We start from the raw sequence: 56796 nt of genomic DNA on the forward strand, positions 1-56796 counted from the left end.
GCCGAGGCCGACGTGGGCCAAGAGGACGCCACCGAAGGTGACGGTTTGCAAGCGATTCTCATTCATAAGCCAGGATGATAATGCAAATGTTTCCCATTTGAAATTGGGAAAGAATAAATACCCAAATTTAATAGCATAAATAGTGACAAAGGCAGGGGGCATGAAACGTTCGCCCAAGCTTGAGTTCGGCCCGGCCGCCTACATATGCTGAGCATCGCCGGCCACCGGGCGCCGGCCAGAAGGAAGACACCATGCAGCAATTTGACGGAACCACCATCGTGTCGGTGCGGCGCGGCAACAGCGTCGCGCTCGGCGGCGACGGCCAGGTCACCCTCGGCAACGTCGTGATCAAGTCGACCGCGCGCAAGATCCGCCGCCTCTACCACGACAGGGTGCTGGCGGGCTTCGCCGGCGGCACCGCCGACGCGTTCACGCTGTTCGAGCGCTTCGAAGCCAAGCTCGAGAAACACCAGGGCCACCTGGTGCGCTCGGCGGTCGAACTGGCCAAGGACTGGCGCACCGACCGCATGCTGCGCCGGCTCGAGGCGATGCTGATCGTCGCCGACCTCGAGAGTACGCTGATCATCACCGGCAACGGCGACGTGCTCGAGCCCGAGTACGGCATCGCCGCGATCGGCTCCGGCGGTTCGTTCGCACAGGCCGCGGCGCGTGCGCTGTTCGAGAACACCGAGTTCGACCCGGCTGTCGTGGTGAAGAAGTCGCTCGAGATCGCCGGCGACATCTGCATCTACACCAACCAGAACCACCTGATCGAAACGCTGGGCTAAAGCGGGCGACGCACGAGGAAGACCACCATGAGCCAAATGACCCCGCAGGAAATCGTTCACGAGCTGAACAAGCACATCATCGGCCAGGACGCGGCCAAGAAGGCGGTCGCGATCGCCTTGCGCAACCGCTGGCGCCGCCAGCAGGTCGAGGAGCCGCTGCGCAGCGAGATCACGCCGAAGAACATCCTGATGATCGGTCCGACCGGCGTCGGCAAGACCGAGATCGCGCGCCGCCTGGCCAAGCTCGCCAACGCGCCGTTTATTAAAGTGGAAGCGACCAAGTTCACCGAGGTCGGCTACGTCGGCCGAGACGTCGATTCGATCATCCGCGACCTGATGGAGATCGCGATCAAGGACGCGCGCGACACGGCGATCGTACGCAACCGTTCGCGCGCCGAGAGTGCCGCAGAAGAGCGCATCCTCGACGTGCTGCTGCCGCGCCCGCACAAGCCCGGCTTCTTCGGCGAGCCGCAGCCCGAAGAAAAGGTCGAAGAAAGCGGTACCCGCCAGAAATTCCGCAAGATGCTGCGCGAGGGTGCGCTCGACGATAAGGAGATCGAGATCGACGTCGCCGCCGCGACGCCGGCGATGCAGATCATGGGCCCGCAGGGCATGGAAGAACTGTCCAGCCAGCTGCAGGCTATGTTCCAGGGCCTGGCCGCCGGCAAGAAGCAGGCGCGCAAGATGAAGATCGCCGAGGCGCTGAAGCTACTCGTCGACGAAGAGGCGGCCAAGCTCGTCAGCGAAGACGACCTGCGCCAGGAAGCGCTGACCAACGTCGAGCAGAACGGCATCGTCTTCCTCGACGAGATCGACAAGGTCACCAGCCGCGGTGAAGGGCAGGGCGCCGACGTGTCGCGCGCCGGCGTGCAGCGCGACCTCTTGCCGCTGGTCGAGGGCACCACCGTGTCGACCAAGTACGGCATGGTCAAGACCGACCACATCCTGTTCATCGCCTCGGGCGCCTTCCAGCTATCTAAGCCGTCCGACCTGATCCCCGAGTTGCAGGGCCGCCTGCCGATCCGCGTCGAGCTCGGCGCGCTGTCGGTCGACGACTTCAAGGCCATCCTCACCCGCACCGATGCCTGCCTGACCCGCCAGTACGCGGCACTGTTGGCCACCGAGGGCGTCGAACTCGAATTCGCCGACTCGGGCATCCAGAGGTTGGCCGAGGTCGCCTGGCAGGTGAACAACAAGACCGAGAACATCGGCGCGCGCCGTCTCTATACCGTGATGGAGCGCCTGCTCGAGGAGGTCTCGTTTAATGCATCGGCCGGCAAAGTGGAAATCGACGGTGCCTACGTCGATAGCAAGCTCGAAGTGCTGGCCGAGCGCGAGGATCTCGCCCGCTACGTGCTCTGATCCTTGCGGCGCTGTTCTATAGAGAGAGACAAGCGACGCCCACCGTTTGGTGGGCGTTTTGCGTTGCAGGAGTGTTCAAAGCTTGACCGAGCGCGCTGCTCGGTCAAGCTGGGCCGGGGCGTAGCGGTGACGACGTTAGGCCGTTCGAGCGGCGGCTATCTGCTTATTCCGATGGTTTGACAGGAATAGGGCAGGGCTCTGCAAACGGCGGGAATAAGGTTGGCCGAGGTGTGTTGGTGGGAGCGATTAATTACCCTATATGGGTAATATGTTTTAAAACAACGTATTACTGTCTATGTTTTTAAGAACTGCCAGGAAATTGAAGTTTTTCCGTTTCCGGGTGTTGACGGTCTGGGCGGGGCTGGGTATAGTTCGCCTCCTCTGCTGCAGACGCAACCAACGAAGCGAAAGCGGCGCCGCTCTTTAAGAACATGAACAACCGATAGGTGTGAGTTTCTGGCCGAGGCGAGAAACTGGCACCAGCAAGACAAGCGATCTTCGGATCGCAAGCCTTGCGGACCAGAAAGTACGATAAGCTTAGGTTTGAACTGAAGAGTTTGATCCTGGCTCAGATTGAACGCTGGCGGCATGCTTTACACATGCAAGTCGAACGGTAGCAGGTCCTTCGGGATGCTGACGAGTGGCGAACGGGTGAGTAATGCGTCGGAACGTACCGAGTAATGGGGGATAACGCTTCGAAAGGAGTGCTAATACCGCATACGCCCTGAGGGGGAAAGTGGGGGACCGGCAACGGCCTCACGTTATTCGAGCGGCCGACGTCTGATTAGCTAGTTGGTGGGGTAAGAGCCCACCAAGGCGACGATCAGTAGCGGGTCTGAGAGGATGATCCGCCACACTGGGACTGAGACACGGCCCAGACTCCTACGGGAGGCAGCAGTGGGGAATTTTGGACAATGGGCGCAAGCCTGATCCAGCCATGCCGCGTGTCTGAAGAAGGCCTTCGGGTTGTAAAGGACTTTTGTCGGGGAGGAAATCCGCACACCTAATACGTGTGTGGGATGACAGTACCTGAAGAATAAGCACCGGCTAACTACGTGCCAGCAGCCGCGGTAATACGTAGGGTGCAAGCGTTAATCGGAATTACTGGGCGTAAAGCGTGCGCAGGCGGTTGTGTAAGTCTGATGTGAAAGCCCCGGGCTCAACCTGGGAACGGCATTGGAGACTGCACGGCTAGAGTGCGTCAGAGGGGGGTGGAATTCCGCGTGTAGCAGTGAAATGCGTAGAGATGCGGAGGAACACCGATGGCGAAGGCAGCCCCCTGGGATGACACTGACGCTCATGCACGAAAGCGTGGGGAGCAAACAGGATTAGATACCCTGGTAGTCCACGCCCTAAACGATGTCGACTAGTTGTTGGGGGTTGAAATCCCTGGTAACGCAGCTAACGCGTGAAGTCGACCGCCTGGGGAGTACGGCCGCAAGGTTAAAACTCAAAGGAATTGACGGGGGCCCGCACAAGCGGTGGATGATGTGGATTAATTCGATGCAACGCGAAGAACCTTACCTAGCCTTGACATGCTCGGAACCCTGCTGAAAGGTGGGGGTGCCCGCAAGGGAGCCGGGACACAGGTGCTGCATGGCTGTCGTCAGCTCGTGTCGTGAGATGTTGGGTTAAGTCCCGCAACGAGCGCAACCCTTGTCGTTAATTGCCATCATTCAGTTGGGCACTTTAACGAGACTGCCGGTGACAAACCGGAGGAAGGTGGGGATGACGTCAAGTCCTCATGGCCCTTATGGCTAGGGCTTCACACGTCATACAATGGTCGGTACAGAGGGTCGCCAAGCCGCGAGGTGGAGCCAATCTCATAAAGCCGATCGTAGTCCGGATTGCAGGCTGCAACTCGCCTGCATGAAGTCGGAATCGCTAGTAATCGCAGGTCAGCATACTGCGGTGAATACGTTCCCGGGCCTTGTACACACCGCCCGTCACACCATGGGAGTGGGGGATACCAGAAGTGGGTAGGCTAACCTTCGGGAGGCCGCTTACCACGGTATGCTTCATGACTGGGGTGAAGTCGTAACAAGGTAGCCGTAGGGGAACCTGCGGCTGGATCACCTCCTTTCTAGAGATAGCTGAGGCCAGGAATTCACAACCTATCGGTTGTTCTTAAAGATGCGTAGCAACTGGGTTTGTAGCTCAGCTGGTTAGAGCACCGTGTTGATAACGCGGGGGTCGTTGGTTCGAGTCCAACCAGACCCACCAGTTCTAGTTGGGGGCATAGCTCAGTTGGGAGAGCACCTGCTTTGCAAGCAGGGGGTCGTCGGTTCGATCCCGTCTGCCTCCACCATCATTCCGCAAACGAAAGCGCATGGCCAGAGGATTCTGGTTGGCGTGAGCTTTCGTTTGCGTGATTAACGCATCGATCTTTAACAAACTGTAAGCCGAAATCAATCAAAGCGGCGCGACAAACGGCGTGGTTAATTCCTTGCCGGATGAAGTGCCAACTTGGGTAGATGATTGTATCAACGGCGTGTTCTTTGAAAAGGGGAGCATGCCGCGTCGCAAACACAACCGATTAGTTCAGAAATCGTAAGGTGTCTGAAATGATAGGGTCAAGCGACTAAGTGCATCTGGTGGATGCCTTGGCGATCACAGGCGATGAAGGACGTGTAAGCCTGCGAAAAGCGCGGGGGAGCTGGCAATAGAGCTATGATCCCGCGATATCCGAATGGGGAAACCCGGCTCGAAAGAGTCACCGCTGCCTGAACACATAGGGCAGAGGGAGCGAACCCGGCGAACTGAAACATCTAAGTAGCCGGAGGAAAAGAAATCAACCGAGATTCCGTTAGTAGTGGCGAGCGAATGCGGAACAGCCAGTACGTGATAAGTAGAGTGTTAGGAGAAGGCCCTGGAAAGAGCCGCCATAGTGGGTGATAGCCCCGTATCCGAAAACAGTTTACTGGTACTAAGCGTACGAGAAGTAGGGCGGGACACGCGAAATCCTGTCTGAAGATGGGGGGACCATCCTCCAAGGCTAAATACTCGTGATCGACCGATAGTGAACCAGTACCGTGAGGGAAAGGCGAAAAGAACCCCGGGAGGGGAGTGAAATAGATCCTGAAACCGGATGCATACAAACAGTGGGAGCCCTTGAAAAATGGGGTGACTGCGTACCTTTTGTATAATGGGTCAGCGACTTACGTTCAGTAGCAAGCTTAACCGAATAGGGGAGGCGTAGGGAAACCGAGTCCGAATAGGGCGATTCAGTTGCTGGGCGTAGACCCGAAACCGAGTGATCTATCCATGGCCAGGATGAAGGTGCGGTAACACGCACTGGAGGTCCGAACCCACTAATGTTGCAAAATTAGGGGATGAGCTGTGGATAGGGGTGAAAGGCTAAACAAACTCGGAGATAGCTGGTTCTCCCCGAAAACTATTTAGGTAGTGCCTCATGTATCACTTCCGGGGGTAAAGCACTGTTATGGCTAGGGGGTCATTGCGACTTACCAAACCATGGCAAACTAAGAATACCGGAAAGTGCGAGCATGGGAGACAGACGGTGGGTGCTAACGTCCATCGTCAAGAGGGAAACAACCCAGACCGCCAGCTAAGGTCCCAAATGATCAGTTAAGTGGTAAACGAGGTGGGAAGGCCTAGACAGCTAGGATGTTGGCTTAGAAGCAGCCATCATTTAAAGAAAGCGTAATAGCTCACTAGTCGAGTCGTCCTGCGCGGAAGATGTAACGGGGCTCAAACTGATAACCGAAGCTGCGGATCTAGACGTCGTCAGTGTCGTCTAGATGGTAGGGGAGCGTTCTGTAGGCCTGTGAAGGTGGCTTGTAAAGGCTGCTGGAGGTATCAGAAGTGCGAATGCTGACATGAGTAGCGATAAAGCGGGTGAAAAGCCCGCTCGCCGAAAGCCCAAGGTTTCCTACGCAACGTTCATCGGCGTAGGGTGAGTCGGCCCCTAAGGCGAGGCTGAAAAGCGTAGTCGATGGGAAACGGGTTAAAATTCCCGTACTTTCGTATAGTGCGATGTGGGGACGGAGAAGGTTAGGTCAGCGGCCTGTTGGAATAGGTCGTTCAAGCCGGTAGGCTGGAGAGGTAGGCAAATCCGCCTCTCCTTAAGGCCGAGACGTGATAACGAGGGTCTACGGACCTGAAGTGACTGATACCACGCTTCCAGGAAAAGCCACTAAGCTTCAGCTATACGAGAACCGTACCGCAAACCGACACAGGTGGGCAGGATGAGAATTCTAAGGCGCTTGAGAGAACTCAGGAGAAGGAACTCGGCAAATTGATACCGTAACTTCGGGAGAAGGTATGCCCCTGTAGCGTGTAGTGACTTGCTCACGAAGCGCGAAGGGGTCGCAGAGAATCGGTGGCTGCGACTGTTTATTAAAAACACAGCACTGTGCCAACACGAAAGTGGACGTATACGGTGTGACGCCTGCCCGGTGCTGGAAGGTTAAGTGAAGGGGTGCAAGCTCTGGATCGAAGCCCCAGTAAACGGCGGCCGTAACTATAACGGTCCTAAGGTAGCGAAATTCCTTGTCGGGTAAGTTCCGACCCGCACGAATGGCGTAACGATGGCCACACTGTCTCCTCCTGAGACTCAGCGAAGTTGAAGTGTTTGTGAAGATGCAATCTACCCGCTGCTAGACGGAAAGACCCCGTGAACCTTTACTGTAGCTTTGCATTGGACTTTGAACAGACTTGTGTAGGATAGGTGGGAGGCTATGAAGCGCAGACGCCAGTTTGCGTGGAGCCATCCTTGAAATACCACCCTGGTGTGTTTGAGGTTCTAACCTTGGTCCGTGATCCGGATCGGGGACAGTGCATGGTAGGCAGTTTGACTGGGGCGGTCTCCTCCCAAAGTGTAACGGAGGAGTTCGAAGGTTACCTAGGTACGGTCGGAAATCGTGCTGATAGTGCAATGGCATAAGGTAGCTTAACTGCGAGACCGACAAGTCGAGCAGGTGCGAAAGCAGGACATAGTGATCCGGTGGTTCTGTATGGAAGGGCCATCGCTCAACGGATAAAAGGTACTCCGGGGATAACAGGCTGATTCCGCCCAAGAGTTCACATCGACGGCGGAGTTTGGCACCTCGATGTCGGCTCATCACATCCTGGGGCTGTAGCCGGTCCCAAGGGTATGGCTGTTCGCCATTTAAAGTGGTACGTGAGCTGGGTTTAAAACGTCGTGAGACAGTTTGGTCCCTATCTGCAGTGGGCGTTGGAAGTTTGACGGGGGCTGCTCCTAGTACGAGAGGACCGGAGTGGACGAACCTCTGGTGTACCGGTTGTCACGCCAGTGGCATCGCCGGGTAGCTAAGTTCGGAAGAGATAACCGCTGAAAGCATCTAAGCGGGAAACTCGCCTGAAGATGAGACTTCCCTGGAGGCTTGACCTCCCTGAAGAGTCGTTCGAGACCAGGACGTTGATAGGTCGGGTGTGGAAGCGCTGTGAGGCGTGAAGCTAACCGATACTAATTGCTCGTGAGGCTTGATCCTATCATTTGAGACACTTTAAGAGTGTTGTGACTGCGACGAGAGACGATCGTCACCCAAGAATTTGATTGAACCGTGACCCCTCGGGGGCACGCTTCGGCTTACTAAGTTTGTTGACAGTTTATGTCTGGCGGCCATAGCGAGGTGGTCCCACCCCTTCCCATCCCGAACAGGACCGTGAAACGCCTCAGCGCCGATGATAGTGCAGATACCTGTGTGAAAGTAGGTCACCGCCAGACGCCCCTTACGCAACCCCCGTGCCCCTGGCACGGGGGTTTGCTGCGTTACGGCGCGCCCCCGCGTCGCTGCCGCGCCCGGCTCGGCCAAGCTGGCGGGTGCCGACGCCCCTCTCCCGCGCGGCCTAGCCCGTGTTCTCCGCTCTGCTCCTGGAGCCGCGGTTTCGATTCCGGCGCTATCTAAAAGGCTAATGTTGGCCGAGCCTTGATATGTAATTTCCCTTCGCTCTCTTCCCTTGTCTTCACCAAATCCTGCGTCCTCAGAAAAGCCAAACCGGCCCAGTGGGCCGGTTTGCTTGCCGCTGCGGCTTCCGATAAGCCGGAAGCGGGAGGCCATCACGGGGTCAGCAATTCCGGAGTGACAGCCTTCACCGGCGCATTCTCGACGGTGACTTGTTTGCCTTCCACATTCGGATACTTGTAGTAGGCGGTGCCTGTTTTCCAGTCGTGGCTGAGCACCAGGCGCAGTTCGACCGGCAGGAGGGCGGTGCCGATCGCCGGCGGCGGGAAGTTGTGCGCGACTTCACCCTTGGCGACGACGAGGATATGGCTTTCGTTCGGCTGTACGGTCAGATAGTTGTACTCGCCGTGCAGTGCCGAGACGTGGATGTTCAGCGGCGGATTGGTCGCTTGGGTGACCTGGCCGGAACCGCCGACGCTCCTGTCGACGGTGTTGACCGACAGGTTGACGTGAAACAGTGGCGCGCCCGGTTTGGCGTCGCCGATCTGGTACGAAACGATGAACAGACCTGCCATGACTTCCTCCTGCGATGAAAAAAGTGGCTTGATAGCGTTCGCTTGCGTCGGCTGCAACGTCATGCTTAAAGCATTAAATGCTGCAACTCATACACCATAGAAGCGGATAGTGACTTGTTAAATAAGCAGATTTACTTAGATGGGAAAGAAAGTCGTGGCGGGAGCCGAATGGCTCGGTGGGGAGCAGGGGGCGTCGACGCGGGAAAAAAAAAGAGCCCCTCCGGCCGGCGGAGCGGCGCGAAGGGGTAAAGGACTACGTGGGAAATACTGAAGGGAAATCGAACCGGATCAGATGGCCGGCGTGGTGTCGGCGGCGGTCTTGGTGCCGGCGAATTCGAAGCCCTCTTTGCCGCCAATCACATTGCGGGCGCGCTCGAGGTTGATGTCTTTTTCCCAGCGGGCGACGACGACGGTGGCGACGCAGTTGCCGATCAGGTTGGTCAGCGCGCGCGCGATGCCCATGAACCAGTCGACAGACAGCACCAGCACCAGGCCGATCACCGGGATGGCCGGGATCGCCGACAGCGTCGCGGCGAGGATCACGATCGCCGAGCCCGGGATGCCGTGTGCGCCTTTCGAGGTGACCAGCGACACCGCGAGGATGGTCAACAGGTCGATCATCGACAGCGGGGTGTTGGTCGCGTGTGCGATGAACACGGCGGCCAGGGTGAGATAGATCGAGAAGCCGTCGAGGTTGAACGAGTAGCCGGTCGGGATCACGAGGCCGACGGTCGAGTCCTTGATGCCCATGTGCTCGAGCTTGCGCATGATCTGCGGCAGCACGGCGTCGGACGAGGCGGTGCCGAGCACGACCGACAGCTCTTCACGCAGGTAGCGCAGGAACTGGAAGATCGACAGGCCGCTGACCAGCTTCAGGATGCCGCCGAGCACGCCGAGCACGAAGATCGCGCAGGTGACGTAGAACATCAGCACGAGGCCACCAAGCTGTTGCAGCGAGCCGACGCCGTACTTGGCGATGGTGAAGGCGATCGCGCCGAACACGCCGATCGGCGCGAGGCGCACGATGATGCCCATGATGCGGAACAGCACGTGGCCGGCTTCGTGGATGAAGCGGATCACGGTGCCGGCCGAGTCGCGCACCATATTGAGCGCGCTGCCGAACAGGATCGAGAAAACCAGAACCTGCAGGATGTCGCCCTTGGCGAACGCGTCCATCGCGGTGCTCGGGATCAGGTTCATCAGGAAGGCGACCGGGCCGGTGCTCTGCAGACCATGCACGCGCTCCGTATAGGCCGCCATCGCGCTCGCGTCGAGGCCTTTCGGGTCGACGTTCATGCCGTCGCCGATGCCGCTCTGGTAGGCGAGGAACAGGCCGAGCACGAGCGCGAACGTCGTGACGATCTCGAAGTAGACGATGGCCTTGAAGCCGACTCGGCCGACCTTTTTCAGGTCGCCGGCACCGGTGATGCCGCTGACGACGACGCAGAACACGATGGGCGCGATCAGCATTTTGATCAGTTTGATGAAGCCGTCGCCGAGGGGTTTGAGCGTTTGCGCCTCGGTCGGGAAAAACATCCCGACCGCGATGCCGAGGGCCAGGCCGATCATGACCTGGACGAAGAGCGATTTTTTGGCAAGTTGCAGCATGGTTTCCTCTGGTTTCTCCAAGGTGACGATGGTGTCTTTATTGTTTTGCTTGCTAGGTCGTGCAGGTGAGGCTATCGGGGTTGAGGTACGGGCAGGGTGGTCGGTGGCGCTCCTTCTCTTCGGCTTCAGGAGGTCCCGTCCGCCGGCGGAACCGGCGTGGCGGTGCGGATGCGTACGTCGAGACGTTCACCGGCGTTCAGAATGTGTTGCTGCATCGTCGCGCTGGCGGCGGCACTGTCGTGCGCCTTGATCGCGCGCAGGATCGCCTCGTGCTCGGCCAGCGCCTCGCGCATGCCCTGCGGGCGCTCCAGCATGATGTCGCGCGCGTGGCCGATCGCCTCGGTCGCCTGTTCCATCACCTGCTTGAACACCGGGTTGCGCGAGAAGCCGATCAGCTGGCGGTGGAACTGGATGTCGGCCTCGACCGCCGCCTTGAGATCGTCGGCGTCGAGCGCCTCGCGCATGTCGAGTACCGAGAGCCTGAGCTGCATCATTTCGTCGGCGCTGATCGACTGCGCGACCAGCCCGACGACGAAGGGTTCGAGCGCGAGCCTGAGCTGGAACACGTCTTCCGGGCGCGCCGTCGGTACCGCTGCTACGGCGGCGGCGGGCGGCTCGGCGCTGACGACGAACACGCCTTTGCCCGGGTGCGAGCGCAGCACGCCCAGCGCGACCAGTACCGAGACCGCTTCGCGCAGCGGAGGGCGGCTGATGCCGAGCTGGTCCGCCAGGTCGCGCTGCGACGGCAGCATGTCCCCCGGCTGCCATAGGCCTTGCTTGATGGCGTCGAGGATGGAGCGGGCGGCGACGTCGCCGAGTTTCGATGAAGTGAACATGTCTGTCTGTGCCTTGAGCGTGATTACAAGTTAGACCGGTTCGACTGGTATTACCAGTTGGGCCGAAAAATATTTCCAGCGTCCATTATCGCCCAGATGCGCGAGCCATCAGGGTCCGCCCTGATGCCGACGGCGTAGATCGTGCGGCGACGGGCCGTGGCGGCCGATGACGGCCAGGTAACGGGACTGTGGCAAAAGCGTGACAATCGCGCTGCCGCGTGCCGTCTTTGTTCGGGTGTCTTACAATACCGGCCTGTGTTGACAAAGGATGAACCCATCATGCTGTACCCCGAACTGTACGCCCAGCTCGAGAAAGCCCGCTGGAACATGGCCGACGATATTCCCTGGGACACGTTCGCGGGGGACAAGCTCTCCGACGAGCAGGCCCAGACGATCAAGATGAACGCGATCACCGAGTGGTCGGCGCTGCCGGCGACCGAGATGTTCCTGCGCGACAACCAGCACGACTCGGACTTCTCGGCCTTCATGTCGATCTGGTTCTACGAAGAGCAGAAGCACTCGCTGGTGCTGATGGAGTACCTGCGCCGCTTCCGTCCGGACCTGTGTCCGACCGAAGAAGAGCTGCACGCGGTGCGCTTCGAGTTCGACCCGGCGCCGCCGCTCGAAACGCTGATGCTGCACTTCTGCGGCGAAGTGCGCCTGACGCAGTGGTACCGCTGCGCCAGCGAATGGCACACCGAGCCGGTGATCAAGAGCATCTACAAGCACCTGTCGCAGGACGAAGCGCGCCACGGCGGCGCCTACCTGAAGTACATGAAGAAGGCGATCGGCAACTACGGCGACGAGGCGCGCGCCGCCTTCGCCAAGATCGGCCTGTTGATGGCGTCGAGCGCGCGCTCGGGCAAGCCGCTGCACCCGACCAACCTGCACGTCAACGAGGCCTTGTTCCCGAACGACACCATCCAGTCGCGCCTGCCCGACCCGGACTGGCTTGAAGACTGGCTGACCAGCAAGATCAAGTTCGACGAGGACTGGGAGGCGCGCGTCGTCGGCGGCATCCTGCGCAACCTGACCATCCTGTTCGAGCAGCCGCTGGAAACCATCACCGCGCTGAACCGCTACCGCAAGCAGATCGTGACCAACCTCAAGGAAGCCGGCGATGGCGCCCTACCCGACGCCGCGGTTTGAGGGCAAGGTGTGCGCGCCGGAAGACCTTGAACAAAGGTTGGCCGAGCTGCAGCGCCCGATCGTCTTCACCAACGGCTGCTTCGACATCCTGCACCGCGGCCACGTGACCTACCTGGCGCAGGCCGCGGCCTTGGGCGCGAGCCTGATCGTCGCGGTCAACACCGACGCTTCGGTCAGGCGCCAGGGCAAGGGCATTGACCGGCCGATCAACCCGCAGGGCAACCGCGCGGCGGTGCTCGCCGCGCTCGAATCGGTCGCGCTCGTCACCTGGTTCGACGACGACACGCCGGCCAGGCTGATCGAGGCGGTGAAGCCCGACGTGCTGGTCAAGGGCGGCGACTGGACGATAGACAACATCGTCGGCAGCGCCGAGACGCTCGCACGCGGCGGCCAGGTCCACTCGATTCCCTTCCTGTTCGATACCTCGACCACCGCGACCTTGAAGAAGATCCGCGCCGGCGAAGGCAAGGAATGAGCGACGCGCACGCCTTCGCCGCGCTGAGGGCGCTGGCCGACGGCCGCTTCCACTCGGGCGAGGACATCGCGCGTGCACTCGGCTGCTCGCGCACGCTGGTGTGGCAGGCGATCCGCGACGCCGAGGCGGACTTCGGCCTGACGGTGTTCAAGGTGCGCGGCCAGGGCTACAAGCTGCCCGAGCTTATCGAGTGGCTCGACGTCGCCGCGGTGCGCGAACACCTTTCCGGCCCTGCCGCCGAGACGTTCACGCTCGCGCTGGCCGAGCGCATCGATTCGACCAACACGCAGCTGATGCATCGCTCAGACAGCGCGCCGCATGGCCTGGTACTCGCCGCCGAATGGCAGGACGCCGGCCGTGGAAGGCTCGGCCGGCCATGGCGGATGCGGCTCGGCGGCGCGCTGGCGTTCTCCTTGCTGTGGCGCTTCGACAAGGGCCTGGCCGAGCTGTCCGGCCTTTCGCTCGCCGTCGGCGTCGCGCTCGCGCGCGTGCTCGAACGCCTCGGCGCGCCGGTCGAACTGAAATGGCCGAACGACGTCTTGCTGTCCGGCAAGAAGCTGTCCGGCGTGCTGATCGAGCTGTCGGGCGAGGTGCAGGGCCCGGCGGCGGTCGTCGTCGGCGTTGGCATCAACCTGGCCGCGCCGGGCGACGTCGGCCAGCCGGTCGCCGGTCTGGCCGAAGCGGGGGTGAAGATAGGCCGCAACGCCTTGTTGGCCGAGCTGCTTAACGAACTCGCATGCGTGCTCACCGATTTTTCCGAGCATGGCTTCGCCGCCTTCCGCGAAGAGTGGCAGCGCTACGCCGCCTACCTCGGCCAGGCCGTGCGGCTGTCGCCGGCGCAGGGCGAGCCGATCGAAGGACTGTTCGCCGGCGTCGACGAACGCGGCGCGCTGCTGATCGATACCGACGCCGGCGCACGTGCGCTGTTCGCCGGCGAACTGAGCCTGAGGCCCGTCTCGTGAAACTGTTGATCGACGCCGGCAATTCGCGTGTGAAGTGGGCGCTGTGCGAACAAGGCCGAATCGTAGAGCAAGGCGCCTTGCTGCACGCCGAGTTGCCAAGCCTGGCCGAGCGCTGGGCGACGCATCCGGTGACCGAGGCGTGGGGCGCGTGCGTCGCTGGCGCCCAGGTCAAGGCCGGACTCGAAGCGGCCAGCCGCCACCCGATTCACTGGGTGACGAGCGAGGCCGCGCGCGGCGGCGTGCGCAACTACTACCGCAACGTCGCCGAGCAGGGTGTCGACCGTTGGCTGGCCGTGCTCGGCGCGCGCGCGCTGCACCCGGGCAGCGATCTCGTGATCGCGCTGGCCGGCACTGCGCTGACGGTCGAGGCGCTGACCGCCGACGGCGACTACCTCGGCGGCGCCATCCTGCCCGGCGCGCGACTGATGCTCGGCGCGCTATCTCACAACACCGCGCAGCTCAAACGCGAGCCCGGCGCGTGGCATGAATTCCCCGACAACACGCCCGACGCGCTCGCCACCGGTGTGTGGGACGCGCTCGCCGGCGCGGTCGAACGCATGCGATCAAGGTTGGCCGAGCAGACCGGCCGGCCTTCACCTCGCTTGTTGATCAGCGGCGGCGACGCGCCCATGCTCGCCGACTGCCTTACCGGGCCGGCCGACTTGGTGGATAATCTGGTGCTTCTGGGACTGATGAGCGTGGCGGATTGCCGATGAAATGGTTTTTCGGGCTGGTGTTGCTGTTGAACCTGCTGGCGGCCTTGTGGGGCACGCTGAGCCAGCGCGCGCCGGGCGAGCTGCACGCGCTGGAGGTCAACCCGCAGGGCGTGAAGCTGCTGCCGGGCGGCTGGAAGACGCAGGCCGACGCCACGCCGGCGGCCGGGACGAACATGCCGCTGGCCGAAGCGCTGCCCGCCGGCGTGCCGGCAAGCGAATTGCCGGCTACGCTCGACGGCGCCAAGCGCGTCGACACGACGGCGTCGGTCGCCAGCGCCGCCAAGACCGTCGAACCCTCGACACCCAAGGCCAAGCCGGCCGAGGCACCGAAGGCGGAGAAAACCGCCGTATGCAAGCAATGGGGCGAACTTGACGGCGCGCAGCTGTCGCGCGTGCGCGCCGGCCTTGCCCCCTTGAAGCTGTCGGGCGCCGAGTCGGCGCGAGAGGCCGCACCGGCCAGCGGCAAGTTCTGGGTCTACCTGCCCAAACGCGCCAGCTCGGAGGCGACACGCGCGTTGTCGGCCGAGCTCAAGCTCAAGGGCTTTGACAACTACCCGGTCAGCAGCGACGGCGACTTCCAGGGCGCGCTGTCGCTCGGCCTGTTCGCCAAGCAGCAAGGCGCCGACGCGCTGCTGGCCAAGCTCAAGGCTGCCGGCTTCTCCGACGCGCGCGCCGAACGCCGCGGCAAGGCGCAAAGCTTCACCACGCTGCGCTTCGCCAGCCTGACGCCGGACAACGAGGCCAAGCTCGCCGCCTTGCAGGCGCGGCTGTTGCCCGGCGTGCCGCTCCAGGCCTGCCGCTGAGAACGAAGGACCGGTAAGACCGGTCCTTTTTCCTCCCCGTACCGCGAGTCGGGTCTGTCGATCGCCTTTCGTTCTCGACGCCTTACTTACTTCAGCTGCCTCGGTCGTCGCGGACGCCTTTCTGTCACTATCGACTCCTCGAGGTCCGGGATGTTTCATTCTTTTGCCATGTTTCGTGACGCTACTGTCATCGAATCGCCGTACGGTGTGCCGGTTTCGGCCCGCGAGGCCCGCACTATCACGGAGATCCGCCGGGCGAGCCCGAGTCCGAGCGTTCCGACCCGGACCAGCCGAAGGCGATCTCGGCCTAGCCGGAGGACGGCATGATCGGTTCCTGAGCCGGAGCCGCGTGATCCCGCTGGCGTTCCGTGAGCTGCCCCGGCAGGAAAATCGCGATTTTTTATGCAAAACGCAACTCTGGGTCGGCCTGCGCCGGCCTTTTTTGCTTGCCGGGCGACAAAGGCGCTGAAAAGCCGCAGCGCACGCTCTAAGCTGGAGTAGGGGCGCTACGGCGCCCCGCTTTTCCGATGTATGCAGGTGAAACGATATGATCGATGCCGCGCATTCCTCCCCCCACGCAAAGAGCCCGACCGCCCGTTCTTCCGCACATTCAAGCGACTGTCCCGATTGTCACCAGCCCCTGCCGTCGAGCGGTATCGCGCAATGCCCGCACTGCGGCCGGCTGATCTATTTTGAGCCGCCGGCGGCACGTCATCCCGCATTGCGCCGGCTGACCTTCTGGCTGCTGTCCCTGCTGTTGCTGGCCGGCGCGACCGCGCTGTTCGGCTGGCAGCTCGCGAGCCGGCTCGGCCACCCGGTGTTGCCGCGCAGCGAGGTGGTGGCGGCCGCCAGCCCCGAGCTCGACGCGCCCGAGTCCTTGGCGCCGACCGGCGCCGACGTCCATCCGACGCTGTCGCCCGCCGTGCCCGATCGCCCGGATGGGGCGCAACCGGCGCTCTCCAGCGCCGCCGACGAAGCGAGCGCCGCGCTCGATGCGGACGGCGCGCTGGCGGCCGTCCCCGTCGTGCAGCCGCTCAAACGCAAGAAAGCGCCGTCGACCGGACTGGCCGCGCTGCCGTCCCGGCCCGCGCCGCAATCGGTCGCCGATACGGCGGGCAACCCCGCCGTCCCCAACGAGGCCCAGTTCCTGATGCAGCAGCAGACGCAACAAGCGCCGACCCCGCCCAACTGATCGAACACCGCTTGCGCCGCGCGCCGCCGCGGGGCACACTCTGCCCTGCAAACCGCGCCGAGGTGGCGCGGCAGCCTTCACCCGTCGGCTCGAAGATGGACGGGAATCGTCGGGCCGCCATCCCCTCTGGCCCGGCGTCTGCCATGGAGACCTCCATGACTGCTGTCATCCAAGGCGACGGTGCCATCCGTCGCGAATCGCTGTACGGCTCCTCGATCGAAAACACCTACGCCGGCGTGTTGTCCTTCATGCGCCGCAACTACACGCGCGACCTGAACGGCGTCGACGTCGCGATCTCGGGCATCCCGCTCGACCTCGCGACCACCTTCCGCTCCGGCGCGCGCCAGGGCCCGGCGGCGGTGCGCGCCGCCAGCGTGCAGTTGGCCGAGCTCAAGCCGTTCCCGTGGGGCTTCGACCCGTTCGACGACCTCGCGGTGATCGACTACGGCGACTGCTGGTTCGACGGCCACAATCCGCTGACGATCAAGCCCTCCATCATCGAGCACGCGCGCACCATCCTGGCAAGTGACGCGAAGATGCTGACCTTCGGCGGCGACCACTACGTCACCTATCCGCTGTTGATCGCGCACGCCGAGAAGTACGGCAAGCCGCTGTCGCTGTTGCACTTCGACGCGCACTGCGACACCTGGGCGGACGACAATCCGGACTCGCTGAACCACGGCACCATGTTCTACAAGGCGGTGAAAGACGGCCTGATCGACCCGAAGACGTCGGCTCAGGTCGGCATCCGCACCTGGAACGACGACTTCATGGGCATCAACATGCTGTTCGCGCCGTGGGTGCACGAGCACGGCGTCGAGGCGGCGGTCGGCCGCATCAAGCAGGTGATCGGCGACAACCCGGTGTATCTGACCTTCGACATCGACTGTCTCGACCCGGCGTTCGCGCCGGGCACGGGCACGCCGGTGCCGGGCGGCCTGACCACCGCGCAGGCGCTCGCTATCGTGCGCGGCCTCGGGGATCTCAATATCGTCGGCGCCGACGTGGTAGAGGTCGCGCCGAGCTACGACCAGAGCGAGGTCACCGCGCTGGCCGCCGCGCATATCGCGTGCGACATCCTCTGTCTGCTGCGCAACCGCAAGCTCGCCGGCAAGCTGTAAGCGACGTCGGTAAGTAAAAAAGCTCGGCCAGGCCGAGCTTTTTTTGTGCTTCGCTCAGTCGGCGTGCGCCGCGTCGGCGAAGGTCCACGCCGGGAACGGGTCGGCGTAGCTTCTCCATGCGGCGTCGCCTTCTTGCCATCCTTCGTCGGACAACAGGCAGCCGTCGAGCCGCAGCTTGATCGAGACCTCGTCCAGGTCGATCCCGATGAACACCAGTTCCTGGCGGCGGTCGCCTACCGCATCGTCGTGCCAGTCGGCGGCGATCTGCGCATGCCAGCCTTCGTCGTCCGGCCATTCTGCCTTGTCGACCGAAGCCCACCATTGCCCGGCCGGGCCGGGCCGTGACGGCACGCGCCGCCGGCCTGCGACCAGTTGCCGACCCAGTCGGGCCGGCTCGCGAGCCAGAAATAGCCCTTCGAGCGCAGCACGCCCTGCCAGTCGCCGCCCTGCATCAGGTCACAGAAGCGTTGCGGGTGGAACGGCCGGCGCGCGCGGTAGACGAAACTGGCGATGCCGTAGGCCTCGGTCTCGGGAAGGTGCTCGCCGTCAAGCGCCTTCAGCCAGCCCGGCGCCTCGGCGGCGGCGTCGAAGTCGAAGCGGCCGGTGTCGAGGATCTGCTCCAGCGGCACCCGGCCGAATTCGGCCACGATCTGCCCGGCGCGCGGGTTCAGGCGGGCGAGGACGGTGTGCAATTGGGCAAGCGCAGTCGCGTCGACCCGGTCGGCCTTGTTGATCACGATCACGTCGGCGAACTCGACCTGTTCGATCAGCAGTTCGACCAGCGCGCGGCCGTCGCCGTCGCCGGCGATCGTACCGCGCTCGGCGAGGCTGTCCGACGACGCGTAGTCGGCGAGGAAGGCCGCCGCGTCGACCACCGTCACCATGGTGTCGAGCCGCGCGAGGTCCGACAGGCTGACGCCGTTCTCGTCGCGGAAGGTGAAGGTCTCGGCCACCGGCAAGGGTTCGGCGATGCCGGTCGACTCGATCACCAGGTAGTCGAAGCGGCCCTCGCGCGCGAGGCGCGACACTTCGATCAGCAGGTCCTCGCGCAGCGTGCAGCAGATGCAGCCGTTGGACAGCTCGACCATCTTCGCGTCGGCGCGCGTCAGCCCGCCGCCGTCGCGTACCAGCTGCGCATCGATGTTGACCTCGGACATGTCGTTGACGATTACCGCGACCTTAAGACCGTCGCGGTTGGCGAGGATGTGGTCCAACAGCGTGGTCTTGCCGGCGCCGAGAAAGCCGGACAGCACGGTGACCGGCAGGCGGGTCCGGGTGGTCATGGTGGTCGCTCCTCAGAAAACGACAAACGTTATACCATAACAAATGTAACGGTATAACATTTTCTTGAGGGACGAGATGAGGGACGAGATGAGGGACGAGATGAGGGACGCGGCGGACGGCAGGCACCGTCCGCCGTGAAGATTCAGCCGAGGAGCTGCGGGGACGTTACCAGCGCGGCGAGCAGCGCAATCTCTACGAGTTCGATGCCGGCGCCGAGGCAGTCGCCGGTCATCCCGCCGAGCGTCTTTTTCAGATAATTCCACCACGCGTAGCCGGCGACGAGCGCCGCCGGAATCAGCGCCGGCGCGAACCAGGCCGACAGGCCCGTCAACAGGGCAAGGTTGGCCGAGAGGCTGGGCCAGTGCGTCGTCCACGCGAAGCGCTCGCCGCTGCCGGGCGCCAAGGGCGGCAGCGTCGTCGACCACAGCACGGCGAGGCAACGCGCCCATGCCGGGACCAGCGCGACGGCCATGAGGTTGGCCGAGCCTTTCGCTGCCAGCATCAACAGCACCAGCTTGCTCGCCACCGCCATCACCAGCGAGAGCACGCCGAAGCTGCCGACGTGCGGGTCCTTAAGCACTTCGAGGAAGCGTTCGCGACTGCGGTGCGCCGCGCCGCGCGCGTCGGCGAGGTCGGCGAGGCCGTCGAGGTGCAGCCCGCCGGTTACCCACACCCACATCCACAGCGCGACCAGCGCGCCGGCCCACGGGTCGAGCCGCGCGGCGAAACCAAGAGCGCCGGCGACGAGGCCGCCGACGATCAGCCCTACCACGCCGAACCAGCGCGCGCTGTCGGCCAGCCAACGCGGCTCGAAGGTCTCAAGCCGCGGCGTCGGCAGCCGGGTCAGGAACTGCAGTGCGAGGATCAGGCTGCGCATCAGGTACCCGGCCCTTCGAGTCGCGTCAAATAGGCCGGGTGGCCGTCGAGCATCGACAGCTGGACGAAGCCGCCGCGCGGCACAGCGATCAGCCGCGCGCTGGAAAAACGGGTGTCGAGCAGCTCGGCGAGGATCACCGCGATCACGCCGGCGTGCGCGACCAGCACGCGGTGGCTGCCGCGCGCGTCGACCATCCACTGCGCGAGGCCTTCCAGCACCCTGGTCCTGAACACGTCGAGCGTTTCGCCGCCGGGCGCGTCGAGTTCGCCGGCGACGAGGCGCGCGTTCCAGCAGGGCGTCTCGGCCGACAGCGCGTCGACCGCCGCGCCGTCCCAGTCGCCGAAATGGCACTCGGCGAAGCGCTCGTCGACCTTCAGCGCCAGGCCGGCGGCGAGCGCCTGCTCGACGGCGAATGCGCGACAGCGCAAAAGCGGCGAGGTCGCGAGCGCCGTCACCGGCGCGGTGTCGGAAATCGCCTGCCAGCTGGCCCTGAGCTGCGCCCAGCCTTGTTCATTCAGCGGCAGGTCGGTGCGGCCGATCAGCCGCCCGTCGTGGTCGATCTCGCCGTGGCGCAGCAGGGTCAGGGTGTAGGGGTTCATAGCGCGTCCGACACGCCGGCCTCGGCGAAGGTCGCCATCTCGTTGTGCAGCGCGATCGCCTGCGCGATCAGCGGCAGGCACACCGCCGCGCCCGAGCCTTCGCCGAGGCGCATTCTGAGGTCGACCAGCGGGGTGAGACCGAGCGCCTGGATCGCCAGCGCGTGGCCGGTTTCCTGCGACACGTGGCTCGCCATCAGCCAATCTCCGAGGGCCGGTTCGATCCGGCACGCGGCGAGCGCGGCGGCGGTCGCGATGAAGCCGTCGACCAGGCTCGGCACGGAAAGGCGCGCGCCTTCGAGGTAGAAGCCGGCGATCGCGGCGATCTCGAGCCCGCCGAGCTCGGCCAACGTTTGCATCGGCGACAGGTGCTGCCCGTCGACGCGCGCCAGGCCCGCGGCGACCGCCGCGCGCTTGCGTGCGAGACCGGCGTCGTCGACGCCGGTGCCGCGCCCGACCACGTCGTCGATCGCGAGGCCGGCGTAGGCACAGATCAGCGCCGCCGACGGCGTGGTGTTGGCGATGCCCATGTCGCCGGCGACGAGCAACTTGGCGCCGGCGTCGATCGCGCGGCGCGCGGCGGCGGCGCCTGCTTCGAGCGCGGCGGCCAGCTGCTCGTCGGTCAGCGCCGCCTCGCGTGCAAGGTTGGCCGAGCCTTTCGCCACCTTGGCGTGCACGATCGGCAGGGCCGCATCGAGTGGAAACGCGACGCCGACGTCTACCACTTCTAGCCGCGCTGCGTTGGCGCGCGCGAGCACGCAGATCGCCGCGCCGCCGGCGGCGAAGTTCTTCACCATCTCGGCGGTGACCGCCTGCGGGAAGGCCGACACGCCGTCTTCTGCCACGCCGTGGTCGGCGGCGAACACGGTGATCGCGGGCGCGAGCGGCGCGGGCTTGACGCGGCGCTGCCAGGCGGCGAAGCGGCAGGCGACGTCTTCGAGCACGCCGAGGCTGCCCGGCGGCTTGGTCAGCTGGTTCTGCCGCGCGCGTGCGGCGTCGAAAACGGAAAGGTCGGGGCGGGGGAAGGGGGTAAGGGTGTCCATCGCGCGAACCTACCCCAAGCGCCGTCCCCCGACAAGCGGCAAGCCGGCGTATAATGCGCGCCGAGCAGGTGCCCGGCGGATCAAAAGCCGGGTGAAACGGGAAGCCGGTGCAAGACCGGCGCTGCCCCCCGCAACGGTAAGGTCTGGCGTGATCCGCCAGGCGCCGCGAACGCCACTGTCGACACGGACGGGAAGGCGCGGCGCTGACAGACCGAGCCCGGAGACCGGCCTGCCAGCGGTCGCGCCGGAAGCGCGCTGCGTATGTGGAGTATCGCGGGGAGGCGATCTTCGACAGGATTTCTTCCGGCGCCGACTCGTACGGCGCCGTTGTCGTTCGTGTCGCAATTCGAGCGGGTTCAGCCCGCCATCTTCTTCCTGCACTCCTTTGCCCATCGCCAAAGAGAGTGTTTCATGAAAACCCAACCATTCGCCCTGTGCGCGCTCGCCTTCGCCTGTGCGCACGCCTACGCCGACACCATGCCCGAATACCGCGGCGAAGAGGTGGTGGTGACCGCCACGCGTCAGGCAACGCCGATCCACAAAGTGTTGTCCGACGTGACGGTGATTTACGCAGAAGAGATCGCACGTGCCGGTGCGCAGGATCTGCCGACGCTGCTGTCGCGTACATCCGGCGTAGAGGTCTCGTCCAACGGCGGCCCGGGCCAGACCGCCAGCGTATTTCTGCGCGGCGCCGAGGCCGACCACACGCTGGTGCTGGTCGACGGCATGCGCATCGTGTCGGCCACCGACGGCAGCACCGCGCTGCAGCATATCCCGCTCGCCGAGATCGAGCGCATCGAGATCCTGCGCGGCCCGGCGTCGAGCCTCTACGGCGGCGACGCGATCGGCGGCGTGATCCAGGTCTTCACCAGGCAGGGCCGCGGCGCGCCGCGCTTCTCGGTCAGCGCCGGTGCCGGCTCGCACGACCGTCGCCAGGTCTCGGCCAACGTGTCCGGCCAGGTCGACAACACCTCGTTCAGCCTGACCGCCAGCCACGACAAGACCCACGGTTTCTCGGCGACCAACGCCAACAATGCCTTCGCTTTCGACCCGGATGCCGACGGCAACCAGAACAACGCCTACAGCGCGCGCATCGCCCAGCAATGGGCGCCCGGCCACACCGTGTCGGCCAACCTGTTCCAGACTTTCGCCACCACCGACTACGACGGCGGTCTCGACAACACCAGGCCCGACGAGGTCCACCAGCGCCTGACCGGTCAGAGCATCGAGAGCCGTGACGCGTTCACCGAAGCGTGGACGTCGACACTGCGCTTTGCCCGCACGCAGGACAAGTATGAGAACTACACCGACGGCGACTTTGCCCTCCGCGACAGTCTGTTTAAGACCACGCAGGACGAATGGACTTGGCAGAACGACGTTAAGAGCGAGATCGGCACTTGGCTCGCCGGTGCGTCCTACGTCAAGCAGGCGGTCGATACCAGCAGCGCACTGACCGCGAAAGACCGTACGATCAAGTCGGTGTTCGGCGGTTATCAGGGCGAATTCGGCGACTGGCTTACCCAGGTCAACCTGCGCCGTGACGAAAACAGCCAGTTCGGCGGCAAGACCACCGGCTCGGCCAACCTCGGTTGGCGCTTCGCGCAAGGCTGGTTGGCGAGCGTCGGCTACGGCACCGCGTTCAAGGCACCGACCTTCAACGACCTGTACTTTCCATTCACCGACTTCGGCTTCGGCTTTACCTATCAGGGTAACCCGAACCTCAAGCCGGAAACGTCGAAGCAATGGGAGGCCGCACTCGGCTACCGCCAAGGCGATTCCGCCGCCAAACTGGTGGTGTTCGACAACCGCATCGACAACCTGATCGTCGGCAACGCCGACTTTAGCTCAGTCAACAACCTCAACCGCGCCAAGATCCAGGGTGCGACGTTGTCCGGCGAGACCCGTTTCGGCGCGCTGTCGCTCGAAGCATCGGCCACTTGGCAGTCGCCGGAAGACGCCGACAGCGGCAAACAGCTGCAGCGCCGCACACGGCGCCATGCCAGCCTCAAAGCCTCATACGCGGTGATAGAACCCTTGACCGTCGGTGCAGAAGTGCGCGTCCAAGGCCATCGCTATAGCGACCCGGCCAATACGCAACGCCTGGACGGCTATGGCGTGACCAATCTGTTCGCACAGTATGCGATCGACCGTAGCTGGACGCTCGACGCGCGCGTCGATAACGTCGGCGACAAGGAGTACGAACTGGCGCGTGGGTTTAATACCCCGCGCCGCGAGTATTTCCTTGGCGTGCGTTACGCGAGCAAGTAAGTCACGGAAGCTCAAGCGGCGGCCATGCCCCACGGGGCAGGCCGCTTTTTTTATTCCGCCGGTCGCTTCGTGCGGCCGGCCTGTTAGGCTTTTCGTCATGTTGCATCTCATCACCGGCGGCGCCCGTTCCGGGAAGAGCCGTTACGCTGAAACGCTCGCGCTCGCCCATCCGGGCCGCGTCGTCTATCTCGCCACCGCCGCGTGCGACCCGGGTGACGCCGAGTTCGCTGCGCGTATCGCGCATCACCGCGCGCGTCGTCCGGCGGCGTGGGGCTTCGCCGAGACCGGCGCAACGTTGGCCGAGGCCTTGGAGGCGCAGGCCGCGCCCGATACGCTGCTCTTGGTCGACTGCATGACGATGTGGCTGATGCACTTCGTCGACGGGGTCTGCAGCGGCGGGGGGCTCGGCCAACGTTGGCCGGAGGCGCGCGCGCGGCTGCTGGCCACGCTGCCGCGCCTGCCGGGCACGGTGCTGCTGGTGACCAACGAGCTCGGCTGGGGCGTGGTGCCGATGGGCGCGGCGACGCGCGCCTTCGTCGACGAACTCGGCCGGCTGAACCAGGACCTCGCGGCGGCCGCAGACAAAGTCACGCTGGTCGCGTGCGGCCTGCCGCTCGCTTTGAAGGGGGAAGAAAAATGAGGGCTCGGCCAACCTTGGCTCTTGCGGCCTTGCTGGTGTCGTTTGTCGTGAGCGCAGCCGAAGCGGCGGTCGTCGTCGGCGACGGGATGGGTCTTGCCGTCACGCTCGCCGCGCCGGCCAAGCGCATCGTCGCGCTCGCGCCGCACACGGTAGAGCTGCTTTACGCCGCCGGCGCCGGCGCCAAGGTCGTCGCGGCGGTCGACTACAGCGACTTCCCGCCCGAGGCGGCCAGGCTGCCGCGCGTCGGCGGCGTCACCGGTTTCAGCCTCGAGGCGCTGCTGCGCCAGAAGCCCGACCTGGTGGTCGCCTGGCGCGACGGCCTCGGCCCGCGCGAAGAGGCGCGGCTGCGCTCGCTCGGCGTGCCGCTCTATATCTCGCGGCCGTTGAAGCTCGACGACGTCGCCGCCGAGATCGCCGCGCTCGGCCAACTTGCCGATACCGTGCCGGCGGCGCAAGCCGCCGCCTACCGCTACCGGGCGCGTCTGGCCGCGCTGCGCCAGCGCTACGCGGCGCGCGCGCCGGTCAGCGTGTTCTACCAGATCAGCCAGACGCCGATCTTCACCGTCAGCAACGAGAGTTTCGTCGGCCAGATGATAGAAAGCTGCGGCGGGCGCAACGTGTTCGGCGCGCTGAAGCTGCCTGCGCCGCAGGTGTCGGCAGAGACCGTGGTCGCGGCGCGGCCGCAGGTGATGCTGGCCAACGACGCGGCGATGCTGGAGGTCTGGAGCCGCTGGACCCGCCTGCCGGCGGTGGCGGCCGGCACCCGCTACACGCTGCCCGGCGACCTGGTCGGCCGGCCCGGCCCGCGCCTCGTCGACGGAGCCGAAGCGGTGTGCGCGACGCTGGAAAAAGCGCGCGGCAGGCTCGGTTTGACGCATCGTTAGGCCCGGGCTATGCTCCGCCCCATGGAACACGATCTCGAGTATCTCGAAAGCCGCGTGGCGGCGCTGATCGCCGCGCTGGGCGAATCGGGCGGGCAGAATGCAAGGTTGGCCGAGGCCCTGGGCGCGGCGCTGAAGGAGAACGCCGAGCTCAGGTTCCGCCTGGAAGAAACCCGCAACCGGGTGGCGGCGCTGATCGAGCGTCTGCCCCGCGACGAGGAAGAAGCCGTATGAGCGACATCGTTCAGGTCGACATCGAACTCATGGGCCGCCACTTCGCGGTCGGTACGCCGGCCGGCGAGCGCGACACGCTCTTGGAGGCGGTGCACCTGTTGCAGGACAAGATGAACGCGATCCAGGGCACGGGCAAGATCGTCGACGCCGACAAGATCGCGATCATGGCCGCTTTGAACATCGCGCACGATCTTTTGAAGACCAAGGTCGGCGGCGGCTTGGAGATGGCCGAGTTTCAGCGTAAAATACGCGGCATGAGCGAGGCGGCCGACGCCGCGCTCACCGCGAACCAGCAGTCGCTGTTCCCCGCGTAAGGGAAGCAGCCCGGAAGATTCGTTTTTCCCCCTGCGGTGTTCGAGAAGGCGCACAATTCCTTTGAACCAATGCGTTCGCTTGGTCGCTAGCATCTACGGCACGGGTGTGCCGTGTCCCCTTAGCGGGACACGCCCGGTAGTGCCAGGCAGGCGGCCCCCTGGAGACAGGGTTCAAGCGGATTTTGCCGGAACGACACCTGTGGGGGGAACCCTCTACCGCTTCGGGCCGCCCATCGGGCGGCCCGAATCTTTTTCCCGCCGGAAGCCGACGTGAACGACAAATCCGTCTTGCGCCGTACCCTGAGGCGCACCCGCGCCAGCCTCCATCCCGCCTATCGCGACGCCGTCGCGGCCCGGCTGCCGCGCCTCGCGCGCGCGCTGATCGGACGCGGCAAACGCCTTGGCGCCTACGTCGCCGCCGGCTCCGAACTCGACCTGACCCCGCTGATGAACGCCGCGCTGTGGCGCGGCGCGCGCGTGTTCGTGCCGTCGATTCCGCGGCGTCACCGGCGCCTGTGGTTCACGGAGGTCGACGGGCGCGGCCGCTGGTACCGAGAGCCGCGCTACCACCTGTGGGAATACCACGGCCCGCGCTCGCGCGCCGAGTCGCTCGATGTGCTGTTCGTGCCGCTGGTCGGTGTCGACGCGCACGGTTTCCGCCTCGGCCAGGGCGGCGGCTTCTACGACAGCTCGCTGCACTTTCGCCGCCACCGCCGCGTCGGCCGCAAACCGCTGATCGTCGGCGTCGCCTTCGACTGCCAGAAGGTCGACACCGTACCGCGCGAGCCGTGGGACGTCCGGCTCGACGCGCTGTTGACCGAGTCGGGGCTGCTGCGTTTCCGTTAAGCCCCACCTGGGCGCTATGCTGTTGGCCTGATTCTGCTGGCGGGCGCTCCGGCATCATAGGGCGCCCGCGTCCAAGCCGCCCAAGGGCGGCTTTTTCACCTTCATTCCACGGAGCGAGCATGGCCTACTGGCTGATGAAATCCGAGCCCGACGAACTGGGTATCGCCGATCTCGCCGCCGCCCCAGAGCAGGCTTTCGTCTGGACCGGTGTGCGCAACTACCAGGCGCGCAACTTCATGCGCGACGCGATGAGAGTCGGCGACCTTGTGCTGTTCTGGCATTCGAGCTGCGCCGAGCCGGGCGTCTATGGCCTGGCCGAGGTCGCCGAGACCTGCCTCGTTGACCCGACGCAGTTCGACCCGGAAAGTCCGTACTACGACCCGAAATCGACGCCTGAGGCGCCGCGCTGGCAATCGGTGGCGATACGCTACGCGAAGCGGACCGCTTTCCTGTCGCCGGCGCGCTTACGCGAGGTTCCCGGGCTGGAGGCCATGACGGTGCTCAAGCGCGGCAACCGGCTGTCGATCACGCCGGTCACCGACGACGAATGGACCATCCTGATGGAGGTCCTCGGCTGATGCCCGCGATCGAACTGTTTTTCGGCCTCGTCGCCTTCGGCGCTATAGCCGGCTTTCTGGCCGGACTGCTCGGCGTTGGCGGCGGCCTGGTGATCGTGCCGGTGATGGTGTGGTTCCTCTCCTCGGCCAAGCTGGGCGGCGACCATGTGCAGCACCTGGCGGTCGGCACCTCGCTCGCGGTGATGGTGTTCACCAGCTTCTCGAGCGTGCTCGCGCATCACCGGAGGGGCGCGGTCGACTGGTCCATCGTGCGCGGCATGGCGCCGGGCATCGTGCTCGGCACCTTCGCCGGCAGCCAGATCGCCGGGCTGATCCCGAGCGACTCTCTCAAGTGGTTCTTCGTCGTCTACGCATACGCGATAGCGGCGCAGATGTTCTTCAACGCTAAGCCGACCGCGCACCGCGCGATGCCGGGCAGGCTCGGCCAACTTGGCGCGTCGGGTGTGATCGGCGTGGTGTCGAGCTTCGTCGGCATCGGCGGCGGTTCGATGAGCGTGCCGTTCATGAGCTGGTGCAACGTGCCGATCCACCGCGCGATCGCGACCAGCGCCGCGCTCGGCTGGCCGATCGCCGTGTCGGGCGCGGTCGGCTACCTGGCCAGCGGCTGGAACGTGTCCGGCCTGCCGTGGGGCGCGGCCGGCTTCGTCTATCTGCCGGCGATGGCGACCTTGATGGTGCTGACCGTACTGTTGGCGCCGGCAGGCGCGTCTGCCGCGCACAAGCTGCCGGTGGCGAAGCTCAAGAAGGCGTTCGCGCTGTTGATGGCGGTGATGGCGAGCCAGATGCTCGCGTCGCTGCTGCGGTGACGCACCTGCGCGGAGCCTACCCTGACGTGACGACGATTTTCCGGAGGCCATGATGCCGCTGTTTCCCCCGATCAAACCGTTCGCCGACGGCCTTATCGACGTCGGCGACGGCCACCGCCTGTACTGGGAACAGGTCGGCCGGGCCGACGGCGCGCCGGCGCTGTTCCTGCACGGCGGCCCGGGCGCCGGCTGTTCCGAGCGCCACCGCCAGCTGTTCGACCCGGCGCACTACCGCGCGGTGCTGTTCGACCAGCGCGGCGCCGGCCGCTCTCTGCCTTTCGGCGAACTCTCGGCCAACTCGACGCCTCACCTGATCGCCGATATCGAGGCGCTTCGCGTTCACCTCGGGATCGAGCGCTGGCTGGTCGTCGGCGGCTCGTGGGGCAGCACGCTGGCGCTCGCCTACGCGCAAACGCACCCGGAGCGCGTCAAGGGCCTGATCCTGCGCGGCGTCTTCCTCGGCCGCGACAGCGAAGTCGATTGGTTCATGCACCGCATGGGCGACTTTCAGCCCGAGGCGCGCGAGGCTTTTCTTTCCATCATCCCCGAAGCCGAGCACGTTGACCTTTTGTCCGCCTACTACGCACGGCTGACCAGCCCGAGCCGCGAGGTTCGCGTCGCCGCCGCGCGCGTCTGGGCCGGTTTCGAGGACGCGTGCGCGACGCTGCTGCCGCAGCCGGCGTCGCAAGGGGCCGACGCCGTCGCCTACTCGATCGCGCGGCTCGAGGCGCACTACTTCGTGCACCGGCTGTTCCTCGCCGATGCGCCGCTGCTCGACAATATGGCGAAGATCGCCCACCTGCCGGCCGTGGTCGTGCAGGGCCGCTACGACCTCGTCTGCCCGCCGGTGTCGGCGTGGGAGCTGGCGCAGGCGTGGCCGAAGGCGGAGCTGGTGGTCGTGCCCGACGCCGGCCACTCGCTGTGGGAGCCGGGCATCCTGGACGCGACGCTGGCGGCGCTGGAACGCTTCAAGGCGCTCTCCTGAGGCTCGGCCAAGCTTTGCTCCAAGATGCCGCACTGTCGGCCACCCGGCCGCGCCGTTATAATCGGCGCTTCGAGGACGTCGACCAAAGCCCGCCCGCAAGGGCCGGTTTTCGCCGACCGCTTTCATCCGGATACTAAAGATCGCCATGCAAGAACACTACAGCCCGCGCGAAGTCGAAACCGCCGCGCAAGCGCACTGGGAGACGACCGCCGCCTTCCGCGCCGTCGAAGACACCACCCGCCCGAAATACTATGCGCTGTCGATGTTCCCGTACCCGTCGGGCAAGCTGCACATGGGCCATGTGCGCAACTACACCATCACCGACGCGCTGGCGCGCTTCATGAAGCTGCAGGGCTATAACGTGCTGCAGCCGATGGGCTGGGATGCGTTCGGCCTGCCGGCCGAGAACGCCGCGATGAAGAGCGGCGGCGCGCCGGCGGCGTGGACCTACGCCAACATCGAGTATATGAAGGGCCAGTTGAAGCAGCTCGGTTTCGCGCTCGACTGGGAACGCGAACTGGCCACTTGTACTCCCGAGTACTACCGCTGGGAGCAGTGGCTGTTCACCCGGCTGTTCGAGAAGGGCGTCATCTACAAGAAGAACGGCATCGTGAACTGGGACCCGGTCGATGCGACCGTGCTCGCCAACGAGCAGGTGATCGACGGCCGCGGCTGGCGCTCGGGCGCCTTGGTCGAGAAGCGCGAAATCCCGATGTATTACTTCGCGATCACCCAGTACGCCGATGAACTGCTCGACAGCCTCGACACGCTCGACGGCTGGCCCGAGCAGGTCAAGACCATGCAGCGCAACTGGATCGGCAAGAGCTTCGGCGCCGAGATCGTGTTCCCGTATGACGCGGCAAGCGTCGGCCACGGCGGCGAGTTGAAGGTCTATACGACGCGTCCGGACACGCTGATGGGCGCCACTTACGTCGCGGTCGCCGCCGAGCACCCGCTCGCGACGCAGGCCGCCGCGAACAATCCCGAGCTGCAAGCCTTCATCGCCGAATGCAAGGCCGGCTCGGTCGCCGAGGCCGACATGGCGACCATGGAGAAGAAGGGCGTGCCGACCGGGCTGTTCGTCGAGCATCCGCTTACCGGTACGATGCTGCCGGTGTGGGTTGCCAACTACGTGCTGTGGGGCTACGGCGAGGGCGCGGTGATGGCCGTGCCGGGCCACGACGAGCGCGACTTCGCGTTCGCCAACAAGTACGCGCTGTCGATCAAGCAGGTGATCGGCAAGGTAGAAGGCGACAACGACTTCGAAGCGACCGAATGGCGCGAGTGGTACGCCGCCAAGGACGAATCCGTTAAAACGGTGAATTCCGGCAAGTACGACGGCCTCGGCTACCAGGCGGCGTTCGACGCGATCGTCGCCGACCTCGAAGCCCAGCAGCATGGCGCTAAGCGCACGCAGTACCGGCTGCGCGACTGGGGCATCAGCCGCCAGCGCTACTGGGGCTGCCCGATCCCGATCATCCACTGCGACCACTGCGGCGACGTGCCGGTGCCGGAAGACCAGCTGCCGGTCGTTTTGCCGGAGAACGTGATTCCCGATGGCGCCGGTAGCCCGCTGGCCAAAATGCCGGAATTCTACGAGACAACGTGTCCGAAGTGCGGCAGCGCGGCGCGCCGCGAGACCGACACGATGGACACCTTCGTCGAGTCGAGCTGGTACTACGCGCGCTACGCGAGCCCGAACTGCGACACCGCGATGGTCGACAAGAAGGCGGCCGACTACTGGCTGCAGGTCGACCAGTACGTCGGTGGCATCGAACACGCGATCCTGCACCTGTTGTACGCGCGCTTCTTCCACAAGCTGATGCGCGACGAGGGCCTGGTGTCGAGCGACGAGCCGTTCAAGAGCCTGCTGACGCAGGGCATGGTCGTGTGCGAGACCTTCTACCGCGACCTGCCGAACGGTTCCAAGGACTGGATCGCGCCGCAGGACGTGATCCTCGAGCGCGACGGCAAAGGAAAAATCATCTCGGCCCGCCATTGCGTCGACGGCGAGCCGGTGACCATCGGCGGCATCGAGAAGATGTCCAAATCGAAGAACAACGGCGTCGACCCGTCGGAATTCATCGAGAAGTACGGCGCCGACACCGCGCGCCTGTTCATGATGTTCGCCGCGCCGCCGGACCAGTCGCTCGAGTGGTCGGACGCCGGCGTAGAAGGCGCGTTCCGTTTCCTCAAGCGCCTGTGGAAGACGGTGAACGAGCACGTCGCCACCGGCGTGGCAGAGAAGTACGCGTCCGGCGAACTCAGCGCCGGTTTGAAGGAGCTGCGCTTCAAGCTGCACTCGACCATCCAGAAGGTCGCCGACGACTACGGCCGCCGCCAGCAGTTCAATACCGCGATCGCCGCGGTGATGGAACTGTTGAACACCTACGACAAGGCCGACACTTCTGACAACCTTGGCCGAGCCGTCGCCCAGGAGGTGCTCGAAGCCGCCGTGATCGTGCTGTCGCCGATCGTGCCGCACATCGCCGAGGCGCTGTGGAACGGGCTGAAGCCCGGCACGGCCTTGCTCGAACAGGCGTGGCCGAGCATCGACGAGTCGGCGCTGGTCAAGACCGAGCTCGAACTGATGGTGCAGGTCAACGGCAAGCTGCGCGGCAGCATCACCGTGCCGGCCGCCGCGGCGAAAGACGCGATCGAGGCGGCCGCGATGGCCAACGAGAACGTGCAGAAGTTCATGGAAGGCAAACCGGCCAAGAAGGTGATCGTGGTGCCGGGCCGTCTGGTCAACATCGTCGTTTAACCGTTCAGGGGGCCCAGGCCCCCAGCCGGAGTGTTCATGCGTCTGATCCGCAACCTGCTGCTCCTCGCGTCGCTCGTCACGCTCACCGCCTGCGGCTTCCAGCTGCGTGGCGTCTCCGCGCCGACGAAGCCCTTGCCGTTCGCCTCGCTCTACCTCGACGGCCAGGGCAGCGTGCTGCCCGAGCTGAAGAAGGCGCTCGAGCGCGACCCGCGCCTGAAGCTCGCCGCGTCGGCCAAGGACGCCGAGGCGGTGCTGACCGTGAGCCACGAAGAGACCGCCAAGGACATCCTGACGATCAACCGCGGCGGCAAGGTCAACGAGTACCTGCTGACGCTGCGCGTGACCGCCGAGGTGACGCAGAACGCCGAACCGCTCGGCGCGCCGCGCACCGTGCTGGTCCGCCGCAAGCTCGGCTACGCCGACCAGGACGTGCTCGGTAAGGAAGAGGAAGAGGCCTTCCTGTGGAAGGACATGCGCCGCGACGCGGCCGACCAGCTGGTGCGCAGCCTCGCCTACGTGAAGCCGCTGCCGGCCGCCGGGCAACAGTCGATCAAGCCCGATGCCCAGCCTCAGCGCTGACGCGCTCGCCGGGCAGCTGGAGCGCGGCCTCGCGCCGCTCTACTTCGTCCACGGCGAAGAAGCGCTGATCGCGCTCGAAGCCGCCGACGCGATCCGTGCGGCGGCGCGTGCCGCCGGCTACGGCGAACGCGAGGTGCTGATCGCAGAGGGCGGCTTCGACTGGTCGCGTCTTGCCGAAGCGAGTCAAAGCCTGTCTTTGTTCACGTCGCTCAAGCTGCTCGAGATCCGCATCCCCGGCGGCAAGCCCGGCAACGAAGGCGCGGCCGCGCTGCAGGCCCTGGCCGAGGCGCCGCCGGCCGACACGCTGATGCTCGTCATCCTCCCGAAACTCGAGAAAACCCAGCTGTCGAGCAAGTGGTTCACCGCGCTCGCGGCGGCCGCGCAGGTGGTCGAGGCCAAGCCCGTCGGTCGCGCCGAGCTGCCCGGCTGGATCGCGCGGCGACTGAAGCGCCAGGGCCAGACGCTGTCGGCCGAGGCGCTGCAATTCTTCGCCGACCGCGTCGAAGGCAACCTGCTCGCCGCGCGGCAGGAGGTCGACAAGCTCGCCTTGCTGTTCCCGGAAGGCGAGATCGGCTTCGACGACCTCAGGGCGTCGGTCGCCAACGTCGCGCGCTTCGACGTGTTCCAGCTGTCGGAAGCGTGGCTGTCGGGGGACGGCGCGCGCGTCGCGCGCATGCTCGACGGGCTCGAGGCAGAGGGCGAGGCTCCGGTGCTGGTGTTGTGGGCGGCGAGCGAGGACGTGCGCACGCTGCTGAAGCTGCGTCAGGGGCTGAAGGACGGCAGGACGGTGCGCGATCTCGCCCGCGAGCTGCGTCTGTGGGGCGACAGGCAAAGGTTGGCCGAGCCGGCCTTGAAACGCATCGGGCCGCGCACGCTGATGGAATTATTGCCCGAGTGCGCGCGTGCCGACCGCCAGATCAAGGGCGCCGAGGTCGGCGACGCTTGGCTGACGCTGCGCCGGGTGGCGGCAAGGCTCGCCGCTTCGCGCTGAAAACGTTGCCCGATACAAAAACGGCCTGCATCTGCAGGCCGTTTTGCTTTGCCGGGGCGCCGCTTACAGCGCCTGGTCCGGCTTGATGATCACGCGTACGCGCTTGGCCGCGTAGGTGGTGCCGCCGGTGTCGGCGCCGCCCTGGTAGGACGCCAGCACCTTGGCGACGTAACCGCGCGTTTCCGGGTACGGCGGGATGCGGTTCTTGTACTTCTGCACCGCGCCTTCGCCGGCGTTGTACGCTGCGATCACCAGCGGCAGGTTGCCGTTGAAGGTGGTCAGCAGGAATTTCAGGTAACGCGCGCCGGCCTTCAGGTTCTGGCGCGGGTCGTTCAATTGGGTGACGCCGAAGCGTTCGCCGGTGGCCGGCATCACCTGCATCAGGCCGACGGCGCCCTTGGGCGACAGCGCGGTGTTCCGGTAGCCGGATTCGACGCTGACGATCGCGTGCAGCAAAGCGGCATCGAGCTGGTTGTCGCGCGCGGCCTTGGCTATCATGTCGCGATACGGCGCCTTCTTGCCGGCGCTGATCTTCGGCGCGTTCACCTTGGGCAGGCCGGCGACGAGGTCGGGCCGCACACGGGTCTTGCCGGTGACGACCACGTCGTCGACGGCATCCTCGCGCCCCTTCACCGAGCCGTTCTTGTGGAACAGCCGGTAGCGCTCGTCCACCTGTCGTTCGGCCAGATGCGCCTGTCCTTGTTCGTCGACGTAACCCCAGACTTCGGCTCGGGCGGTGGCGGACAACAGCGTGGCGACGGTGGCGAACAGCAGCAGGAATCGGATCATCGGGGTTCCGTTTAGAAGGGGCAACCTCGGCATTATCGAGTACTTTCAATGACTTGGCCAGTTTGTCGCTTATTTTTTGCACAAACTGTGCAAGCTGCTAGGCTGAAACGAGGTCGCAAGCGGTGCGGCAATCCGTTCGTCATCGCGTGTTCAAACGGCGTCACGAGGAGGTAAACCATGGCTTTGTGGGATCAATTGGGCGGTCTGTTCGGGAGCGAGGAAGGCGGGGTGTCCGGTGCGGTGCAGCAGTTGCTGGAACGCAACGGCGGCCTGTCCGGCTTGGTGGAAAAATTCCAGCAGGGGGGGCTGTCCGAGGTGGTCGGCTCGTGGGTCGGGACCGGCGAGAACCTGCCGGTGTCGGCCGAGCAGATCCAGTCGGTGCTCGGCAACGAGCAGCTGGCGGCGCTGGCCGAGAAGGTGGGCATCGACCCGCAGCAGCTGTCGGCCAACCTCGCCGAATACCTGCCGCAGCTGGTCGACAAGCTGACGCCGAATGGCGCGCTGCCCGAGGAGGGCGGCCTGTTGAGCCACGGCCTCGACGCGTTGAAGGGCTTTTTCAAGCACTGACGCGAAGTGAAAAAAGCTCGGCCGACGTCGGCCGAGCTTTTTTGTGCGCGCCGGCGCGCCCTCACTCGCGGTGGTAGGGATGGTTGTTGAGGATGGACACGGCGCGGTACAGCTGCTCGGCCAGCATCACGCGCACCATGCCGTGCGGCAGCGTCATCGCCGACAGCTGCAACAGCAGGTCGGCGCGCTGCTTCAGCTCGGCAGACAAGCCGTCGGCGCCGCCGATCACGAAGGCGATGTCCTGGCCGTCGGCCAGCCAGTCCTTCAGCCCAGTCGCCAGTTGCATCGACGTCCAGTTCTTGCCGCGCTCGTCGAGGACGACGAGCCGCGCGCGCGGCGGCAGGGCGGCGATCAGGCGCGCGTGTTCGGCGGCGATGCCTTTCTCGGCGGTGACGCCGCCGCCGCGTTTCTCTGGCTTGATTTCCTTCAGCTCCAGCGTGATGTCGCGACCGAAGCGCTTCGCGTAGTCGGTGAACGCCTCGTCCACCCAGCGCGGCATCTTGGTGCCGACCGCGAGGATCGTCATTTTCATCGTCGGGCTTCCCAAAAGACAACAAGGTTGGCCGAGCTCGGCCAACCTTGTGAAGTGCGGGGGCCGGGCTCGCGCCCGGCCGTCAGCAATGGCGTGCGCTTACAGCGCCTGCCACGGACGGCCGCCGGCCGGCAGGAAGGACGGCTTCTCGCCGCCCCACAGCGCTTCGATGTCGTAGTAGTCGCGCACCGCGGGCAGCATCACGTGGACGACGACGTCGCCGGCGTCGACCAGCACCCATTCGCCGCTTTCCTGGCCTTCGGTGCCGACGATGTCGACGCCGGCTTCCTTCAGCTTAACGTGCACGCTGTTGGCGAGCGCCTTCACCTGGCGGTTGGAGTCGCCGGTGCAGACGACCATGCGCTGGAACAGCTGGGTCAGCGTGCTGGTGTCGAGTTCGAGAATGTCTTTGCCCTTGACGTCTTCGAGGGCTTCGATCGCCAGCTTGGCGATCTCGGGAGCTTCCATATACATCTGTTCTTCCTTCAAGTAGGCCGCGCGGTCGTCGCCCCGCCGTACAGGCGCTCGGCTTTGATATAGGCGAGCACCGCGGGATCGATCAGGCCGTCGACCGCCTCGCCGCGGCCGAGCCGGGCGCGCAATTCGGTGGCCGAGATATTCATCGGCGGCAAAGTCAAGGCGCGGATTGTACCCGAGGGCGTTCGATTTGGAAAATCAGTCACTTGGCGCGCGCGCCACTCGGCGGCCACCGCCTCGGGCAGCCCGGCCGGATCGAAGCCGGGACGCAGCGCGACGGCGACGTGGGCGAGCGCGAAGATCTCGCGCCAGCGGCGCCAGGTGTCGAGCGTGGCGAGCGAGTCGCCGCCGATCAGGCAGTGGATCGGCGTGTCGGGTCCGAGTTCGGCGCGCAAGCTTGCCAGCGTTTCTACCGTATAGCTCGGCCGACCCTGGCGGACTTCGCGGTCGTCGACGACGAGCCCGGTCTCGCCTTCGATCGCGAGGCGCGCCATCGCGAGCCGCTGTTCGGCGTTCGCTTCGGGCGCGCGGTCGCGATGGTAGGGGTCGCCGGCCGGGATCAGCCTGACTTCGGATAGCCGCAACTCGTCGCGCAGCGCGCGCGCGAGGCGCAGGTGGCCGGCGTGGATCGGGTCGAAGGTGCCACCGAACACGCCGACGGCGAGGGGAGCGCCTACCATTTGGACGCGTGGTCCTCGGTGACGCCGACGAGATTTGCTACGCGGCGCACCTCGCCGCTGACCGGGTGGGTGACCGTGCCGTGGAAGGTGCCGATCGGCTGCAGGTAGCGGCTTTCGGCGATGACGTGGCGGCGGTAGTCGCTGCGCGCGCCTTCGGGGCGGAACTCCAGGTCGACCAGGCCGTCGGCGGTGCGGATGCGCCACGGCGCGAGCGGCGCGGCCTCGTCGAAGTCGAAGCTGGCCTCGGCCAACCTGAACAGCTCGCCGTCGAGCCACAGCGCGTTCTCGGCGCTGCCCATGAAGCCCGCCTGCAGGTTGAAGCCGAGGCCGGGTGTGTGCGCGCTCGCCCAGCGCCAGCGCGTGTCGCGCGCCAACAGGCCGTTGGACGCGTCGAGGCTGGCGACGGCGCCGTCGAGCGAAAGATGGGCGCCGGCGACGTCGACAAAGCCGGCAGCCGGCAGCGCGCCGCTCTTGTGCGTCGCGTGCGCGAGCCAGTTGGCCGGCGCGATCGCGGCCAGTATCGGGCCGGGTTCGGACAGGTCGACGTGGGCGGCGAGCTTGAGTTCGGGGGCGTTGACCGTCACCTCGAGCCGCGAATCGGCGCGGCGGAACGCGACGCAGCGCTTGCCGGCGCGGAAGGTGGCGTCGCCGAACGCGCGGTCTTCGATGCGGGAGCGGCGGCCGGGCAGGCCGGTCGCCGAGAACTCGGCGACGATGCGGCGTTCGCCGCGGTCGAACACATAGGCGAAGGCGGCGCCGGTCCAGCCGACGTCGACGACGGCGGCCGCGACGAAGAAGTGCTCGTGCGCGAAGGCCACGTACTGCCAGCGTTTGTGGTGCAGGCGGCGGGTCAGCCGTTTGAACGGCGGCGCCTTGAGCGGCGACCAGGACAGGCTGCCGACCACGCCCTGGTACATGCCGAAGGCCGGTACGCCGCGTTCGTGCACCAGGAAGGCGGGTGCCGGTGGCAAGGAACTAGGGGAAGGGTCCATTCATGGGGGGCCGTGCGGCAGTGTCGCACGGCCGGAAGTTGAACATGAACAACAGTTTATTCCAGATTGCGTCCGGATGTCCGGTATGGGAAGCCGACTGCGGGATCACAGCGCATCGAGCGGGATCTTCAGGTAGCGCGTGCCGTTCTCGTCGGCGTCGGGCAGGCGGCCGGCGCGGATGTTGACCTGGATCGCCGGCAGGATCAGCACCGGCATCGCGAGCGTGGCGTCGCGCTCGGTGCGCAGCGCGACGAAGGCGGCTTCGTCGACGCCGTCTCGCAGGTGGATATTGCCCGCGCGCTGTTCGGCCACGGTCGTCTCCCACGCCGGTTCGCGGCCATCGTGCGGGTAGTCGTGGCACGCGTAGAGCCGCGTGTCGGGCGGCAGCGCGTACAGGCGCTGCACCGAACGGAACAACCGGGCCGCGTCGCCGCCGGGGAAGTCGCAGCGCGCGCTGCCGATATCGGGCATGAACAGCGTGTCGCCGACGAACACCGCGTCGCCGACCTTATAGCCGACGTCGGCCGCGGTGTGGCCGGGCAGGTACAGCACTTCTATGGAGAGTTGGCCGAGCGGCAGCGTGTCGCCGTCGTCGAGTTGCAGGTCGAACGGCGAGCCGTCGGCGGCGAAGTCGTCGCCGAGGCCGAACAGCGGCTTGAAGTGGCGCTGCACGGCCTCGACGTGGCGGCCGATGCCGATCAGGCCGCCGAGCCGGGATTGCAGCCAGGCGGCGCCCGACAGGTGGTCGGCGTGGACGTGCGTCTCGAGCAGCCAGTCGACGGAAAGCCCCCGTTCGTGCACGCGCCGGACGATGCGCTCGGCGTGCGTGTGGCCGGTGCGGCCGGCCGTCGGCTCGTAGTCGAGCACCGGGTCGACGATCGCCGCGTGGCCGCCGGCGCGGTCGTAGACGAGGTAGCTGATGGTGCCGGTGACGGTGTCGAAGAAGGGGTCGATCTGTACGGACATGGCGGCCTCGCGCTTGAACGGTTTTCATCAAAATATTGATATACAATATATTAGTAAATATAATGTTTTCAGATAGAACGAAAGGTTGGCCGAGCCGACCGAAGGACAGCCGATGGAACTGGACGACCTGCGCGGGCACGCCGAAAGCGCCGCCGCGCTGCTGAAAAGCCTCGCCAACGCCGACCGCTTGCTGCTGCTGTGCCAGCTGATGGCCGGCGAGAAGTCGGTGTCGGAACTGGAGGCGCTGACCGGCGTGCGCCAGCCGACGCTGTCGCAGCAGTTGGGCGTGCTGCGGGGCGAGGGCCTGGTCGCGACGCGTCGCGACGGCAAGTGGATCTATTACAGCATCGCCAGCGCCGAGGCGCTCGCGATGCTGTCGGCGCTGTACGCGCTCTACTGCGCGCCGGGCAAGGATGAGGGCGGACGATGAGCCTGGACACACAAGCGTTCACGCCGCTGGCCTCGCTCGCCGGCGGTGCGCTGGTTTTCGTCGCGGCGATGCTGTCCGGCATGGCGGTCTTCAGGGTAACGAAGCGATGACGGGCGTCGGCGCGGGGCTGGCCGCCTGTCGGCGCGAAAACCTGCCGACCGACCTTGCCGCCGGCTTCGTGGTCGCGCTGCTCTTGGTGCCGCAGGGGCTGGCCTACGCCTTGCTCGCCGGGCTGCCGGCCGAGGTCGGCCTGTACGCAAGCCTGCCGCCGTTGATCGTCTATGCGTGGATCGGGCCGAGCCGCGAGCAGTCGGTAGGCCCGATGGCGCTGACGTCTTTGTTGACCGCGGCGACGCTCACACGTCTTGCGGCGCCGGGCAGCGCCGATTACGTCGCGCTGGCCGCGCTGCTGGCGCTGATGTCGGGCGCGATGCTGCTCGCGCTCGGCCTGGCGCGCGCCGGTTTCCTTGCCGACTTCCTGTCGCGGCCGGTGCTCGCGGCGTTCACCGCCGCGTCGGCGGTGCTGATCGTGTCGGCGCAGTTGGGATCTCTGGTCGGCGTGAAGGCGGGCGGCGCGAGTCTGATAGAAATTTCAGCCTCGCTCGCTCGCACCCTGCCCGAGGCGAAGGCACCGGCGCTGCTCGCGGGGTTTGCCACACTCTTGTGGCTGCTGTGGGCGAAGCGCTATCTGTCCGCCGTACTGGCGAGGCTGGGGATGGACGCAAGGTTGGCCGAGCTCGTCGCGCGCACCGCTCCGGTTTGGGCGGTGGCTGCCGCGGCGCTCGCCGCGTCGGCCTCGTCGTGGTTCGCCGCCCAGCCGCTGCTCGGCCCGGTCGCCGCCGGCTTGCCGGCGCTGTCACTGCCGCATTTTTCCGCCTACGACGCCGACAGGCTGCTGCTGCCGGCCTTCTTCATCGCGATGATCAACCTGGTACAGGGCCTGTCGGTCGCGCAGTGGCTGGCGGCGCGTCGCGGCGAGACGGCAGACCCGGCGCGCGAGATGGTGTCGCTGGGCTTCGCCAACGTCGCCGCCGGCGCCTTCGGCGGGATGCCGGTCACCGGCGGGCTGTCGCGCTCGGTCGTCAACGCCGAGGCCGGCGCGACGAGCCAGCTCGCGTCGCTCGTCACCGCGCTCGTCACCGCCTTGTGGCTGGTGTTCGCCGCCGATTCGCTCGCGACCTTGCCGCTGTCGGTGCTCGCCGCGGTGATCGTGGTGCCGGTCGCCGGCATGGTCGACTTCTCGCCGCTGGCGCGCGCGTGGCGCGCCGACCGCGCCGACGGCGTCGCCTTCGTCGCGACCTTCGCCTTGTCGCTGTTCGTCGGCGTCGACAGCGGCGTCGTCGCCGGCGTGCTGTTGTCGCTCGGCGCCTGGCTCGCCAAGAGCGGCCGGCCGCACCTGGCGGAACTCGGCCGGCTGCCGGGCAGCGAGCATTTCCGCAACGTCGCGCGCTACCCGCACGCCGAGCGGCTGCCCGGGCATCTGTTCCTGCGCGTCGACGACAACCTCTACTTCGGCAATCTGCGCCGCGTCGACGCCGACCTGTGGCAGAGGTTGGCCGAGCTGCCGGGCACGCGGCGCCTGGTGCTGGCGATGAGCGGCGTGAACCGTATCGACGCGAGCACTGTCGACTGGCTGTTGCGTTTCGACGCGATGCTCGGTGCGCGCGGCGTCGCGCTGTGGCTGACCGAGGTCAAGGGGCCGGTGCACGACGTGCTTGCGCGCGCCGGCGCGCTCGAAGGCTTCGACGGGCGGCTGTTCCTGTCCAACCAGCGCGCGTGGCAGACGGCCGGCACGCTGTCCGACTACGCGATCTGAAAAAGCGTACACGCCGCGCTGCAAGGGGAGCGCTCTTGCGCCTATCATAGGCTGCATGAAACCGCTGTCCTCCCTTTTTGCCGTCACGGCCCTCGTCGGCGCGCTCGGCCTCGCCGTCGCGCCGCTGCCGGCGTTGTCGGCGATGAGTACCTATGATTTGCCCGACCTCGGCGAGGTGTCGGACGGCTCGTTCACCGCCGCCGACGAGGCGCGCATCGGCCGCGGCGTGGTGCGCGCGATGCGCGGCGCCGGCGAGATCGCCGACGACGCCGAGCTGACGAGCTACCTGAACGAGCTGGGCGGCCGCCTCGCGCAGCCGGCGGCGACGGCCGGCATCAACTACAGCTTCTTCGTCGTCGACGACCGCTCGATCAACGCGTTCGCGCTGCCGGGCGGCTATATCGGCGTCAACAGCGGGCTGATCCTGAGCTCGCAGAGCGAGGCCGAACTCGCGTCGGTTCTCGCGCACGAGATCGCACACGTCGCCCAGCGCCACATGGCGCGCATGAAGGCGGCGAGCGCGCCGAACCAGCTGATGGTACTCGCCGCCATCCTCGCCGGTGCCTTGGCCGCCAAGAGCGGCAACGGCGAGGCGACGATAGGCGTGCTCAATGCCGGCATCGGCCTGTCGATCCAGAACCAGCTGTCGTACAGCCGCGACTTCGAACGCGAGTCCGACCGCCTCGGCATGCAATACCTCGCCAGCGCCGGCTTCGACGTGCGCGCGATGCCGAGCTTTTTCGAGCGCATGCAGCAGGTCAACCGGCACAACGACAACAACGCCTACGCCTTCCTGCGCACCCACCCGGTGACGGTAGAACGGATCAGCGAAGCGCAGAACCGCTCGCTCGGCCTGCCGCTCAAGATGCGCGCCGACAGCGTCGACTATCTGTTGGCGCGCGAGAAACTGCGCGTGTCGGTGCAGGGCGCCGACGAGGCGGCGCGCTTCGAACAAAGCGCGCTCAAGAACCGGCAATTTCTCAACGAGGGGGCGACCTGGTTCGGTCTGGCGACCGCGCGGCTCGCGCAGCGCAGGCCTTCCGAGGCGCGCAACGCGCTGAGCGAGGCCAAATCGAGGCTGCCCGGCCACCCGATGCTGTTCGCGCTCGACGCGGCGATCGCGCGCGAGGCCGGCGACAAGGCCGCCGCGCGCGCCGCCTATCGCGCCGGTCGCGCTGCCTACCCGAACAACCGCGCGCTGGCCTTGGCCGAGATCGATTTCCTGCTCGATGCGGGCGAGCGCGACGCGGCTGCCGAACGTTTGCACGAGGCATTGAACAAACGTAACGCCGATGCGGAACTCTATCGGCTCGAGGCACGCCTGTACGCCGACCAGGACCGGCTGCGCTATCACGCCGCGCTCGGCAACGCGTTCTACTTCGAGATGCGCTACGGCGCGGCCATGGAGCAGTTCCAGCTGGCGAACAAGGCGCCCGGCGACGACTTCTACCTGCGCTCGTCGATCGAGGCGCGGATGCGCGAATTGGAAAAAATCCTCAGGGAAGACGCCGGCAAGCGCGGAAAAAGTCGCTCTTTCGAGGGCTTCGCCCCCGCCGAAAAGGGTCACCCGGCCCGCTGAACGCGCCTGCCGCCCGCCTTGCGGGCGCATTCGCGACCGTTTTGTTCGGATATCCGACCACCCCACCTGCGCGTGTTCGTTTTCGCACCCATTTCGAACACGCCGTCTTTTTTCGTCCGCCGGAAGCCGTTTCCGTTCTGTCTGGCACAAACGTGCGTTTCAGCGCGAGACCGCGTGTTCAGGCGGGCAAATCGCAAAAAAACAACATATTGCAGCGCAACAACAACGTCATCTTTCGTCTTTTTGAGTGAAAACTTTAAAAAGGGATTCCTTTCCGATTTTCGTCCGACTTACACTGCAATCGGCTTATGCGGCTGTTCGAAAATGAAAATTTCGTTTGCGGAAGTGTTCGCATATAATCCGCCGAGGACTCTGCCGCTTCGTAAGCGAGTCGGCTGAAAACACAAGACGGAACCCGTACCCCGGTCTTCCGCGAACTCCTGTGAGGATGAGAGATGGCTGCAATCTTTCCTAACGATATCGATCCGTTGGAAACCCGTGAGTGGCTCGACGCATTGGCGTCGGTGCTCGAGAACGATGGCGCCGAGCGTGCCCACTACCTGCTCGAACAACTGGTCGAGAACGCGCGACGCGGCGGCGCCGACGTCGACATGGGTTCGACCACGCCGTACGTGAACACCGTGTCGGTCGACCGTCAGGCCCCGCTGGCCGGCGACCCGGCCGTCGAAGAGCGCCTGCGCAATCTCGTGCGCTGGAATGCGTTGGCCACCGTCGTGCGTGCCAACAAGGGCAACGACATGGGTTTGGGCGGCCACATCGCCTCGTTCCAGTCGGCCTCGACGCTGTACGAAATCGGCTTCAACCACTTCTGGAACGCGCCGACCGCCGACCACGGCGGCGACCTCGTCTTCGTGCAGGGCCACTCGGCACCGGGCATCTACTCACGCGCCTTCCTCGAAGGCCGTCTCTCCGAAGATCAGATGATCAACTTCCGCCAGGAAGTCGATGGCAAGGGCCTGTCTTCGTACCCGCACCCGTGGCTGATGCCGGACTTCTGGCAGTTCCCGACCGTGTCGATGGGCCTGGGTCCGCTGATGGCGATCTACCAGGCACGCTTCATGAAGTACCTAGAAGACCGTGGCCTGGCGAAGACCGCCGGCCGCAAGGTCTGGGTGTTCTGCGGCGACGGCGAGATGGACGAGCCGGAATCGCGCGGCGCGATGGGCGTTGCCGCCCGCGAAGGCCTCGACAACCTGGTGTTCGTGATCAACTGCAACCTGCAGCGCCTGGACGGCCCGGTGCGCGGCAACGGCAAGATCATCCAGGAGCTGGAAGGCGAGTTCAAAGGCGCCGGCTGGAATGTGACCAAGGTGGTGTGGGGCTCCAAGTGGGACGCGCTGCTCGCCAAGGATAAGACCGGCCTGTTGAAGAAACGCATGATGGAATGCGTCGACGGCGACTACCAGACCTTCAAGTCGAAAGACGGCGCCTACGTGCGCGAGAAGTTCTTCGGCAAGTACCCGGAACTCTTGGAGCTGGTCGCAGACCTGACCGACGACGAAGTCTGGGCGCTGAACCGCGGCGGCCACGACCCGCGCAAGGTGTACGCGGCCTACCACGAAGCGACGCACAACGCCAACGGCAAACCGACCGTGATCCTCGCCAAGACGGTGAAGGGCGAAGGCATGGGCGGCTCGGGCGAGGCGCAGAACACCTCGCACCAGCAGAAAAAAATGGACATGGAAGACATCAAGCACTTCCGTGACCGCTACGGCATCCCGCTGACCGACGAACAAGTCGAAAAAGTGCCGTTCTACAAGCCGGCCGACGACAGCGCGGAAATGCAGTACCTGCACGCACGCCGCAAGGCGCTCGGCGGCTACCTGCCGACGCGTAAACCGGTGACCGCCCCGATGGCGATCCCGGCGCTGTCCGCCTTCGACGCGCTCTTGAAAGATTCGGGCGAGCGCGAGTTCTCGACCACGATGGCCTTCGTCCGGATGCTGAACACGCTGGTGAAGGACAAGCAGATCGGCAAGCAGATCGTGCCTATCGTGCCTGACGAATCGCGCACCTTCGGCATGGAAGGCATGTTCCGTCAGCTCGGCATCTGGAGCCACGTCGGCCAGAACTACGTGCCGCAGGACCACGACCAGCTGATGTTCTACAAGGAATCGACCGACGGCCAGGTGCTGCAAGAAGGCATCAACGAGCCGGGCGCGATGTCCTCGTGGATCGCCGCGGCGACGTCGTATGCCAACCACGGCATCCCGATGATCCCGTTCTACATCTACTACTCGATGTTCGGCTTCCAGCGTATCGGCGACCTGGCCTGGGCGGCCGGCGACCTGCGTGCGCGCGGCTTCCTCTTGGGCGGCACCGCCGGCCGTACCACGCTGAACGGCGAAGGCCTGCAGCACGAAGACGGCCACAGCCACATCCAGGCCGGCCTGATCCCGAACTGCATCTCTTACGACCCGACCTTCGCCTACGAAGTCGCCGTGGTGGTGCAGGACGGCATGCGTCGCATGTATGTCGAGCAGGAAGACGTGTTCTACTACCTGACCGTGATGAACGAGAACTACACCCACCCGGCGATGCCGGAAGGGGCGGAAGCCGGCATCATCAAGGGTCTGTACAAGCTCAAGTCGGTCGGCGAAGGCGCGCTGCGCGTCAAGCTGATGGGCTCGGGCACGATCTTCAACGAAGTCATCGCCGCGGCCGACCTGTTGGCCGCCGACTTCGGCGTCGCTTCCGACATCTTCAGCGCGACCTCGTTCAACCAGCTGCGCCGCGACGGCATGGAAGCCACCCGCTGGAACCTGCTGCACCCGACCGAAGCGGCCAAGACGCCGTTCGTCACCGAAGTGCTCGAAGGTTTCGAAGGCCCGACCATCGTCGCCACCGACTACATGCGCAACTACGCCGACCAGGTGCGTGAATACGTGCCGGGCCGCTACGTGGTGCTGGGCACCGACGGTTTCGGCCGCTCGGATTCCCGCCAGAAGCTGCGCGAGTTCTTCGAAGTGAACCGCTACTACGTCGCCGTCGCCGCGCTGAAGGCGCTGGCCGACGAAGGCAAGATCCCGGCCGCCAAAGTGGCCGAAGCGATCGCCAAGTACGGTATCAACGCGGACAAAGTGCCGTCCTGGAAAGCCTAATCAAGTGAGCTGACCGAAGCGGGGAGCCAAGCTCCCCGCTTCGTGCGAGGAAACACAATGAGCCAGATCATCGAACTCAAAGTACCGGACATCGGCGGCCACGAGAGCGTCGACGTCATCGAGGTATTCATCCAGCCGGGCGCGACCGTGTCCGTGGACGACTCCCTCATCACCCTGGAAACCGACAAGGCGACCATGGAAGTGCCGGCCGAAGTCGCCGGCATCGTCAAGGACCTCTTGATCAAGGTCGGCGACAAGGTGTCCGAAGGCGCCGTGATCGCGCGCGTCGAGATCGCCGGTGCCGCGGCTGCCGCCGCACCGGCCCCTGCCGCCGAAGCGCCGAAAGCCGCACCGGCTGCTGCCCCTGCAGCGGCTCCGGCCGCTACCGGCCGCATCGAAGTGACCGTGCCGGACATCGGCGGCCACGCCGGCGTCGACGTGATCGAAGTTTCCGTAAAAGTGGGCGATATCGTCGCGCTGGAAGACTCGCTGATCACGCTGGAAACCGACAAGGCGACGATGGAAGTGCCGTCGACCGCCGCCGGCCGTGTGCTGGACGTCAAGGTCAAGGTCGGCGACAAGGTCGGCCAGGGCGACCTGATCGTGGTGCTGGAAGGCGCCGCCGCGGCCGCCCCGGTTGCCGCCGAGGCGCCGAAAGCCGCGCCGGCTCCGGCCATCGCTGCCGCTCCGGCTCCGGTCGCCGCCGCCCCGGTCGCCACGACCGACGAAGCCGGCTTCGTCAAGGCGCACGCCGGTCCGTCGGTGCGCCGTCTGGCGCGCGAACTGGGCGTGAACCTCGGCCAGGTCAAGGGCTCCGGCCGCAAGGGCCGCGTGGTCGACACCGACGTGAAGGCGTTCGTGAAGGGCGTGCTGTCGGGCGAGATCACCGGCGTCGTGCCGGGCGTGGCCGCCGCGTCTGCCGGCGGCGCGGGGCTCGACCTGTTGCCGTGGCCGAAGGTCGACTTCGCCAAGTTCGGTCCGGTCGAGACCAAGCCTCTCTCCCGCATCCAGAAGCTGTCGGGCGCGAACCTGCACCGCAACTGGGTGGTGATCCCGCACGTCACGTTCAACGACGAGTGCGATATCACCGAGCTGGAAGCGTTCCGCAAGGACATCGGCCGCGAATGGGAAAAGTCGGGCCTGAAGATCAGCCCGCTGGCCTTCATCATCAAGGCCGCCGCCGAAGCGCTGAAGGCGTTCCCGGCGTTCAATTCGTCGCTCGACGGCGACAACCTGGTGTTGAAGCAGTACTACAACATCGGTTTCGCCGCCGACACGCCGAACGGCCTGGTGGTCCCGGTGATCAAGAACGCCGACCAGAAGGGTCTGAAGCAGATCGCCCAGGAGCTGACTGACCTGTCCAAGCTGGCCCGCGACGGCAAGCTGAAGCCGACCGACATGCAGGGCGCGACCTTCACCATCTCCAGCTTGGGCGGCATCGGCGGTTCGAGCTTCACGCCGATCATCAACGCGCCGGAAGTCGCCATCCTCGGCGTCTGCAAATCGCAGATCAAGCCGGTGTGGAACGGCAAGGAATTCGCGCCGCGCCTGATGTGCCCGCTGTCGCTGTCCTTCGATCACCGCGTGATCGACGGCGCCGCGGCCGCGCGCTTCACCGTCCATCTGGGCAAACTGCTGGCGGACATCCGTCGTCTCGTTCTGTGAGGCGGGGGCGGGGCCGAGCGCCCCGCCAACGTTGGCCGAGCCCGCCTGAGCGGGTTCGGCCCCTCACTGCCTCGTCAGGAATAAAGACAACATGAGCCAACTGATCGAACTGAAAGTGCCGGACATCGGCGGTCACAGCGGTGTCGACGTGATCGAGGTGTTCGTCAAGGTCGGCGACACCGTCGCCGTCGAAGACTCGCTGATTACCCTCGAAACCGACAAGGCGACGATGGACGTGCCGGCCAGCCACGCCGGCGTGATCAAGGAATTGAAGGTCGCCGTCGGCGGCAAGATCAGCGAAGGCGACGTGATCGCGCTGGTCGAAGCCGCGGGTGCCGCCGCCGAAGCGCCTAAAGCTGCCGCTCCGGCCCCTGAGGCTGTAACGGCCCCGAAAGCCGCCAGCCACGCTGGCGGCGCCGACTTCGAATGCGAAGTGCTGGTGCTCGGCGCCGGCCCTGGCGGTTACTCGGCCGCGTTCCGCTCGGCCGACCTCGGCATGAAGACCATCCTCGTCGAGCGCTACTCGACGCTGGGCGGCGTGTGCCTGAACGTCGGTTGCATCCCGTCCAAAGCCTTGCTGCACAACGCGGCGGTGATCGACGAAGTCGCGCACCTGGAAGCCAACGGCATCAAGTTCGGCAAGCCGGAAATCGACATCGACCAGCTGCGCGGCTACAAGGAAAAGGTGATCGGCAAGCTGACCACCGGCCTGGCCGGCATGGCGAAGGCGCGCAAGGTCGACGTGGTGCGCGGCATCGGCACCTTCATCGACCCGAACCATATCGAGGTCAACCTGACCACCGGTAGCGGCACCGAGCTGAAGAACGAACGCGTCGTCGTGAAGTTCCAGAAGGCGATCATCGCCGCGGGTAGCCGCGTCGTGAAGCTGCCGTTCATCCCGGAAGACCCGCGCATCGTCGACTCGACCGGCGCTTTGGAACTTAAGTCCGTGCCGAAGAAGATGCTGGTCATCGGCGGCGGCATCATCGGCCTCGAGATGGGCACCGTGTATTCGACGCTCGGCGCGCGTCTCGACGTCGTCGAGATGATGGACGGCCTGATGCAGGGTCCGGACCGCGACCTCGTCAAGGTTTGGCAGAAGATGAACGAACACCGCTTCGACAACATCTTCCTGAACACCAAGACCACCGCGGTAGAAGCGCGTGAAGACGGCGTCTACGTGAGCTTCGAGGGCGAAAAAGCGCCGGCAGAGCCGGTCCGTTACGACCTGGTGCTGGTCGCCGCCGGCCGCGCGCCGAACGGCAAGACCATCGGCGCCGAGAACGCCGGCGTGATCGTGTCTGAGCGCGGCTTCATCCCGGTCGACAAGCAGATGCGCACCAACGTGCCGCACATCTTCGCGATCGGCGACATCGTCGGCCAGCCGATGCTGGCGCACAAGGCGGTGCACGAGGCGCACGTCGCCGCGGAAGTCGCGCACGGCGAGAAGGCCTACTTCGACGCACGCGTGATCCCGGGCGTCGCCTACACCGATCCGGAAGTGGCTTGGGTCGGCGTGACCGAGGCGCAAGCCAAGGCCGAGGGCATCAAGATCGAGAAGTCGGTGTTCCCGTGGGCCGCCAGCGGCCGCGCGATCGCCAACGGCCGCGACGAGGGCTTCACCAAGCTGATCTTCGACGCCGACACGCACCAGGTGATCGGCGGCGGCATCGTCGGCACCCACGCCGGCGACATGATCGGCGAGGTGTGCCTCGCGATCGAGATGGGCTGCGACGCGACCGACATCGGCAAGACCATCCACCCGCACCCGACGCTGGGTGAATCGATCGGGATGGCCGCCGAAGTCGCCCACGGCAGCTGCACCGACTTGCCGCCGATGCGCAAGAAGTAAGCGCGGCGCGAAAAGCACTCGAAGCAGACGGCGGGGTTCTCCCCGCCGTTTTTTTATCCGTTGTTTGGCACTTATAAGCCTGGCCGAGCCTCCAAATTGGGCTCGGCCAAGCTTTGTTAACAGTTTGTCGCGATCACCACGCACACAGGTTTTGCCCATGACGCGAGGATTCTTTACCATGGGCCGGGTCTGAGCCCTTTCGCCGGAACATGCTGTCGACCCGTTACCTGCGACTCGTGGCCCTCGCCGGCCTCGTCGCCACCCAATACGCCCACGGCGCGCTCGACTACACGGTGCGCGTCGCCGCGCCCTCCGGCTTGTCCAGTCTGCTCTCCGAACACCTCGAACTGATCAACCGGCGCGATGACCCGGACATGGACGAGGCGCTGCTGGCGTCGCTGGTGCAGGCCGCGCCCGACGCGGCGCGCGCGCTGCTCGAGACCGAGGGCTACTTCAAGGCCCGTGTCAGCGTGCGCGAGGACGGGCCGCACGCGTACGCGGTGATCGTCGACGCAGGCTCCCCGGTGCTGATCACCGACCTCACCGTCGTGCTCGACGGGCCGATCCGCCAGGAGCCCGACTACCAGCAGCGCCTCGCCGCCGCGCTCGAAGCGTGGCCCTTGCCGCTCGACGCGCCGTTCCGCCAGGCCGAGTGGACGGGCGGCAAGAAGGCGGTGCTCAGGTTGCTGGTCGCCGACCGCTTCCCGAAGGCAAGGCTCGCCGACAGCCGCGCCGACGTCGACCCGGACACCGGCCGCGCCGAGCTTGCGGTGCGCTACGACAGCGGGCCGCGCATCGCATTCGGCGCGCTGACCGTGACCGGCCTCAAGCGCTATCCTCAGAGCATCGCGCTCGGCCTGGCCGACTTCAAGGAAGGCGACCCGTACAAGCTGTCCAAGATCATCGACTACCAGAATGCGCTCGAGCAGGACCCGCATTTCTCGGGCGCGGTGGTCAGCGCCGACTTCGACGCGATCAAGGACGACAGGGTGCCGGTGAGCGCCGCACTGACCGAGTTCCCGCGCCAGAAGGTCGAACTCGGCCTCCTCTATTCGAAAAGCGAGGGACCGGGCGTGCGCGTCGGCTACGACCACTACAACATTTTCAACCGCGCGCTGACCGGCGCCTTCCTCGCCGACCTCAAGCAGAACGAGAAGACGGTGTCGTTCGGCCTCGGCTTTCCGCGCAACCACGACGGCTATTCGCATAGCGCGAACCTCTCATACAAGGTGAGCGACGTGCAGGGCCTAGACACCCAGGCGCTGACCGCCGGCGTCTGGCGCATCCGCCAGCGCGGCAATATCGAGGCGCGGATCGGCCTCGAGCTCGAGAGTGAACAAAGCCGGCTCGGCGGGATCGACCAGGGCCACGTGCGCGCGGTGCTGCTGTCCTACGGCTGGGCGCGGCGCGCGCTCGACGACGCGCAGCGCCCGCGCAACGGCTCGCTGCTCGAGGGCCAGCTGTCGGGCACTCTGGGCGGCGCCTTGTCCGACACCACCTTCGTGCGCGGCTACGGGCGCGCCGCCTACTACTGGACGCCCCAGCCCAAGTTCGGCACCTTCGTCGCGCGGGCCGAGCTCGGCCAGGTGTGGGCGTCCGATACGAACCGGGTGCCGTCGTCGCGCCTGTTCCGGACCGGCGGCGCCAGCACCGTGCGCGGCTACGACTACCAGAGCCTCGGCGTGCCCGGCCCGAAAGGCTCGGTCGACGGCGGTCGCGTGCTCGGCGTGGCCAGCCTCGAGTACCAGTACCCGATCACGCGCACCGTGTCGGGCGCGCTGTTCTACGACGCCGGCGATGCCGCCCGGGACTGGCAGACCTTCGACCTGGCTAAGGGTTACGGCGTCGGCGTGCGCTGGGCGAGCCCGGTGGCGCCGTTCGCCTTCGACGTCGCCCGCGGCGAGCGCGACGGCAAGCTGCGCTGGTACATCGGCCTGGGGCTGGCGTTCTGATGGAAACGATGCAAGACGACCGGCCCGCGCCGACGCCGCCGTCCGGGCCGCAATCGCCTCAGGAACCGCCGCCGTCAACGCCGCCGAGAAGGCGCCGCAGCGTCTGGCGTACCCTGGTCATCGTCGGCTTCCCGGTGCTCGCGGCGTTGCTGGCGCTACTGGCGTGGCTGACCGCGAGCGCGAGCGGCTTTTCGACGCTGACGCGTCACCTCGACACGCTCTCCGCCGGCCGGCTCAAGGTCGCCCAGAGCCGCGGCACGCTGTGGGACGGCTTCGAGCTCGCCGGCGTCGTTTGGCAGGGCGAATATGAAAAGGTAGAGCTCGATAGGCTCAAGTTCGCCTGGCAGCCGCGCGCCTTGTGGCAGGGCGAGCTGTGGATAAAGCAGCTCGCGCTCGGCCACGTGCGCTACACGCCGTTGAAAGAAGCGCCGCCTACGCCGCCCGTGAAGGCGCCCGACAGCCTGTCGCTGCCGATCGAAGTGCGGCTCGACGCCGTCACGCTCGCGAGTTTCAGCCAGAAAGGCGAGGCGCTGCTGTTCGACCTCGTCGCCGGCTACCGCTACCAGGGTGGCCAGCACCGGCTCGACGTCAAGCGCCTCGGCAGCCCGTGGGGCCGTGCCGAGGCCGAGCTTTCGTTGGTCGACGCGCGCCCGTTCAAGCTGGCCGGCCGCCTCAAGGCCGACGGCACGCTAGAGGGGCGCGCCTTCGCCGCGCAGTTCGAGCTGTCGTCCGGCCTTCTCCTGCCGCGCATCGAGGGCACGCTGACCGGCGAGAACCTGTTGGCCGAGATCGACGGCTCTCTCGCGCCGTTCGCGGCGCGCGCCTACCACAAGGTGCGCGCGCTCGACGTGCGCATCGGCGGCGTCAACCCGCGCGCGTTCAACAAGGACTGGCCGGCGGCGCGCCTCAACCTCGCCGTGCTCTTGCGCCCGACCGAGGGCGACGCGCTCGAAGGCGGCGTCTCGGTCAACAACCTCACGCCCGGCAAGCTCTCCGACGGCGCGCTGCCGTTCGACCTGATCGCAGGCCACCTGAAGGTCGACGACGAGGCGTTCACGCTCGAGGACACGCTGGTGCAGCTCCTGGCGGGCCGCGTCAAGCTCGCCGGCTCGGTGCGGGGCGACGCGATCGCGCTTGACGCCACGTTGGCCGAGGTCGGGCTCGCAGCGCTGCACGCTAAGGCTCCAAACGACAAGTTGAACGGCAAGCTGACGCTCGCCGGCACCACCGCCGCGCCGACGCTCGCGCTCGACGTGGCCGGCAAGACATTGTCGGCGAACGGCCGGCTGTCGGTCGCCACCGAAAAGAGCGGCGCGCGCACGCTCAACATCGAGTCGCTGCGCGTGGGGACCGGCGCCGGTGGCGGCGGGCTGGCCCTCGCGGGCAAGCTGGGATTGGACGGCGAACAGCGCTACACACTCGCCGGCCAGCTGCGGAATGCCGACCTTGCGCGCCTCGCCAAGGGGCTGCCTTCGAGCGACCTGAACGGCAAGGTGTCCGCGTCGGGCCGGCTCGCCGCGCCGCTGACCGTCAACGCGCTCATCGACATCGCGAACAGCCGGCTGTCGGGCTCGCCGTTGAGCGCGCGTATCGACGCCGCGCTCGCCGGCGAACGGCTGACCCGGCTCGCCGCGCGCGTCGCGCTCGCCGAGAACCGGCTCGACGCTTCCGGCCGCTGGGGCGCGCCCGGCGACGTCGTCGACCTCAAGCTCGACGCGCCGGCGCTGTCGCGCATCGGCCCGGGCTTTGCCGGTTCGGCACGAGGCGACGTCAGGCTATCGGGCAGCACGAAGTCGCCGCAGCTTGACGCTAAGCTTCGCGTCGACGGCCTTGCCGCGCCCGGTGGAATCAAGGCCAGTCTGGTCGACTTCGAGGGCGTCGTGCGCGTCGGCGGCAATACGCCTTTCAAGATCGCGCTCGCGGCGAGCGAGGTCGCGGTGCCGGGGCAGGCGATCGATACGCTCAGGCTCGACGCAGACGGCAACCGCGGCGCGCACCGTATCGAGGCTTCCGGCGCGTTGAAGCTGCGTGGCCGGCCGCACACGCTGCTGCTCTCGGCCAACGGCGGACTCGCACCCGACGCGCTCGCCTGGCGCGGCACCGTGAACCGGCTCGCGCTCGCCGGCGATATCGGCCTGCAGTTGCTGGCCCCGGTCAAGCTTGCCGCCAGCGCCGACACGGTGTCGGTGTCGAGTACGCGCTTCACGCTCGCCGGCGGCACGGTGCGGCTCGACGCGCTCGACTGGCGCGCCGGCGGCACCTTGAAGACAAAAGGCGCGCTCGATGCGCTGGCGCTATCGAGGCTCGAACCGTGGCTGAAGCTGCCCGTCGAGCAGAACCTGGTGTTCGCCGCCGACTGGGACCTCGCGCTCGGCGAGCGCGCGCGCGGTCAGCTCACCGTGCGGCGGCAGGCCGGCGACGTCGTCGTGCCGGGGCGCGATGGCCGCAAGGCGGCGCTCGAACTCTCCAAGAGCGAGGCGGTGTTGCGGCTGTCGGGCGGGCGGGCGCTGCTCGACCTCAACCTGACGAGCCGCTTCGCGCTCTTGACCGGCCAGCTGAGCCTGTCCGCGCCGCGCGGCCTGCCGGTGATGACCGCGCCGATGACGGGGCGCGTGCAGTTCGCGGTGGGCGACCTGTCACGCCTCAAGGCGCTGACCGGGCCGGGGCTGGAACTCGCCGGGCAGGCTGCCGCCGACCTGACGGTGTCCGGCACGCCGGCCGCGCCGCAGTGGCGCGGGCGCATCGTCGGCAGCGGGCTGGCCTTCGCCGACCGTAAGAGCGGGCTGAAACTGTCCGACGGCGAGCTCGTCGCCCAGGTTGACGGCCGCGAGCTCACGCTCGAGCGGCTGCGCTTCGCCGGCGGCCGCGGCGAGGTGGTGGCGGCGGGCCGGCTCGCCGCACGCGAAGCCGGCACCGAGGCGAACGCCACGGTCGAGTTCAAGAGCTTCACGCTGCTCGATTCGCCCGAGCGGCGGCTGGTGGTGTCCGGCGTCAGCGAGATCGCGCTGACGCCGCAGGGCATCACACTGACCGGCCGGCTGCGCGCAGACCGAGGCAGCATCGACCTGCCCAAGGAGGGCGCGCCGCTGCTGTCCGACGACGTGGTGGTGAAGGGGCGGCAGTTGCCCGTGAGCGAGGGGTCTCCGAAACTGCCGATCACGCTCGCGCTCGAACTGGACCTCGGCGACCGCTTCCGGCTCTCCGGGCAGGGGCTGAACGTGACGCTGACCGGCGTGGTCAAGCTGTCGGCCAAGCCGGGCGAGGCGCCGACCGCGCTCGGTCAGGTCAGCGTGGTCAGGGGGCGTTACAAGGCCTACGGCCAGGACCTCGACATCGAGCGCGGCGTGATCACCTTCGCCGGGCCGATCGACAACCCCAACCTGTCGGTGCGCGCCAAGCGGCGCTTCTCGCCGGTCGGCGCCGGCGTCGAGGTGACCGGCACGGTGTCGTCGCCTAGCGTGCGCCTGATCGCCGACGAGCCGATGAGCGAAAAGGACAAGCTCGCGTGGCTGGTGCTCGGCCGCGCCGCCAGCACCGGCGGCGGCGACGACGCCTCGCTCGCGGCCAGCGCCGGCGCCTTCCTCGCCGGCAGTCTCAACGAACAGATCGGCCTGTTCGACGACCTCGGCGTCACCAGCCGCGGCGAGAAGACCTACGCCAGCGGCCGCGTCAGCCCGGCCGAGCAGGTCGTGGTGGTCGGCAAGCAGCTGACGCGCGAGCTCTTCGTCGGCTACGAATACGGCATCAGGAGCGCCGAGCAGGCGGTCAAGTTCGCCTACCAGTTTTCGAAGAGCTGGTCGGTCGTGCTGCGCGCAGGCAATGCGGACTCGTCGGCCGAGACGCGCTTCACCCGTCGCTTCGACTAGGGCCGAGGGTTGGCCGAGCCCGGCCGACGCTTGAATCGGGCTCGGCCAACCTTGCGGGCCGCGAATTCGCGTCGATAGGGCGCTTGCGCTACAATGGCCGCCGGAAGCCAACCAGACAGTCGCCGCATCCTTTGGTGGATGGGGAGGAAAGTCCGGGCTCCATAGGGCAGGATGCCGGTTAACGGCCGGACGCCGCGAGGCGATGGAAAGTGGAACAGAGAGCTGAACCGCCGATGGCCGGACTTGTCGCCCGCAAGGGCGACAAAGTCTTTATCCAAGCAGGGTGTAACCCGGCTCGGAGAATCCAAGCAGGGTGAAAACCCTGACGGACGGCACAGGCAAGGGTGAAAAGGTGTTCGGGCGCGGCGTAAGCCAAGCCCGGAGGTTGGGTCGAAAGATCCGGCTCGGTAAGAGCGCACCGCGGACGTGGCAACACGGACGGCAGGCTAAACCCCATCCGGAGCAAGGCCAAATAGGGGTGCATTGGCGTGGCCCGCGCTGCACCCGGGTAGGCTGCTTGAGCCTGTCGGCAACGGCAGGCCTAGAGGAATGACTGTCCACGACAAAACCCGGCTTATCGGTTGACTTCCCCCTCATTTCTGCGGCGGGCGCTCCTTGTGAGTCGCCCGCCGTTTTCACGTTACGGTCGATTATTTTCGGCTATCGATGCTGCCTAAAAAATAATCAAAAAGGTTTTTACCGCCTGCGCGAAAAGCTATACAATGGCGGCCCTTTTCGACCTTCTTGCCGACCCTTTACCCATGCGCATCGGGCCTTACACGCTCAAGAACCGGCTGATCGTCGCACCGATGGCCGGTGTGACCGACCGCCCGTTCCGCATGCTGTGCAAGAAGCTCGGCGCGGGCATGGCGGTGTCGGAAATGATCACGTCGAACAAGGCGCTATGGACCACGCCGAAGACGCTGCACCGCGCCAACCACGACGGCGAGGTCGAGCCGGTGGTGGTGCAGATCGCCGGTGCCGACCCGGCGCAGATGGCCGCCGCGGCGCGCCTCAACGTCGAGCACGGCGCGCAGATCATCGACATCAATATGGGTTGCCCGGCCAAGAAGGTGTGCAACGTCGCCGCCGGTTCCGCGCTGATGCAGCACGAGGACCTGGTCGGCCGCATCCTCGATGCGGTGGTTGCGGCGGTCGACGTGCCGGTGACGCTGAAGACGCGCACCGGCTGGAATCGCGACAACAAGAACGTGATGCGGATCGCGAGGTTGGCCGAGGACGCCGGCATCGCGGCGCTCGCGCTGCACGGGCGCACGCGCGAGGATATGTACAAGGGCGAGGCCGAGTACGACACGATTGCCGCGGTCAAGCAGGCGATCTCGATCCCGCTGATCGCCAACGGCGACATCGACAGCCCGCAAAAGGCTCGTTTCGTGCTTGAAAAGACCGGCGCCGACGCGATCATGATCGGCCGCGCCGCGCAGGGTCGGCCGTGGATCTTCCGCGAGATCGACCATTACCTTGATACCGGTACGATGTTGCCGCCACCGCGCGTCTGCGAGATTCGCGACGTGCTATTGGGGCACCTCGACGAGCTATACGGCTTTTACGGCGAATACTCGGGCTGCCGCGTCGCGCGCAAGCATATCGCGTGGTATACGAAGGGTCTGGCGGACGCGAACGCGTTCCGCCAGGCGATGTACCAGCTCGAGAGCACCGAAACACAAAGAGCGGCGGTCAGCGCCTATTTCGACGGGCTGGCCGAACGCGGGGAACACCTCAGCTACCTTGACGAGGGGGCGGCCGGGGATGTGGACAACGACTAACACCAACAACAACCATGCAAAGCAACGATCATATCGCCCAGACCATCCGGCACGCGATGGAGCAGTACTTCCGCGACCTGGACGGGGAAACGCCGTCGGCCATCTACGATATGGTGCTCGCCTGCGTGGAAAAGCCGTTGATCGAAGTGGTGTTGAGCCAGACACAGGGCAACCAGACCCGGGCGGCCGAGCTGCTCGGCCTCAACCGCAACACCTTGCGCAAGAAGATGAAGAGTTACGATCTGATCTGACGCCTTACGAGGGCCGCCGCGAGGCGGCCTTCGGCTTTTACAGGTGTCGCTTCGGATAAAGTTATTTGATCGCAAGCATTTGCATTCACCTTTACTGGAACGGGAACATGAGCAAGATCGAACGAGCCCTCATCAGCGTGTCGGATAAAACCGGCGTCGTCGAATTCGCGCGCGGCCTCGCCGAACAGGGCGTGGAACTCTTGTCGACCGGCGGCACCGCCAAGCTGCTGGCCGACGCCGGCATTCCGGTGACCGAAGTGTCCGACTACACCGGCTTCCCGGAGATGCTCGACGGCCGCGTGAAGACGCTGC

Annotated in this window: 48 protein-coding genes, 2 tRNA genes, 3 rRNA genes, 2 other RNA genes and 1 riboswitch (2 of these 56 only partly in view); of the genes, 40 read left to right on the plus strand and 15 right to left on the minus strand. The window is 66.0% G+C overall.

Going from position 1 to position 56796, the window contains the following annotated elements; genetic code table 11:
• Positions 1 to 51, minus strand: partial view of an energy transducer TonB gene (locus tag DWG20_RS16115; protein ID WP_220272026.1) — the beginning only. Its footprint begins 612 nt before the window's first position; 51 of the gene's 663 nt are visible here — the first part of the coding sequence; its start codon is at positions 49 to 51; its stop codon lies beyond the left edge, outside the window.
• Positions 52 to 251: 200 nt separating this feature from the next.
• On the opposite strand from DWG20_RS16115, the gene hslV reads away from it, so the two are divergent.
• The 7 genes from hslV (at position 252) to rrf (ending at position 7860) form a co-directional block, all read left to right on the plus strand.
• Positions 252 to 788 (plus strand): ATP-dependent protease subunit HslV, encoded by a 537-nt coding sequence (hslV, locus tag DWG20_RS06265; RefSeq protein ID WP_115433008.1) that lies wholly within the window; start codon positions 252 to 254, stop codon positions 786 to 788.
• 27 nt (positions 789 to 815) lie between these two features.
• Entirely contained in the window at positions 816 to 2150 is a 1335-nt protein-coding gene (hslU, locus tag DWG20_RS06270; protein WP_115433009.1) for an ATP-dependent protease ATPase subunit HslU, read from the plus strand.
• Between the two features lie 545 nt (positions 2151 to 2695).
• Positions 2696 to 4233: ribosomal RNA gene (locus tag DWG20_RS06275) — 16S ribosomal RNA — on the plus strand.
• 63 nt (positions 4234 to 4296) lie between these two features.
• Positions 4297 to 4373, plus strand: a tRNA-Ile gene (locus DWG20_RS06280).
• Between the two features lie 9 nt (positions 4374 to 4382).
• A tRNA-Ala gene (locus DWG20_RS06285) sits at positions 4383 to 4458 on the plus strand.
• A gap of 263 nt (positions 4459 to 4721) precedes the next feature.
• A 23S ribosomal RNA gene (locus DWG20_RS06290) occupies positions 4722 to 7624 on the plus strand.
• Between the two features lie 123 nt (positions 7625 to 7747).
• Positions 7748 to 7860, plus strand: a 5S ribosomal RNA gene (gene rrf / locus DWG20_RS06295).
• Together the 16S, 23S and 5S rRNA genes with 2 tRNA genes alongside form the textbook arrangement of a ribosomal RNA operon.
• Before the next feature lie 333 nt (positions 7861 to 8193).
• Here rrf and DWG20_RS06300 read toward each other — a convergent pair.
• The 3 genes from DWG20_RS06300 to DWG20_RS06310 form a co-directional block, all read right to left on the minus strand.
• Positions 8194 to 8613 (minus strand): DUF1842 domain-containing protein, encoded by a 420-nt coding sequence (locus tag DWG20_RS06300; protein ID WP_115433010.1) that lies wholly within the window; start codon positions 8611 to 8613, stop codon positions 8194 to 8196.
• 288 nt (positions 8614 to 8901) lie between these two features.
• On the minus strand, positions 8902 to 10221 hold the full coding sequence (locus DWG20_RS06305) for a C4-dicarboxylate transporter DctA (RefSeq protein ID WP_115433011.1): 1320 nt from the start codon (positions 10219 to 10221) through the stop codon (positions 8902 to 8904).
• A gap of 125 nt (positions 10222 to 10346) precedes the next feature.
• Entirely contained in the window at positions 10347 to 11057 is a 711-nt protein-coding gene (locus DWG20_RS06310) for a FadR/GntR family transcriptional regulator (RefSeq protein ID WP_115433012.1), read from the minus strand.
• Between the two features lie 279 nt (positions 11058 to 11336).
• On the opposite strand from DWG20_RS06310, the gene DWG20_RS06315 reads away from it, so the two are divergent.
• The 7 genes from DWG20_RS06315 to speB all read left to right on the plus strand — a co-directional run bounded on the left by DWG20_RS06315 (position 11337) and on the right by speB (position 17475).
• Positions 11337 to 12206, plus strand: a complete 870-nt coding sequence (locus DWG20_RS06315) for a ferritin family protein (protein WP_115433013.1) — start codon at positions 11337 to 11339, stop codon at positions 12204 to 12206.
• Positions 12178 to 12681, plus strand: coding sequence for a D-glycero-beta-D-manno-heptose 1-phosphate adenylyltransferase (rfaE2, locus tag DWG20_RS06320; protein WP_115433014.1), 504 nt, complete (start codon positions 12178 to 12180; stop codon positions 12679 to 12681). The genes DWG20_RS06315 and rfaE2 overlap by 29 nt, the downstream gene beginning before the upstream one ends.
• The gene (locus tag DWG20_RS06325) at positions 12678 to 13643 is read left to right on the plus strand and encodes a biotin--[acetyl-CoA-carboxylase] ligase (protein ID WP_115433015.1); all 966 of its coding nucleotides are present in this window, start codon (positions 12678 to 12680) and stop codon (positions 13641 to 13643) included. The genes rfaE2 and DWG20_RS06325 overlap by 4 nt, the downstream gene beginning before the upstream one ends.
• On the plus strand, positions 13640 to 14359 hold the full coding sequence (locus DWG20_RS06330; protein ID WP_115433016.1) for a type III pantothenate kinase: 720 nt from the start codon (positions 13640 to 13642) through the stop codon (positions 14357 to 14359). Before DWG20_RS06325 ends, DWG20_RS06330 begins: the two co-directional genes overlap by 4 nt.
• Entirely contained in the window at positions 14356 to 15162 is an 807-nt protein-coding gene (locus DWG20_RS06335; RefSeq protein ID WP_115433017.1) for an SPOR domain-containing protein, read from the plus strand. The genes DWG20_RS06330 and DWG20_RS06335 overlap by 4 nt, the downstream gene beginning before the upstream one ends.
• Positions 15163 to 15709: 547 nt before the next feature.
• The gene (locus DWG20_RS06340; RefSeq protein WP_147289925.1) at positions 15710 to 16354 is read left to right on the plus strand and encodes a hypothetical protein; all 645 of its coding nucleotides are present in this window, start codon (positions 15710 to 15712) and stop codon (positions 16352 to 16354) included.
• A 155-nt stretch (positions 16355 to 16509) separates the two neighbouring features.
• A complete protein-coding gene (gene speB, locus DWG20_RS06345) occupies positions 16510 to 17475 on the plus strand; it encodes an agmatinase (protein ID WP_115433019.1) in 966 nt (321 codons plus the stop codon).
• 54 nt (positions 17476 to 17529) lie between these two features.
• Here speB and DWG20_RS16725 read toward each other — a convergent pair whose 3' ends face one another.
• The 5 genes from DWG20_RS16725 to cobT all read right to left on the minus strand — a co-directional run bounded on the left by DWG20_RS16725 (position 17530) and on the right by cobT (position 21275).
• Complete coding sequence (locus DWG20_RS16725) at positions 17530 to 17688, minus strand: hypothetical protein (protein ID WP_425451605.1); 159 nt, start codon at positions 17686 to 17688, stop codon at positions 17530 to 17532.
• Positions 17689 to 17708: 20 nt separating this feature from the next.
• Entirely contained in the window at positions 17709 to 18758 is a 1050-nt protein-coding gene (locus DWG20_RS06350; RefSeq protein WP_245944784.1) for a GTP-binding protein, read from the minus strand.
• Between the two features lie 143 nt (positions 18759 to 18901).
• Complete coding sequence (cobS, locus tag DWG20_RS06355; RefSeq protein WP_115433020.1) at positions 18902 to 19636, minus strand: adenosylcobinamide-GDP ribazoletransferase; 735 nt, start codon at positions 19634 to 19636, stop codon at positions 18902 to 18904.
• On the minus strand, positions 19636 to 20235 hold the full coding sequence (locus DWG20_RS06360) for a histidine phosphatase family protein (protein WP_115433021.1): 600 nt from the start codon (positions 20233 to 20235) through the stop codon (positions 19636 to 19638). Before DWG20_RS06360 ends, cobS begins: the two co-directional genes overlap by 1 nt.
• Positions 20232 to 21275 (minus strand): nicotinate-nucleotide--dimethylbenzimidazole phosphoribosyltransferase, encoded by a 1044-nt coding sequence (gene cobT / locus DWG20_RS06365; RefSeq protein WP_115433022.1) that lies wholly within the window; start codon positions 21273 to 21275, stop codon positions 20232 to 20234. Before cobT ends, DWG20_RS06360 begins: the two co-directional genes overlap by 4 nt.
• Before the next feature lie 49 nt (positions 21276 to 21324).
• Positions 21325 to 21522: riboswitch (cobalamin riboswitch) on the plus strand.
• Positions 21523 to 21686: 164 nt separating this feature from the next.
• Here cobT and DWG20_RS06370 point away from each other — a divergent pair.
• The 13 genes from DWG20_RS06370 (at position 21687) to holA (ending at position 33161) form a co-directional block, all read left to right on the plus strand.
• Positions 21687 to 23543, plus strand: a complete 1857-nt coding sequence (locus DWG20_RS06370; RefSeq protein WP_181880986.1) for a TonB-dependent receptor domain-containing protein — start codon at positions 21687 to 21689, stop codon at positions 23541 to 23543.
• Between the two features lie 97 nt (positions 23544 to 23640).
• The gene (gene cobU / locus DWG20_RS06375; protein WP_115433024.1) at positions 23641 to 24183 is read left to right on the plus strand and encodes a bifunctional adenosylcobinamide kinase/adenosylcobinamide-phosphate guanylyltransferase; all 543 of its coding nucleotides are present in this window, start codon (positions 23641 to 23643) and stop codon (positions 24181 to 24183) included.
• 47 nt (positions 24184 to 24230) lie between these two features.
• The gene (locus DWG20_RS06380) at positions 24231 to 25067 is read left to right on the plus strand and encodes a cobalamin-binding protein (RefSeq protein ID WP_245944785.1); all 837 of its coding nucleotides are present in this window, start codon (positions 24231 to 24233) and stop codon (positions 25065 to 25067) included.
• Positions 25068 to 25088: 21 nt separating this feature from the next.
• On the plus strand, positions 25089 to 25298 hold the full coding sequence (locus DWG20_RS06385; RefSeq protein WP_115433026.1) for a hypothetical protein: 210 nt from the start codon (positions 25089 to 25091) through the stop codon (positions 25296 to 25298).
• Positions 25295 to 25612: a cell division protein ZapA gene (locus tag DWG20_RS06390; protein ID WP_115433027.1), complete on the plus strand. Its 318-nt coding sequence runs from the start codon at positions 25295 to 25297 to the stop codon at positions 25610 to 25612. The genes DWG20_RS06385 and DWG20_RS06390 overlap by 4 nt, the downstream gene beginning before the upstream one ends.
• A 25-nt stretch (positions 25613 to 25637) precedes the next feature.
• Positions 25638 to 25822: non-coding RNA, 6S RNA (gene ssrS / locus DWG20_RS06395), on the plus strand.
• A 60-nt stretch (positions 25823 to 25882) separates the two neighbouring features.
• Positions 25883 to 26458, plus strand: a complete 576-nt coding sequence (locus DWG20_RS06400) for a 5-formyltetrahydrofolate cyclo-ligase (protein WP_245944786.1) — start codon at positions 25883 to 25885, stop codon at positions 26456 to 26458.
• A 119-nt stretch (positions 26459 to 26577) separates the two neighbouring features.
• Complete coding sequence (locus tag DWG20_RS06405) at positions 26578 to 27036, plus strand: EVE domain-containing protein (protein ID WP_115433028.1); 459 nt, start codon at positions 26578 to 26580, stop codon at positions 27034 to 27036.
• A complete protein-coding gene (locus tag DWG20_RS06410) occupies positions 27036 to 27842 on the plus strand; it encodes a sulfite exporter TauE/SafE family protein (RefSeq protein WP_115433029.1) in 807 nt (268 codons plus the stop codon). Before DWG20_RS06405 ends, DWG20_RS06410 begins: the two co-directional genes overlap by 1 nt.
• A 52-nt stretch (positions 27843 to 27894) precedes the next feature.
• Entirely contained in the window at positions 27895 to 28827 is a 933-nt protein-coding gene (gene pip, locus DWG20_RS06415; protein ID WP_115434747.1) for a prolyl aminopeptidase, read from the plus strand.
• A gap of 145 nt (positions 28828 to 28972) precedes the next feature.
• The gene (gene leuS / locus DWG20_RS06420; protein ID WP_115433030.1) at positions 28973 to 31591 is read left to right on the plus strand and encodes a leucine--tRNA ligase; all 2619 of its coding nucleotides are present in this window, start codon (positions 28973 to 28975) and stop codon (positions 31589 to 31591) included.
• Positions 31592 to 31627: 36 nt separating this feature from the next.
• Positions 31628 to 32170: an LPS-assembly lipoprotein LptE gene (locus DWG20_RS06425; RefSeq protein WP_115433031.1), complete on the plus strand. Its 543-nt coding sequence runs from the start codon at positions 31628 to 31630 to the stop codon at positions 32168 to 32170.
• Positions 32151 to 33161 (plus strand): DNA polymerase III subunit delta, encoded by a 1011-nt coding sequence (gene holA, locus DWG20_RS06430; RefSeq protein WP_115433032.1) that lies wholly within the window; start codon positions 32151 to 32153, stop codon positions 33159 to 33161. Before DWG20_RS06425 ends, holA begins: the two co-directional genes overlap by 20 nt.
• A gap of 63 nt (positions 33162 to 33224) precedes the next feature.
• On the opposite strand, the gene DWG20_RS06435 is transcribed toward holA, so the two are convergent.
• Positions 33225 to 33950 (minus strand): lytic transglycosylase domain-containing protein, encoded by a 726-nt coding sequence (locus DWG20_RS06435; RefSeq protein WP_245944787.1) that lies wholly within the window; start codon positions 33948 to 33950, stop codon positions 33225 to 33227.
• A gap of 177 nt (positions 33951 to 34127) precedes the next feature.
• Between DWG20_RS06435 and DWG20_RS06440 the strand changes: the two genes are divergently transcribed.
• Entirely contained in the window at positions 34128 to 34517 is a 390-nt protein-coding gene (locus DWG20_RS06440) for a YidB family protein (RefSeq protein WP_115433033.1), read from the plus strand.
• Positions 34518 to 34578: 61 nt separating this feature from the next.
• On the opposite strand, the gene rlmH is transcribed toward DWG20_RS06440, so the two are convergent.
• From rlmH to DWG20_RS06465, 5 genes are all read right to left on the minus strand, one after another.
• Entirely contained in the window at positions 34579 to 35049 is a 471-nt protein-coding gene (rlmH, locus tag DWG20_RS06445) for a 23S rRNA (pseudouridine(1915)-N(3))-methyltransferase RlmH (RefSeq protein ID WP_115433034.1), read from the minus strand.
• 99 nt (positions 35050 to 35148) lie between these two features.
• Positions 35149 to 35517, minus strand: a complete 369-nt coding sequence (gene rsfS / locus DWG20_RS06450) for a ribosome silencing factor (protein WP_115434749.1) — start codon at positions 35515 to 35517, stop codon at positions 35149 to 35151.
• Between the two features lie 17 nt (positions 35518 to 35534).
• On the minus strand, positions 35535 to 36206 hold the full coding sequence (gene nadD / locus DWG20_RS06455) for a nicotinate-nucleotide adenylyltransferase (RefSeq protein ID WP_115433035.1): 672 nt from the start codon (positions 36204 to 36206) through the stop codon (positions 35535 to 35537).
• On the minus strand, positions 36200 to 37198 hold the full coding sequence (locus DWG20_RS06460; RefSeq protein WP_115433036.1) for a DUF2804 domain-containing protein: 999 nt from the start codon (positions 37196 to 37198) through the stop codon (positions 36200 to 36202). Before DWG20_RS06460 ends, nadD begins: the two co-directional genes overlap by 7 nt.
• Before the next feature lie 105 nt (positions 37199 to 37303).
• The gene (locus DWG20_RS06465) at positions 37304 to 38164 is read right to left on the minus strand and encodes an MBL fold metallo-hydrolase (protein WP_115433037.1); all 861 of its coding nucleotides are present in this window, start codon (positions 38162 to 38164) and stop codon (positions 37304 to 37306) included.
• A 112-nt stretch (positions 38165 to 38276) separates the two neighbouring features.
• On the opposite strand from DWG20_RS06465, the gene DWG20_RS06470 reads away from it, so the two are divergent.
• The 12 genes from DWG20_RS06470 to purH all read left to right on the plus strand — a co-directional run.
• On the plus strand, positions 38277 to 38594 hold the full coding sequence (locus DWG20_RS06470) for an ArsR/SmtB family transcription factor (protein WP_115433038.1): 318 nt from the start codon (positions 38277 to 38279) through the stop codon (positions 38592 to 38594).
• Between the two features lie 106 nt (positions 38595 to 38700).
• Complete coding sequence (locus DWG20_RS06475; protein ID WP_115433039.1) at positions 38701 to 40410, plus strand: SulP family inorganic anion transporter; 1710 nt, start codon at positions 38701 to 38703, stop codon at positions 40408 to 40410.
• A 55-nt stretch (positions 40411 to 40465) separates the two neighbouring features.
• Positions 40466 to 41989: a beta-barrel assembly-enhancing protease gene (locus DWG20_RS06480; RefSeq protein WP_245944788.1), complete on the plus strand. Its 1524-nt coding sequence runs from the start codon at positions 40466 to 40468 to the stop codon at positions 41987 to 41989.
• Positions 41990 to 42444: 455 nt separating this feature from the next.
• Positions 42445 to 45111 (plus strand): pyruvate dehydrogenase (acetyl-transferring), homodimeric type, encoded by a 2667-nt coding sequence (gene aceE, locus DWG20_RS06485; RefSeq protein ID WP_115433040.1) that lies wholly within the window; start codon positions 42445 to 42447, stop codon positions 45109 to 45111.
• A gap of 57 nt (positions 45112 to 45168) precedes the next feature.
• On the plus strand, positions 45169 to 46776 hold the full coding sequence (aceF, locus tag DWG20_RS06490) for a dihydrolipoyllysine-residue acetyltransferase (RefSeq protein WP_115433041.1): 1608 nt from the start codon (positions 45169 to 45171) through the stop codon (positions 46774 to 46776).
• Between the two features lie 91 nt (positions 46777 to 46867).
• Positions 46868 to 48628 carry a dihydrolipoyl dehydrogenase gene (lpdA, locus tag DWG20_RS06495; protein ID WP_115433042.1) on the plus strand — a complete coding sequence of 587 codons (1761 nt, stop codon included), beginning with the start codon at positions 46868 to 46870 and terminating at the stop codon, positions 48626 to 48628.
• 209 nt (positions 48629 to 48837) lie between these two features.
• Positions 48838 to 50580 carry an autotransporter assembly complex protein TamA gene (locus tag DWG20_RS06500; protein ID WP_115433043.1) on the plus strand — a complete coding sequence of 581 codons (1743 nt, stop codon included), beginning with the start codon at positions 48838 to 48840 and terminating at the stop codon, positions 50578 to 50580.
• Positions 50580 to 54446: a translocation/assembly module TamB domain-containing protein gene (locus tag DWG20_RS06505; protein WP_115433044.1), complete on the plus strand. Its 3867-nt coding sequence runs from the start codon at positions 50580 to 50582 to the stop codon at positions 54444 to 54446. Before DWG20_RS06500 ends, DWG20_RS06505 begins: the two co-directional genes overlap by 1 nt.
• A gap of 103 nt (positions 54447 to 54549) precedes the next feature.
• Positions 54550 to 55039, plus strand: an RNA gene (gene rnpB / locus DWG20_RS06510) — RNase P RNA component class A.
• Positions 55040 to 55207: 168 nt separating this feature from the next.
• A complete protein-coding gene (gene dusB / locus DWG20_RS06515) occupies positions 55208 to 56233 on the plus strand; it encodes a tRNA dihydrouridine synthase DusB (RefSeq protein ID WP_115433045.1) in 1026 nt (341 codons plus the stop codon).
• 14 nt (positions 56234 to 56247) lie between these two features.
• Positions 56248 to 56484: a helix-turn-helix domain-containing protein gene (locus DWG20_RS06520; RefSeq protein ID WP_115433046.1), complete on the plus strand. Its 237-nt coding sequence runs from the start codon at positions 56248 to 56250 to the stop codon at positions 56482 to 56484.
• Positions 56485 to 56591: 107 nt separating this feature from the next.
• Positions 56592 to 56796: the start of a bifunctional phosphoribosylaminoimidazolecarboxamide formyltransferase/IMP cyclohydrolase gene (gene purH / locus DWG20_RS06525; RefSeq protein ID WP_115433047.1), read on the plus strand. Its footprint extends 1373 nt past the window's final position; 205 of the gene's 1578 nt are visible here — the first part of the coding sequence; it begins with the start codon at positions 56592 to 56594; its stop codon lies off the right edge, out of view.

It is taken from the genome of Crenobacter cavernae (assembly GCF_003355495.1).
Taxonomy (GTDB): Bacteria; Pseudomonadota; Gammaproteobacteria; order Burkholderiales; family Chromobacteriaceae; genus Crenobacter; species Crenobacter cavernae.

Excerpts from the sequence above, each read along its gene's own strand:
- hslV (WP_115433008.1), top strand. The coding sequence starts at position 252 with ATGCAGCAATTTGACGGAACCACCATCGTGTCGGTGCGGCGCGGCAAC.
- hslU (WP_115433009.1), top strand. The coding sequence starts at position 816 with ATGAGCCAAATGACCCCGCAGGAAATCGTTCACGAGCTGAACAAGCAC.
- DWG20_RS06300 (WP_115433010.1), bottom strand. The coding sequence starts at position 8,613 with ATGGCAGGTCTGTTCATCGTTTCGTACCAGATCGGCGACGCCAAACCG.
- DWG20_RS06305 (WP_115433011.1), bottom strand. The coding sequence starts at position 10,221 with ATGCTGCAACTTGCCAAAAAATCGCTCTTCGTCCAGGTCATGATCGGC.
- DWG20_RS06310 (WP_115433012.1), bottom strand. The coding sequence starts at position 11,057 with ATGTTCACTTCATCGAAACTCGGCGACGTCGCCGCCCGCTCCATCCTC.
- DWG20_RS06315 (WP_115433013.1), top strand. The coding sequence starts at position 11,337 with ATGCTGTACCCCGAACTGTACGCCCAGCTCGAGAAAGCCCGCTGGAAC.
- rfaE2 (WP_115433014.1), top strand. The coding sequence starts at position 12,178 with ATGGCGCCCTACCCGACGCCGCGGTTTGAGGGCAAGGTGTGCGCGCCG.
- DWG20_RS06325 (WP_115433015.1), top strand. The coding sequence starts at position 12,678 with ATGAGCGACGCGCACGCCTTCGCCGCGCTGAGGGCGCTGGCCGACGGC.
- DWG20_RS06335 (WP_115433017.1), top strand. The coding sequence starts at position 14,356 with ATGAAATGGTTTTTCGGGCTGGTGTTGCTGTTGAACCTGCTGGCGGCC.
- DWG20_RS06340 (WP_147289925.1), top strand. The coding sequence starts at position 15,710 with ATGATCGATGCCGCGCATTCCTCCCCCCACGCAAAGAGCCCGACCGCC.
- speB (WP_115433019.1), top strand. The coding sequence starts at position 16,510 with ATGACTGCTGTCATCCAAGGCGACGGTGCCATCCGTCGCGAATCGCTG.
- DWG20_RS06350 (WP_245944784.1), bottom strand. The coding sequence starts at position 18,758 with ATGACCACCCGGACCCGCCTGCCGGTCACCGTGCTGTCCGGCTTTCTC.
- cobS (WP_115433020.1), bottom strand. The coding sequence starts at position 19,636 with ATGCGCAGCCTGATCCTCGCACTGCAGTTCCTGACCCGGCTGCCGACG.
- DWG20_RS06360 (WP_115433021.1), bottom strand. The coding sequence starts at position 20,235 with ATGAACCCCTACACCCTGACCCTGCTGCGCCACGGCGAGATCGACCAC.
- cobT (WP_115433022.1), bottom strand. The coding sequence starts at position 21,275 with ATGGACACCCTTACCCCCTTCCCCCGCCCCGACCTTTCCGTTTTCGAC.
- DWG20_RS06370 (WP_181880986.1), top strand. The coding sequence starts at position 21,687 with ATGAAAACCCAACCATTCGCCCTGTGCGCGCTCGCCTTCGCCTGTGCG.
- cobU (WP_115433024.1), top strand. The coding sequence starts at position 23,641 with ATGTTGCATCTCATCACCGGCGGCGCCCGTTCCGGGAAGAGCCGTTAC.
- DWG20_RS06385 (WP_115433026.1), top strand. The coding sequence starts at position 25,089 with ATGGAACACGATCTCGAGTATCTCGAAAGCCGCGTGGCGGCGCTGATC.
- DWG20_RS06390 (WP_115433027.1), top strand. The coding sequence starts at position 25,295 with ATGAGCGACATCGTTCAGGTCGACATCGAACTCATGGGCCGCCACTTC.
- DWG20_RS06405 (WP_115433028.1), top strand. The coding sequence starts at position 26,578 with ATGGCCTACTGGCTGATGAAATCCGAGCCCGACGAACTGGGTATCGCC.
- DWG20_RS06410 (WP_115433029.1), top strand. The coding sequence starts at position 27,036 with ATGCCCGCGATCGAACTGTTTTTCGGCCTCGTCGCCTTCGGCGCTATA.
- pip (WP_115434747.1), top strand. The coding sequence starts at position 27,895 with ATGCCGCTGTTTCCCCCGATCAAACCGTTCGCCGACGGCCTTATCGAC.
- leuS (WP_115433030.1), top strand. The coding sequence starts at position 28,973 with ATGCAAGAACACTACAGCCCGCGCGAAGTCGAAACCGCCGCGCAAGCG.
- DWG20_RS06425 (WP_115433031.1), top strand. The coding sequence starts at position 31,628 with ATGCGTCTGATCCGCAACCTGCTGCTCCTCGCGTCGCTCGTCACGCTC.
- holA (WP_115433032.1), top strand. The coding sequence starts at position 32,151 with ATGCCCAGCCTCAGCGCTGACGCGCTCGCCGGGCAGCTGGAGCGCGGC.
- DWG20_RS06435 (WP_245944787.1), bottom strand. The coding sequence starts at position 33,950 with ATGATCCGATTCCTGCTGCTGTTCGCCACCGTCGCCACGCTGTTGTCC.
- DWG20_RS06440 (WP_115433033.1), top strand. The coding sequence starts at position 34,128 with ATGGCTTTGTGGGATCAATTGGGCGGTCTGTTCGGGAGCGAGGAAGGC.
- rlmH (WP_115433034.1), bottom strand. The coding sequence starts at position 35,049 with ATGAAAATGACGATCCTCGCGGTCGGCACCAAGATGCCGCGCTGGGTG.
- rsfS (WP_115434749.1), bottom strand. The coding sequence starts at position 35,517 with ATGGAAGCTCCCGAGATCGCCAAGCTGGCGATCGAAGCCCTCGAAGAC.
- nadD (WP_115433035.1), bottom strand. The coding sequence starts at position 36,206 with ATGGTAGGCGCTCCCCTCGCCGTCGGCGTGTTCGGTGGCACCTTCGAC.
- DWG20_RS06460 (WP_115433036.1), bottom strand. The coding sequence starts at position 37,198 with ATGGACCCTTCCCCTAGTTCCTTGCCACCGGCACCCGCCTTCCTGGTG.
- DWG20_RS06465 (WP_115433037.1), bottom strand. The coding sequence starts at position 38,164 with ATGTCCGTACAGATCGACCCCTTCTTCGACACCGTCACCGGCACCATC.
- DWG20_RS06470 (WP_115433038.1), top strand. The coding sequence starts at position 38,277 with ATGGAACTGGACGACCTGCGCGGGCACGCCGAAAGCGCCGCCGCGCTG.
- DWG20_RS06475 (WP_115433039.1), top strand. The coding sequence starts at position 38,701 with ATGACGGGCGTCGGCGCGGGGCTGGCCGCCTGTCGGCGCGAAAACCTG.
- DWG20_RS06480 (WP_245944788.1), top strand. The coding sequence starts at position 40,466 with ATGAAACCGCTGTCCTCCCTTTTTGCCGTCACGGCCCTCGTCGGCGCG.
- aceE (WP_115433040.1), top strand. The coding sequence starts at position 42,445 with ATGGCTGCAATCTTTCCTAACGATATCGATCCGTTGGAAACCCGTGAG.
- aceF (WP_115433041.1), top strand. The coding sequence starts at position 45,169 with ATGAGCCAGATCATCGAACTCAAAGTACCGGACATCGGCGGCCACGAG.
- lpdA (WP_115433042.1), top strand. The coding sequence starts at position 46,868 with ATGAGCCAACTGATCGAACTGAAAGTGCCGGACATCGGCGGTCACAGC.
- DWG20_RS06500 (WP_115433043.1), top strand. The coding sequence starts at position 48,838 with ATGCTGTCGACCCGTTACCTGCGACTCGTGGCCCTCGCCGGCCTCGTC.
- DWG20_RS06505 (WP_115433044.1), top strand. The coding sequence starts at position 50,580 with ATGGAAACGATGCAAGACGACCGGCCCGCGCCGACGCCGCCGTCCGGG.
- dusB (WP_115433045.1), top strand. The coding sequence starts at position 55,208 with ATGCGCATCGGGCCTTACACGCTCAAGAACCGGCTGATCGTCGCACCG.
- DWG20_RS06520 (WP_115433046.1), top strand. The coding sequence starts at position 56,248 with ATGCAAAGCAACGATCATATCGCCCAGACCATCCGGCACGCGATGGAG.